General features: G+C 72.7%; 50 protein-coding genes (1 of these 50 only partly in view). 28 read left to right on the top strand and 22 right to left on the bottom strand.

The window, feature by feature from the left end:
- On the top strand, window positions 1-621 hold the 3' portion of the coding sequence (locus ABD999_RS00250) for a maleylpyruvate isomerase family mycothiol-dependent enzyme (RefSeq protein ID WP_271278422.1). 120 nt of this gene lie to the left of the window's left edge; only the last 621 of its 741 coding nucleotides appear in the window; its start codon lies off the left edge, out of view; the stop codon is at window positions 619-621.
- Between the two features lie 120 nt (window positions 622-741).
- Here the strand turns inward: ABD999_RS00250 and ABD999_RS00245 are convergent, their stop codons facing one another.
- The 3 genes from ABD999_RS00245 to ABD999_RS00235 all read right to left on the bottom strand — a co-directional run bounded on the left by ABD999_RS00245 (window position 742) and on the right by ABD999_RS00235 (window position 2,829).
- On the bottom strand, window positions 742-957 hold the full coding sequence (locus ABD999_RS00245) for a VOC family protein (RefSeq protein WP_271278423.1): 216 nt from the start codon (window positions 955-957) through the stop codon (window positions 742-744).
- Window positions 958-1,025: 68 nt separating this feature from the next.
- Window positions 1,026-1,754, bottom strand: coding sequence for a helix-turn-helix transcriptional regulator (locus tag ABD999_RS00240; RefSeq protein ID WP_148030193.1), 729 nt, complete (start codon window positions 1,752-1,754; stop codon window positions 1,026-1,028).
- 55 nt (window positions 1,755-1,809) lie between these two features.
- On the bottom strand, window positions 1,810-2,829 hold the full coding sequence (locus tag ABD999_RS00235) for a PHP domain-containing protein (protein ID WP_219550394.1): 1,020 nt from the start codon (window positions 2,827-2,829) through the stop codon (window positions 1,810-1,812).
- A 92-nt stretch (window positions 2,830-2,921) separates the two neighbouring features.
- On the opposite strand from ABD999_RS00235, the gene ABD999_RS00230 reads away from it, so the two are divergent.
- From ABD999_RS00230 to ABD999_RS00190, 9 genes are all read left to right on the top strand, one after another.
- Window positions 2,922-3,338, top strand: coding sequence for a hypothetical protein (locus ABD999_RS00230; protein WP_148030191.1), 417 nt, complete (start codon window positions 2,922-2,924; stop codon window positions 3,336-3,338).
- Window positions 3,339-3,341: 3 nt separating this feature from the next.
- A complete protein-coding gene (locus ABD999_RS00225; protein ID WP_219550398.1) occupies window positions 3,342-4,490 on the top strand; it encodes a glutathionylspermidine synthase family protein in 1,149 nt (382 codons plus the stop codon).
- Window positions 4,487-4,918 carry a DUF350 domain-containing protein gene (locus ABD999_RS00220; protein WP_271278424.1) on the top strand — a complete coding sequence of 144 codons (432 nt, stop codon included), beginning with the start codon at window positions 4,487-4,489 and terminating at the stop codon, window positions 4,916-4,918. Before ABD999_RS00225 ends, ABD999_RS00220 begins: the two co-directional genes overlap by 4 nt.
- Window positions 4,919-4,988: 70 nt before the next feature.
- A complete protein-coding gene (locus ABD999_RS00215; protein ID WP_148034387.1) occupies window positions 4,989-6,107 on the top strand; it encodes a PucR family transcriptional regulator in 1,119 nt (372 codons plus the stop codon).
- A 108-nt stretch (window positions 6,108-6,215) separates the two neighbouring features.
- Window positions 6,216-7,112, top strand: a complete 897-nt coding sequence (locus tag ABD999_RS00210; RefSeq protein WP_148034386.1) for an ACP S-malonyltransferase — start codon at window positions 6,216-6,218, stop codon at window positions 7,110-7,112.
- Window positions 7,109-8,065, top strand: coding sequence for a beta-ketoacyl-ACP synthase III (locus ABD999_RS00205; RefSeq protein WP_271278425.1), 957 nt, complete (start codon window positions 7,109-7,111; stop codon window positions 8,063-8,065). Before ABD999_RS00210 ends, ABD999_RS00205 begins: the two co-directional genes overlap by 4 nt.
- Window positions 8,066-8,139: 74 nt before the next feature.
- On the top strand, window positions 8,140-8,379 hold the full coding sequence (locus ABD999_RS00200; RefSeq protein ID WP_148030187.1) for an acyl carrier protein: 240 nt from the start codon (window positions 8,140-8,142) through the stop codon (window positions 8,377-8,379).
- Window positions 8,380-8,418: 39 nt separating this feature from the next.
- Complete coding sequence (locus tag ABD999_RS00195) at window positions 8,419-9,651, top strand: beta-ketoacyl-[acyl-carrier-protein] synthase family protein (protein ID WP_148030186.1); 1,233 nt, start codon at window positions 8,419-8,421, stop codon at window positions 9,649-9,651.
- On the top strand, window positions 9,652-11,076 hold the full coding sequence (locus tag ABD999_RS00190; RefSeq protein WP_148030185.1) for an acyl-CoA carboxylase subunit beta: 1,425 nt from the start codon (window positions 9,652-9,654) through the stop codon (window positions 11,074-11,076).
- A gap of 71 nt (window positions 11,077-11,147) precedes the next feature.
- Here the strand turns inward: ABD999_RS00190 and ABD999_RS00185 are convergent, their stop codons facing one another.
- On the bottom strand, window positions 11,148-11,642 hold the full coding sequence (locus tag ABD999_RS00185; protein WP_148030184.1) for a DUF3145 domain-containing protein: 495 nt from the start codon (window positions 11,640-11,642) through the stop codon (window positions 11,148-11,150).
- Between the two features lie 177 nt (window positions 11,643-11,819).
- Here ABD999_RS00185 and ABD999_RS00180 point away from each other — a divergent pair, with 177 nt between their 5' ends.
- The 4 genes from ABD999_RS00180 (at window position 11,820) to ABD999_RS00165 (ending at window position 16,945) form a co-directional block, all read left to right on the top strand.
- A complete protein-coding gene (locus ABD999_RS00180) occupies window positions 11,820-12,833 on the top strand; it encodes a S8 family peptidase (protein WP_219551819.1) in 1,014 nt (337 codons plus the stop codon).
- 72 nt (window positions 12,834-12,905) lie between these two features.
- A complete protein-coding gene (locus ABD999_RS00175; protein ID WP_148030182.1) occupies window positions 12,906-13,442 on the top strand; it encodes an RNA polymerase sigma factor in 537 nt (178 codons plus the stop codon).
- Window positions 13,439-13,885, top strand: coding sequence for a hypothetical protein (locus ABD999_RS00170; RefSeq protein ID WP_219551817.1), 447 nt, complete (start codon window positions 13,439-13,441; stop codon window positions 13,883-13,885). Before ABD999_RS00175 ends, ABD999_RS00170 begins: the two co-directional genes overlap by 4 nt.
- Window positions 13,886-13,951: 66 nt before the next feature.
- Window positions 13,952-16,945, top strand: a complete 2,994-nt coding sequence (locus ABD999_RS00165; protein WP_345482491.1) for a CHAT domain-containing protein — start codon at window positions 13,952-13,954, stop codon at window positions 16,943-16,945.
- Between the two features lie 49 nt (window positions 16,946-16,994).
- Here the strand turns inward: ABD999_RS00165 and ABD999_RS00160 are convergent, their stop codons facing one another.
- From ABD999_RS00160 to ABD999_RS00145, 4 genes are all read right to left on the bottom strand, one after another.
- A complete protein-coding gene (locus ABD999_RS00160; protein ID WP_271278970.1) occupies window positions 16,995-17,810 on the bottom strand; it encodes a sulfurtransferase in 816 nt (271 codons plus the stop codon).
- Window positions 17,807-18,928: an alkaline phosphatase family protein gene (locus ABD999_RS00155; protein WP_271278971.1), complete on the bottom strand. Its 1,122-nt coding sequence runs from the start codon at window positions 18,926-18,928 to the stop codon at window positions 17,807-17,809. The genes ABD999_RS00160 and ABD999_RS00155 overlap by 4 nt, the downstream gene beginning before the upstream one ends.
- Before the next feature lie 167 nt (window positions 18,929-19,095).
- Window positions 19,096-19,686, bottom strand: coding sequence for a DUF5998 family protein (locus tag ABD999_RS00150; protein ID WP_219551811.1), 591 nt, complete (start codon window positions 19,684-19,686; stop codon window positions 19,096-19,098).
- 100 nt (window positions 19,687-19,786) lie between these two features.
- Window positions 19,787-22,738 carry a GNAT family N-acetyltransferase gene (locus tag ABD999_RS00145; protein WP_271278972.1) on the bottom strand — a complete coding sequence of 984 codons (2,952 nt, stop codon included), beginning with the start codon at window positions 22,736-22,738 and terminating at the stop codon, window positions 19,787-19,789.
- A 172-nt stretch (window positions 22,739-22,910) separates the two neighbouring features.
- On the opposite strand from ABD999_RS00145, the gene ABD999_RS00140 reads away from it, so the two are divergent.
- Window positions 22,911-23,801: a carbohydrate kinase family protein gene (locus ABD999_RS00140; RefSeq protein ID WP_271278973.1), complete on the top strand. Its 891-nt coding sequence runs from the start codon at window positions 22,911-22,913 to the stop codon at window positions 23,799-23,801.
- 497 nt (window positions 23,802-24,298) lie between these two features.
- Here the strand turns inward: ABD999_RS00140 and ABD999_RS00135 are convergent, their stop codons facing one another.
- Window positions 24,299-26,386, bottom strand: a complete 2,088-nt coding sequence (locus ABD999_RS00135) for a RecQ family ATP-dependent DNA helicase (protein ID WP_271278974.1) — start codon at window positions 26,384-26,386, stop codon at window positions 24,299-24,301.
- Window positions 26,387-26,465: 79 nt separating this feature from the next.
- On the opposite strand from ABD999_RS00135, the gene ABD999_RS00130 reads away from it, so the two are divergent.
- Entirely contained in the window at window positions 26,466-28,955 is a 2,490-nt protein-coding gene (locus tag ABD999_RS00130; RefSeq protein WP_271278975.1) for a DNA gyrase/topoisomerase IV subunit A, read from the top strand.
- Between the two features lie 41 nt (window positions 28,956-28,996).
- Here the strand turns inward: ABD999_RS00130 and ABD999_RS00125 are convergent, their stop codons facing one another.
- Both ABD999_RS00125 and ABD999_RS00120 read right to left on the bottom strand, forming a co-directional pair.
- Window positions 28,997-30,235: a serine hydrolase domain-containing protein gene (locus ABD999_RS00125; RefSeq protein ID WP_271278976.1), complete on the bottom strand. Its 1,239-nt coding sequence runs from the start codon at window positions 30,233-30,235 to the stop codon at window positions 28,997-28,999.
- 63 nt (window positions 30,236-30,298) lie between these two features.
- A complete protein-coding gene (locus ABD999_RS00120) occupies window positions 30,299-31,540 on the bottom strand; it encodes an FAD-dependent oxidoreductase (protein WP_148030173.1) in 1,242 nt (413 codons plus the stop codon).
- Between the two features lie 132 nt (window positions 31,541-31,672).
- Here ABD999_RS00120 and ABD999_RS00115 point away from each other — a divergent pair, with 132 nt between their 5' ends.
- Window positions 31,673-34,714: a glycoside hydrolase family 3 N-terminal domain-containing protein gene (locus tag ABD999_RS00115; RefSeq protein ID WP_261808387.1), complete on the top strand. Its 3,042-nt coding sequence runs from the start codon at window positions 31,673-31,675 to the stop codon at window positions 34,712-34,714.
- Here ABD999_RS00115 and ABD999_RS00110 read toward each other — a convergent pair.
- Entirely contained in the window at window positions 34,711-35,079 is a 369-nt protein-coding gene (locus ABD999_RS00110) for a VOC family protein (protein WP_148030171.1), read from the bottom strand. The two genes, ABD999_RS00115 and ABD999_RS00110, sit on opposite strands and share 4 nt — an antisense overlap.
- A 41-nt stretch (window positions 35,080-35,120) precedes the next feature.
- Between ABD999_RS00110 and ABD999_RS00105 the strand changes: the two genes are divergently transcribed.
- On the top strand, window positions 35,121-35,684 hold the full coding sequence (locus tag ABD999_RS00105; RefSeq protein ID WP_148030170.1) for a thioredoxin family protein: 564 nt from the start codon (window positions 35,121-35,123) through the stop codon (window positions 35,682-35,684).
- A gap of 6 nt (window positions 35,685-35,690) precedes the next feature.
- Here ABD999_RS00105 and ABD999_RS00100 read toward each other — a convergent pair whose 3' ends face one another.
- On the bottom strand, window positions 35,691-36,041 hold the full coding sequence (locus ABD999_RS00100; RefSeq protein ID WP_148030169.1) for a hypothetical protein: 351 nt from the start codon (window positions 36,039-36,041) through the stop codon (window positions 35,691-35,693).
- Window positions 36,042-36,183: 142 nt separating this feature from the next.
- Here ABD999_RS00100 and ABD999_RS00095 point away from each other — a divergent pair, with 142 nt between their 5' ends.
- Window positions 36,184-36,675 carry a beta-class carbonic anhydrase gene (locus tag ABD999_RS00095; protein WP_148030168.1) on the top strand — a complete coding sequence of 164 codons (492 nt, stop codon included), beginning with the start codon at window positions 36,184-36,186 and terminating at the stop codon, window positions 36,673-36,675.
- Between the two features lie 15 nt (window positions 36,676-36,690).
- Here ABD999_RS00095 and ABD999_RS00090 read toward each other — a convergent pair whose 3' ends face one another.
- Complete coding sequence (locus ABD999_RS00090) at window positions 36,691-38,757, bottom strand: DNA gyrase/topoisomerase IV subunit B (RefSeq protein ID WP_148030167.1); 2,067 nt, start codon at window positions 38,755-38,757, stop codon at window positions 36,691-36,693.
- Between the two features lie 247 nt (window positions 38,758-39,004).
- Here ABD999_RS00090 and ABD999_RS00085 point away from each other — a divergent pair, with 247 nt between their 5' ends.
- A complete protein-coding gene (locus ABD999_RS00085) occupies window positions 39,005-39,235 on the top strand; it encodes a DUF7455 domain-containing protein (protein WP_148030166.1) in 231 nt (76 codons plus the stop codon).
- A gap of 679 nt (window positions 39,236-39,914) precedes the next feature.
- On the opposite strand, the gene ABD999_RS00080 is transcribed toward ABD999_RS00085, so the two are convergent.
- Window positions 39,915-40,691, bottom strand: a complete 777-nt coding sequence (locus tag ABD999_RS00080; protein ID WP_271279510.1) for a GNAT family N-acetyltransferase — start codon at window positions 40,689-40,691, stop codon at window positions 39,915-39,917.
- Between the two features lie 308 nt (window positions 40,692-40,999).
- On the opposite strand from ABD999_RS00080, the gene ABD999_RS00075 reads away from it, so the two are divergent.
- Complete coding sequence (locus ABD999_RS00075) at window positions 41,000-41,716, top strand: YaaA family protein (RefSeq protein WP_271279509.1); 717 nt, start codon at window positions 41,000-41,002, stop codon at window positions 41,714-41,716.
- Between the two features lie 60 nt (window positions 41,717-41,776).
- Here ABD999_RS00075 and ABD999_RS00070 read toward each other — a convergent pair whose 3' ends face one another.
- From ABD999_RS00070 to ABD999_RS00060, 3 genes are all read right to left on the bottom strand, one after another.
- Window positions 41,777-43,438 (bottom strand): RNA polymerase sigma factor, encoded by a 1,662-nt coding sequence (locus tag ABD999_RS00070; RefSeq protein WP_271279508.1) that lies wholly within the window; start codon window positions 43,436-43,438, stop codon window positions 41,777-41,779.
- Between the two features lie 241 nt (window positions 43,439-43,679).
- The gene (locus tag ABD999_RS00065) at window positions 43,680-45,773 is read right to left on the bottom strand and encodes a SpoIIE family protein phosphatase (RefSeq protein WP_148030162.1); all 2,094 of its coding nucleotides are present in this window, start codon (window positions 45,771-45,773) and stop codon (window positions 43,680-43,682) included.
- 194 nt (window positions 45,774-45,967) lie between these two features.
- Complete coding sequence (locus tag ABD999_RS00060; RefSeq protein WP_271279507.1) at window positions 45,968-46,537, bottom strand: HhH-GPD-type base excision DNA repair protein; 570 nt, start codon at window positions 46,535-46,537, stop codon at window positions 45,968-45,970.
- Window positions 46,538-46,690: 153 nt separating this feature from the next.
- Here ABD999_RS00060 and ABD999_RS00055 point away from each other — a divergent pair, with 153 nt between their 5' ends.
- From ABD999_RS00055 to ABD999_RS00025, 7 genes are all read left to right on the top strand, one after another.
- Window positions 46,691-46,915, top strand: coding sequence for a hypothetical protein (locus ABD999_RS00055; protein ID WP_148030160.1), 225 nt, complete (start codon window positions 46,691-46,693; stop codon window positions 46,913-46,915).
- 123 nt (window positions 46,916-47,038) lie between these two features.
- Window positions 47,039-48,535, top strand: a complete 1,497-nt coding sequence (locus ABD999_RS00050; protein ID WP_148030159.1) for a hypothetical protein — start codon at window positions 47,039-47,041, stop codon at window positions 48,533-48,535.
- 10 nt (window positions 48,536-48,545) lie between these two features.
- The gene (locus tag ABD999_RS00045; RefSeq protein WP_219551323.1) at window positions 48,546-49,313 is read left to right on the top strand and encodes a thioesterase family protein; all 768 of its coding nucleotides are present in this window, start codon (window positions 48,546-48,548) and stop codon (window positions 49,311-49,313) included.
- A gap of 70 nt (window positions 49,314-49,383) precedes the next feature.
- On the top strand, window positions 49,384-50,139 hold the full coding sequence (locus ABD999_RS00040; protein WP_148034384.1) for a LamB/YcsF family protein: 756 nt from the start codon (window positions 49,384-49,386) through the stop codon (window positions 50,137-50,139).
- Window positions 50,136-50,330 (top strand): hypothetical protein, encoded by a 195-nt coding sequence (locus tag ABD999_RS00035; protein ID WP_148030157.1) that lies wholly within the window; start codon window positions 50,136-50,138, stop codon window positions 50,328-50,330. Before ABD999_RS00040 ends, ABD999_RS00035 begins: the two co-directional genes overlap by 4 nt.
- Window positions 50,327-51,172, top strand: coding sequence for a 5-oxoprolinase subunit B family protein (locus tag ABD999_RS00030; protein ID WP_261808386.1), 846 nt, complete (start codon window positions 50,327-50,329; stop codon window positions 51,170-51,172). The genes ABD999_RS00035 and ABD999_RS00030 overlap by 4 nt, the downstream gene beginning before the upstream one ends.
- Window positions 51,169-52,023: a 5-oxoprolinase subunit C family protein gene (locus ABD999_RS00025; RefSeq protein WP_148030156.1), complete on the top strand. Its 855-nt coding sequence runs from the start codon at window positions 51,169-51,171 to the stop codon at window positions 52,021-52,023. The genes ABD999_RS00030 and ABD999_RS00025 overlap by 4 nt, the downstream gene beginning before the upstream one ends.
- Window positions 52,024-52,044: 21 nt before the next feature.
- On the opposite strand, the gene ABD999_RS00020 is transcribed toward ABD999_RS00025, so the two are convergent.
- The 4 genes from ABD999_RS00020 to ABD999_RS00005 all read right to left on the bottom strand — a co-directional run.
- Window positions 52,045-52,872: a PhzF family phenazine biosynthesis protein gene (locus ABD999_RS00020; protein ID WP_219551329.1), complete on the bottom strand. Its 828-nt coding sequence runs from the start codon at window positions 52,870-52,872 to the stop codon at window positions 52,045-52,047.
- Window positions 52,873-52,899: 27 nt separating this feature from the next.
- Complete coding sequence (locus ABD999_RS00015; protein ID WP_271279506.1) at window positions 52,900-54,009, bottom strand: winged helix DNA-binding domain-containing protein; 1,110 nt, start codon at window positions 54,007-54,009, stop codon at window positions 52,900-52,902.
- A gap of 35 nt (window positions 54,010-54,044) precedes the next feature.
- Window positions 54,045-55,733: an ABC transporter family substrate-binding protein gene (locus ABD999_RS00010; RefSeq protein ID WP_271279505.1), complete on the bottom strand. Its 1,689-nt coding sequence runs from the start codon at window positions 55,731-55,733 to the stop codon at window positions 54,045-54,047.
- 32 nt (window positions 55,734-55,765) lie between these two features.
- A partial coding sequence (locus ABD999_RS00005; protein WP_345482490.1) for an ABC transporter ATP-binding protein occupies window positions 55,766-56,994 on the bottom strand: 1,229 nt, incomplete at its 5' end.

The following is a 56,994-nucleotide window of genomic DNA, read 5'->3' as shown; positions in this document are numbered from 1 at the left end:
CATCTGGGCACCATGCACCGGTGGGTCACCCACATGGTGTCGACCCGCAACCAGGACCGGCTCTGGTCCCGCGAGGTGCCCAACGGCCTGGACGAGGGCGCGCACGGCGACGCCGCGTGGCTGGCGGAGGGGTCCGCCGAGATGGTGCGGACGCTGCGCGCCACCGACCCGGCGACGCCGCTGTGGACGTGGGGGCCCGGCGGCACCGCGGGCTGGTGGGCCAGGCGGATGGCGTTCGAGCTGGTCGTGCACCGGGTGGACGCCGAGCAGGCGCTCGGCGTGGAGCCCGAGGTGGCCGCAGAGGTGGCGGCCGACGGCGTCGAGGAACTGCTCGGCAACCTGCCGGGCGCCCGGTGGGTGAGCAGGCGGCTGGCGGAGCTGGGCCTGGAGGGCGCGACGTTCCACCTGCACGCGACCGACCTGCCCGGCGAGTGGACGTTCACGCAAGGGCCCGAAGGCGCGGTGACGTGGGAGCGCGGGCACGCCAAGGGCGACGCCGCGGTGCGGGCGCCTGCCCGCGACCTGCTGCTGCTGATGTACGGCAGGCGCTCGTGCGACGGGCTGGAGGTGTTCGGCGACCGGGCGCTGCTGGAGAGGTGGCTCTCGGCCGGCGGGCTGTGAGCCCCGGACGCGCCGCCACTCGGCGGTCGGCGGCGTGTCCGGGGCGGGGGCGCCGCCACTGAGGGCGGCCGGACGCGGGCCCGGGCTTCGCGGGGAAGGCGTACGCCGGGCCCACGACGATCAGTTTCGCCGGTGGAAGCCGCCGAACAGGTTGCCCGAGGTGTCGTGCACGCAGGCGAAGTCGGCGCCGTCGTCGATCATCTTGTGCACCACCTTGCCGCCGAGCGACTCGACCCGCCCGCAGGTCTCCTCGACGTCGGCCACGAGGACGTGGAAGACGGCGTGGGAGGCACCTCGAACCAGGCCACCGTGTTGTCGCTCATCCCATCTCCTCATGTCGCTTTCCGGACGAGAACAAGAATGTGGCGCTCGGGCGACAACCCTATGTCGGTGTTTTCGAACTCCTAATCGAGAAGAGTGCCGTGGACGATCATCTCCGGCACGTCGGCGGCGAAGCCCTCCAGCGGCCGGTCGGGGCAGCGCTCGGCCGAGACGGCGGCGCCGACGATGCGGTCGAGGCGGAAGACGCGCACGTCGTCGCGGAGCCGGCACCACGCCACGAGATACCAGAACCCGCCGCGACCGCCGAGGAAGACGCCGGGCTCCACGTCGCGGGAGGTCAGCGCGCCCTTGGCGTCGGCGTAGTCGAGGCGCAGCACCCTGCGGCGCAGCAGGGCCTCCTCGATGGCGCGGGAGACGCCCTCGGCGCCGAGCGGGCGGGCCGGGCCGCCGGGCTCGGGCGGCTCGGCGACGTGCATGACGCGGCGGGCCAGCTCCCGGGCCAGCTCGCCCTCGCGGCCCGGCATGGCGGCCACGACCTTGCGTAACGCGCTGCGGGCCTGGCGGCCGAACGGCTGGTCACCGGCCCGGCTGAGGGCCACCGCGATGGCCACCGCCTCTGCGGGGGTGAAGTTGAGCGGGGGCAGGGACATCTTCTTGTCGATCGCGTAGCCGCCCCTGCGGCCCGCCTCGGCGTAGATGGGCACCCCGGACTGCTGCAGCGCGGTGATGTCGCGCTCGATGGTGCGCACGCTCACCTCGAACCGCGCGGCGAGCTCGCGGGCCGAACGCGAGCGCGGCGAGATGGCGCGCAGGTCCTCGACGAGCGCGTAGAGCCGGTCGGTGCGGTTCACCCTTGTGACGGTACGCTCCGGCACCGACAATCCCTTGCCCGCCGGGGTTTCCGCGTCAGCGGGCCCACTCCAGGAGCTCGTCGGCGGGCCAGGTGTTGACGATCCGGTCCGGCCCGACACCGCACTGCGCGGCCCGCTCGCAGCCGAACCGCTGCCAGTCGAGCTGGCCGGGCGCGTGCGCGTCGGAGTCGATCGCGAACACGCAACCCTGCTCGTACGCCTGGCGCAGCAGCCGCTTGGGCGGGTCGAGCCGGTCGGGCCTGGAGTTGATCTCGACGGCCACGCCGAACCGGCGGCACGCCTCGAAGACCAGCTCGGCGTCGAACTCCGACTCGGGCCTGCGCGCGCCGCGCTCCCCGCCCGCGCGCACGACCCGCCCGGTGCAGTGGCCGAGCACGTCGACGTGCGGGTTCGCGATCGCGGTGACCATCCTGCGGGTCATCTCCTCACGATCCATGCGGAGCTTGGAGTGGACGCTCGCGACCACCACGTCGAGCCGGCCGAGCAGCTCGGGCTCCTGGTCGAGGCTGCCGTCGAGGTTGATGTCGACCTCGATGCCGGTGAGAATCCTGAACGGGGAGAGCCGGCGGTTGAGCTCGGCGACCACGTCGAGCTGCTCGCGCAGCCGGGCCGGCGGCAGGCCGCGGGCGATGGTCAGTCGCGGCGAGTGGTCGGTCAGCGCCAGATAGTCGTGGCCGAGCGCGCGGGCCGCCTCGGCCATCTCCTCGATGGGCGAGCCGCCGTCGGACCAGTCGGAATGGCTGTGCAGGTCGCCTTTGAGCGCGGCGCGCAGCCCGGCGGCCTCCTCCCCCAGGTCGGCGCCCTCCGTCGCGCGCAGCCTGCGCAGGTAGGTCGGGACCTGCCCGTCGAGCGCCTCACTGATCACCAGGGCGGTCACCTTGCCGATGCCGGGCAGCTCGGCCAGGCCGCCGGACCGCGCGCGCCGTACCAGCTCCTCGCGCGGCAGCTCCGTGACGACGGAGGCGGCGCGGCGGAAGGCGCGCACCCGGTAGGCGGGCTCACCAGCGCGTTCCAGGAGAAAGGCGATCTCCCGGAACGCCTCGACCGGTTCCATACGTTCATCCCTACCAGAAGCGGCCCGACGGGGAATTGTACGGCCGGGCGCGGCCCCGCTAGGCTTTCCGACCGCAAGAGAGCAGGAGCTAGATGGCCCAGACGCCGCACCACGCCGCCACCCCCGGCAAGCCGCCCCCCAAGAAGAAGTCGTCCAACGTCGTGACACTCACCGTCATCGGCGTCGTGTCGGTGATGGTGGTCGGCTACTGCGCGGCCACCTCCAACGCCGAGGACGTCACCGCCGACTGCGTCGACACCAGCCAGCGGGCCGACGACGGCTCCTACATGGTGGTCGAGGACTACTACTGCGACGACGACGACAACGGCGGCACCCACTACTACGGCGGCTCCCGCGCGGCCTATCACTGGTACTACGGCGGGACCAGGGTGGGGCAGCGGGTGCGCAGCGGCACCACGCTCCGCCCCGCCGACGCCACCATCACCAGCCGCGACGGGCGCTCGATCCAGCGGGGCGGCTTCGGCAGCTCCCGCACCGGCGGGGGCTGAGCGGTGCGGCGCGAGCACGGCGCCCCCCGCGAGGGCTGGGAGAAGACCATCGAGGGCCAGGGCCTGGCCTACCACCGGGCGGCCCACCCCGAGGGCCTCAGCAGGCCCTACTGGGACGAGTCGGTCCACTACGTCTTCTCCATGGCGGAGGTGGAGTCGCTGGAGGAGCAGGTCGAGGAGCTGCACGAGATGTGCCTGCGTGCCGCCGGGCACGTGGTCGAGACCGGGCGCTTCGCCGACTTCGCCATCCCCGAGTGGGCCGCCGACGACGTGGCCCGGTCGTGGGAGCGGCGCGACGCCCACCTGTACGCCCGGTTCGACCTGCGCTACGACGGCACCGGCCCGGCCAAGCTGCTGGAGTACAACGCCGACACGCCGACCTCGCTGCTGGAGTCGTCGGTGATCCAGTGGTTCTGGCTGAAGGACGCCCACCCCGGCGACGACCAGTGGAACTCCATCCACGAGCGGCTCATCGACCGGTGGCGCGAGATGCCGCTGCCGGCCGGCGCCACCCACTTCGCCTGGACCAACATGGACGAGACGGGCGAGGAGGCCATGACCCTGGCCTACCTCCAGGAGACCGCCGAGCAGGCGGGCCTGCGCACGGTCGCCGTCGCCATGGAGGACATCGGCTGGGACGCGCTCAACCGGCGCTTCGTCGACATGGACGAGGAGATGATCCGCTCCGTCTTCAAGCTCTACCCGTGGGAGTGGATGCTGTCGGAGCCGTTCGGCCGCCACGCGGTGCGCCACTCGACCTGGATCGAGCCGCTGTGGAAGGCGCTGCTGTCCAACAAGGCGCTGCTCGCCGTGCTGTGGGAGCTGTACCCCGGTCACCCCAGCCTGCTGCCCGCCTACCTCGACGGCCCCCGCGAGCTGGAGTCCTACATCGCCAAGCCGCTGCTCGGCCGTGAGGGCGCCTCGATGCGGATAGTCACCCCGGCCCACACCCAGGAGACAGCGGGCTCCTACGGCCGGGAGGGATACGTCTTCCAGGGCTTCGAGGCCCTGCCCGACTTCGGCGGCCAGCGGCCGGTGCTCGGCGCCTGGGTGATCGGCGACGAGGCGGCCGGGCTGGGCATCCGGGAGACCACCGGCCTGATCACCGACGACACCTCGTCCTTCGTACCTCACCGAATCGAGCTCACATGACTCTGCTGGAGACCCTTCTGCGTGGCGCGGGCGCCATCGCCTCCTACGCGGCCGTCGGCGTCATCCTGATGATCGTCGGCTTCTACGTGATCGACCTGGCGACCCCTGGCCGGCTGAGCGAGGTCATCCGCGGCCAGCGCAACCCGAACGCCACGCTGCTGGCCTCCTCGGCGATGGCCGCCGTGGGGCTCATCGTCGCGGCCTCGATCTGGTCGTCCGGCGGGCGGCTGGCCGAGGGGCTGGCGGGCACCGCCGTGTTCGGCCTGGTCGGCATCGTGGTGCAGACGCTGGCGATGCTGCTGTTCGACCGGGTCGCGGGCATCTCGGTGCGCGATCTGGTCAAGGAACAGGAGCTGCAGCCGGGCGCCAGGCTGCTGGCGGTCACGCACGTCGCGATCGGCCTGATCACCGCCGTCGCGGTCATCTGACGGGACCTGGCACTCTAGGAGCGTGACAGACCGGACCCGGGAGGACACCACTCGCAGGCTTGAGCGGGCCATGGGCGCGCTCGGCACGGCCGCCATGGCCCGCATGGACGAGCAGCTGCCCTGGTTCCGGGCGCTCAGCGCCGAGGACCGCTCGTGGGTGGGGCTGGTGGCCCAGGCGGGCATCGCCGCGTTCGTGGAGTGGTTCCAGTACGCCGGCGAGGACCGCCCGACACCCAGCATCGAGTTCTTCGGCACCGCTCCGCGCGAGCTGAAGCGCTCGATCTCGCTGCAGCAGACCGTCGACATCGTCCGGGTCGTGGTGGAGGTGGTGGAGGCACAGGTCGACCAGTTGGCCGCGCCCGGCGGCGAGGAGCAGCTGGAGCAGGCCATGCTCCGCTACACCCGCGACGTGGCGTTCGCGGCGGCGCACGTCTACGCCCGCGAGGCCGAGGCCAGGGGGGCGTGGGACGCCCGGCTGGAAGCGCTGATCGTGGACGCCCTGGTGCGCGGCGAGGTCGACGACGGACTCCACTCGTGGGCCGCCGCGCTCGGCTGGACGTCCTCCCCCGTGGTCGTGATCGCCGGTCACGCGCCCGACGGCGACCCGCGCGAGGTGATCGACGGGCTGCGCGAGCGGGGCCGCCGCATCGGCATGGAGCTGCTCGCCGGGGTGCAGGCCGACCGGCTGATCGTGATCGTGGGCGGCGCGGGCAGCGTCAACGACGCGGCCCGCCAGGTCGTGGCCCGCTTCGGCCAGGGCCCGATCGTCATCGGGCCCGAGGTGACCGACCTGCACGCCGCCGCCAACTCGGCCAGGGCCGCGCTGGCCGGGCTGAAGGCGAGCTCCGGCTGGCCCGACGCGCCCCGCCCGGTGCACGCCGAGGACCTGCTCGCCGAGCGGGCGCTCGACGGCGACGAGGCCGCCAGGGAGCAGCTCGTGGAGAACGTCTACCTGCCGCTGGCCGGCACCCCGCTGCTCGACACGCTCGCGACTTACCTGGAGCAGGGCACCTCGCTGGAGGCGACCGCGCGGCTGCTGTTCGTGCACCCGAACACGGTGCGCTATCGGCTCAAGAAGATCACCGAACTGACCGGATACCAGCCGACCGAGGGCCGTTCGGCCTTCACGCTGCAGGTCGGGCTCATCCTCGGCCGGCTCGCGGAAAGCGCCGTAACCTGGCGGCCTTAACGTAACCGGAGCGAAACCCGAACTGTGGGGTTCCTACAAAGCACCCCGGACAAAGTGTGTGCAGATCTTCATCAGCGTGTCGGACTTCTACAGGGCATGGTTGACTTCGTGCTTGTACTCGTCGCGCCGGGCCAAGGCGCCCAAACACCAGGTTTCCTCACTCCGTGGCTCGAGCTTCCCGGCGTGGCGGACCGGCTGGCCGCCTGGTCCGACGTGGCCGGGATCGACCTGATCGCCTGCGGCACCGTCGCGGGAGCCGACGAGATCCGCGACACCGCCATCGCCCAGCCGCTGCTCGTGGCCGCGGCCCTGGCCTCCGCCGAGGTGCTCGGCGCGGCGCCCGACGTGCTGGCCGGCCACAGCGTCGGCGAGTTCGCCACCGCGGCGCTGGCCGGCGTGCTGACCCCGGAGCAGGCGCTCGCCCTGGTCAGCGAGCGCGGGCAGGCCATGGCGAAGGCGGCGGCGACCGCCGAGACCGGCATGACCGCGGTGCTCGGCGGCGCCGAGGACGACGTGCTGGCCGCGCTCGACAAGCACGGCCTGACGCCCGCCAACATCAACGGCGCCGGTCAGATCGTCGCGGGCGGCACCGTCGAGCAGCTCGCCGCGCTGAAGGCCGAGCCTCCGGCGCGCGCCCGGCTGATCCCGCTGTCGGTCGCGGGCGCCTTCCACACCGTCCACATGGCCCCCGCCGTCGAGCAGCTGCGCGAGGCCGCCGCCCAGATCGAGCCCGGCGACCCCGAGGTCACGCTGCTGTCCAACGCCGACGGCGCCGCCGTCGCGAGCGGCGGCGAGCTCATGCGCCGCCTCGTCGACCAGGTGAGCAACCCCGTGCGCTGGGACGCCTGCATGGCCACGATGGCCGAGCTGGGCGTCACCCGGATGATCGAGCTGCTGCCCGGCGGCACGCTGACCGGCCTGGCCAGGCGCGGGCTGCGCGGCGTCGAGACCGTGGCGCTCAAGACCCCCGACGACCTCGACGCAGCCAGGGAGCTGATGAAGTGAGGATCCTCGAAACCGCGCCGGGGGCGAAGGTGCTGGCGCTCGGCCACTACCAGCCTTCCACCATCGTCTCCAACGAGCAGCTGTCCAAGACCATGGACACCAGCGACGAGTGGATCCAGTCCCGCGTCGGCATCAAGGAGCGCCGGGTCGCCGGCGACGCGGAGAGCCTGGAAGACATGGCCGCCCAGGCGGGCGGCAAGGCTCTGGCGGCGAGCGGCCTGGCCGCCTCCGACGTCGACCTGGTGATCGTGGCCACCTGCACGCTGGAGAGCCAGATCCCCAACGCCGCCGCGGTGGTGGCGCACCGCCTGGGCATCGACGCGCCCGGCGCGTTCGACGTCAACGCCGCGTGCGCGGGCTTCTGCTACGCGCTCGCCACGGCCGACAACGCCATCCGCGCGGGCTCGGCCAGGCACGTGCTGGTCATCGGCGCGGAGAAGCTGTCGCAGTGGATCGACTGGACCGACCGGTCCACCGCGGTGATCTTCGCCGACGGGGCGGGCGCGGCCGTGGTCGGCCCGTCCGACGCCCCGGGCATCGGCCCGGTGGTCTGGGGCAGCTCGGGCGACAGGTCCGACGCCATCATGATCCCCGACCGTCACGGCTCCCTCCGCCAGGAGGGTCAGACCGTGTTCCGGTGGGCGACCACCGCCCTCCACCCGGTCGCCAAGCAGGCGTGCGAGCGCGCGGGCGTCGACCCGTCCGAGCTGTCCGCCTTCATCCCTCATCAGGCCAACCTGCGCATCATCGAGGCCATCGCCCGCAAGCTGGGCGCCGACAAGGCCGTCGTCGCCCGTGACATCGTGCACGCCGGCAACACCTCGGCCGCCTCGATCCCGCTCGCGCTCTCGCGCATGCTGGAGCGCGGCGAGGTCCGCTCGGGCGAGCTCGCGCTCGTCCTCGGCTTCGGCGCCGGCCTCACGTACGCGGGCCAGGTCATCGAGATCCCCTAGTCCCCCGTACGATCTCTCAGAGCTTGCACGGCCAGTCCGTGCAGAACCCAGGAAACCAAAGGAGAACCAACGACATGGCTGCCACCGAGCAGGAGATCCTCGAGGGCCTCGGCAAGATCATCAACGAGATCACCGGGATCCCGGCCTCTGAGGTGACCCCCGAGAAGAGCTTCGTGGACGACCTCGACATCGACTCCCTGTCCATGGTCGAGATCGCCGTGGCCGCCCAGGACGAGTTCGGCGTCGAGATTCCCGACGACCAGCTGAAGAACCTGAAGACGGTCAAGGACGTCCTCACCTTCATCCAGAACTGAAGTCCGGCAACACCAGCTGATCGACAAGGAGTGCGGAACGTGAGTGCAAACCGGGTACGTGTCGTCGTCACCGGGCTCGGCGCGACGACGCCCGTCGGTGGAGACGCCACTTCCTCCTGGTCGGCGCTCCTCGCCGGTCAGTCGGGCGTCGCGACGCTCACCGAAGACTGGGTCGACACCGTCCCCGTGACGTTCGCGGGGACGGCCGCCGTCGACCCGGCCGAGGTCCTGCCCCGGCCCGAGGCCCGCAGGCTCGACCGCAGCGAGCAGTTCGCCATGGTCGCCGCCCGCGAGGCCTGGCAGGACGCCGGCGCCCCCGAGGTGGCGCCGGAGCGGCTCGGCGTGGTCGTGTCCAGCGGCATCGGCGGCATCAACACCACCCTGTCCGCCTACGACACCTACAAGGAGCGCGGCTGGAACCGGCTGTCGCCCTTCACGGTGCCGATGCTCATGCCCAACGGGCCGGCCGCCTGGATCGGCCTCGACCGGGGCGCCCAGGCCGGGGTGCACGCCACCGTGTCCGCCTGCGCCTCCGGTGCCGAGGCCATCGGCTACGCGATGGACATGATCAGGGCCGGCCGGGCCGACGTGGTGATCGCCGGCGGCACCGAAGCCGCCATCCACGGCCTCAACATCGCGGCGTTCGCCGCCGCCAGGGCCATGTCCACGCGCAACGACGACCCGCAGGGGGCGTCGCGGCCGTGGGACCGCGAGCGCGACGGGTTCGTGCTCGGCGAGGGCGCGGGCATCCTGGTGCTGGAGAGCGAGGAGTTCGCCAGGGCGCGGGGCGCGCGCATCTACGCCTACGCCGCCGGTGTCGGCTACTCGGCCGACTCCCACCACATCACCCAGCCCGAGCCCGAGGGCCGCGGCATCATCATGGCGATGACCCAGGCGCTCACCGACGGCGACCTGACGGGCCAGGACGTCAAGCACGTCAACGCGCACGCCACCGCCACCCCCGCCGGGGACGTCATCGAGGTGCAGGCCGTCGCCAAGGCCATCGGCACCCACCCGCTGGTCACCTCGACCAAGTCCATGACGGGTCACCTCCTGGGCGGCGCGGGCGGCATCGAGTCCGTCTTCACCGTCAAGGCGCTCCACGAGCGGATCGTCCCCGCCACCATCAACCTCAACGACATCGACGACGGCATCGAGGTGGATCTCGTCCACGGCGAGAACCGCACCCTGCCGGAAGGCGACATCGCCGCGGTCAACAACTCGTTCGGTTTCGGCGGCCACAACGTGACCGTCGTGTTCAAGGGGGCTTAAATGACCGTGCTCGACAACCGTGTGCCCACCGAAGGCGCCGACCAGGAGCCTGCTGATCCCCGAGACCCCGTCGTCCGACTCGCCGCGCTCCTCGACGAGGGTTCGCTGCGGCTGATCACTCCCCAGGACAAGAGCGGCGTGCTCGCCGCCATGGGCCGCGTCGAGGGTGTTCCCGTCGTCGCCTTCTGCAGTGACGCCCGCTTCCAGGGCGGCGCGATGGGCAGCGAGGGCTGCGAGCACATCGTGCACGCCTACGACGTGGCCGTCCGTGAGCGGGTGCCGATCCTCGGGATCTGGCATTCCGGCGGTGCGCGACTCGCCGAAGGCGCCGAGTCGCTGCACGCCGTCGGCCGCGTGTTCGCGGCCATGACGAAGGCGTCCGGCATCGTGCCGCAGATCTCGGTCGTGGTCGGCGCGGCCGCCGGCGGCGCCGCCTACGGGCCGGCGCTGACCGACCTGGTGATCCTCGCCGACTCGGGCCGCATCTTCGTCACCGGCCCCGACGTCGTACGCAGCGTCACCGGCGAGAACGTCGACAGCGCCGCGCTGGGCGGTGTCGAGCCCCACAGCAAGCGCAGCGGCGTCGTCCACGTCATCACCAAGACGGAGACCGAGGCGCTGCTCAAGGCGCGCCAGCTGGCCATGCTCCTCGGCCACCAGGGCCGGGTCCGTCCCGCCGGCATCGAGGAGGTCGACTTCTCCAGCCTGCTGCCGGAGTCGGCGCGCCGCGCCTACGACGTCAAGCCGCTGGTCAACGGCCTGCTGGACGAGCCGGGCATCGAGCTCCACCCGAAGTGGGCGCCCAACGTCGTCACGTCGCTGGGCCGGCTGGGCGGCCGCACCGTCGGCGTGATCGCCAACAACCCGATGCGGCTGGGCGGCTGCCTCGACGCCACCTCCGCCGAGAAGGCTGCGCGGTTCGTCCGGATGTGCGACGCCTTCGGGGTGCCGCTGGTCGTGGTCGTGGACGTGCCCGGCTACCTGCCCGGCGTCGGCCAGGAGCATGACGGCGTGGTGCGCCGCGGCGCCAAGCTGCTGCACGCGTTCGCCGAGGCGTCGGTGCCGCGGGTCACGCTGGTCACGCGCAAGGCCTACGGCGGCGCGTACATCGCGATGAACTCCCGCTCGCTGGGCGCCACCAAGGTGTTCGCCTGGCCGACGGCCGAGATCGCGGTCATGGGCCCGGTGGCGGCGGTGCGGATCCTCAAGCGGCGCGAGCTGGCGGCGGCGCCGGAGGAGGAGCGGGCCGACCTGGAGCACCGGCTGGCCGCGGAGCACGAGAAGCTCGCGGGCGGGCTCACCCGCGCGCAGGAGCTGGGCGTCATCGACGAGGTGATCAAGCCGGAGGAGACCCGCGGCGCGATCGCCAAGGTCCTCGCCCAGGCCACTCCCGCCAGGGGCGCGCACGGGAACATCCCGCTGTAGTCCAAGCACGAAAAGGGGCCCCGCACCGTGACCGGTGCGGGGCCCTTTCGCGTCGCAGGCGCGGGGACGGGTCACACGGCGGCGTGCAGCCAGCGGACGGGCGCGCCGTCGCCGGCGTAGCGGAACGGCTCCAGCTCCTCGTCCCAGGGCTTGCCGAGCAGCCTGTCGAGCTCCTCCTCCAGCACGCACCGCCCCTGGGAGGCCATGAGCATGGCGGCGCGCAGCCGGTCTTCGGGGATCATGATGTCGCCGGAGGCGCCGATGACCGCGCTGAACGGGCCGAGCGTCGGCGTGTAGGCGTGACGGGTCCCGTCGACGCCCTGCGAGGCGTCCTCGGTGATCTCGAACCGCAGGCGCTGCCACCCCATGAGAGAGGAGGCGATGGCGGCCGCTATGCCGGAGCGGCCCTCCCATTCCGCCTGCGCCCGCACGACGTTGGGCGCGGCAGGTTGCGGTGTCCACGTCAAGTCCACGGGCACGCCAAGGACACCCGCGACTGCCCATTCGATATGCGGGCACAGCGCGGGCTGAGCCGAGTGGACGTACAGCACGCCACGAGCAGACACCGGACCTCCCGATTCGGTACGAGGTGCGCCTTCCCCAACGGCCTCGTCCAACGGGATGATCACATGTGACTAGGGAGAGACTACCGTCGGTCGCAATCGGACACCAGAGGGGGGCCATACCAAGTTGGTGCGCGTGTGGCACGTGACAGTCGCTCCATCGGGGATAGATACCCGCTCATGGACATCGAATCGGCAGGCCACGCGCTCATCCGACCGGGTCAGCTGCTGACCGACCGCGGCGCGCTGTCGACGGCCGCGCGCTGGACGCAGGCCGTGTCCGAGGGCGACGGCGTCTGCATGGTGCATCTCTCCCAGGGTGTCGACCCGTGCGAGCTGACCGCCGAGCTGCGCGAGCACGGGTTCCGCGCCTCGCCCAATCACGTTCTCACCGGGCAGCCGCTGTTCTTCGGCGGCCCCGCGTCGCGTCCGTTCCCGGCCGAACCGGTCCACTACCGGCCGGGGCGGTCCCGCTCGGAGGTGACGGTGGGCCTGCTCGACACCGGCGTGGCCGGTCACCGCTGGTGGGCCGACGCCGACTGGTACGAGCAGGCCGCCGAGGACGCGCCGGACGCCGTCGAGGGCGCCCAGGCGGGTCACGGCACGTTCATCGCCGGGCTGCTGGCCCGCCAGGCGCCCGGCGCGTCGCTCCAGGTGGCCCGGGTGCTCGACGGCGAGGGGGTGGGCGACGAGGCGGCCGTGATCAGGGCGCTGCACCGCATGCGCGGGCGTCCGCCGCAGGTGCTCAACCTCTCCTTCGGCGGCCACACCTTCGACGACCGGCCGCCGCCCCTGCTGGCCGACGCGCTGGCCGAGCTGTCCGACACCGTGGTGGTGGCGTGCGCCGGCAACACCGCGTCCGACCGCCCGTTCTACCCCGCCGCGCTGGGCAGCGTGATCGCCGTCGGCGCCGTCGACTCCAGCGAGCGCCGGCGCGCTCCCTACTCGGCCCACGGGAGCTGGGTCGACGCGTGCGCCCGCGGCGACTGGGTGACCAGCAGTTTCCTGGAGCAGGGCGAGTTCGCCGGTTACGCGACCTGGAGCGGCACGTCCTTCGCCACCGCCGTGGTGGCGGGCACGATCGCCGCGGCCGCCCACGACCGGCCGGCCAGGCAGGCGGCCGACGAGCTCCTCAGTCTCAGGGAGACCCGGCAAATTCCCGATCTGGGAGTTCTCGTTCCGTCGAGTCTGTAGAGTTTACGCTCAGTCCACAGGCGATCACGTGGAGGCAGAACAGCCCCCTCCGCCGGTCTGGAAGGAGGCCATATGCCCGATCCACGCCAGCCCGCGGAGCTGCTCCCGGCGGCCGCCTCCGGCGACCAGAGCGCCTGGAACGAGCTGGAGGCCAGATTCGGCCCGCGCATGTGGGCGGTGGCACGCGCCTGCGGGCTCAACGAGCCCGACGCCGCCGATGCCGTCCAGGGAGCCTGGCTGCGCCTGCTCGAACACCTGCACGACATCAGCAACCCGGCAGGCGTGGGCGCGTGGCTGGCGACGACCACCCGCCGTGAAGCGCTCCTGCTGATCCGGAAGGCTAAGCCGGGGCCCGCCCCATTCGACGTCACGCACGACCCCGACCCGGAGTCAGCCGTCCTGGAGGCCGACGGCAACCGCATGCTCTGGAAGACGGTCTCCACCCTCAAAGAGCCATGCCGCAGCCTGCTCACGCTCGTCGCGAGCGATCTCGGGAGCCGGCAGGTCGCCGTGCGGCTGGGCCTGCCCATCGGCAGCGTCGGCCCGACCAGGGCCCGCTGCCTGGAGAAACTGCGCACCCTGATCTCACTACAGGAGACGGTGCAATGATCGACGACGAGTACTTCCTGGCGGCTCTCCGGCTGGCCTCCGGACACGACCCGGTTCCCGCGTACGTGTCCACCGCGGCCCGGCAGGCCTTCGCCTTACGGGTCCCGCACGCGGTGACCGCCCTTCCCACGGGCTACACGGCCGCGCGGGGAGTGCGGGGCGCCGAAGGCCCGCAGCTGGTCCGGTTCGTCACGGAGGGCCTCACCTTCGACCTGGAGGTGACCATCGGCGACGGTCTGATCGACGTGGCGGGGCAGGTGTCCCCGCCCCCCGGGGAGGGGTGCCACGTCGACGTCCGCACTCCCCACCTGACGCTGACCAGGCCCGTCGCCACCACGGGCCAGTTCGCGGCCACGGGCCTGCCTCCGGGCTGGCTCAGCGTGGTCTGCCACCGGCCCGGCCACGCACCCGTCCAGACCAGGTGGGTGCGCGTCCGACCGTGACCCCTCGGCCGGGGCCGAGGGGCCCGCATCCCCCCGGTCCCGGCCGCTTCTCCCCCGAGGCGGCGCATGGCGAAACCGGAGATCATCCGTACGCTCGATCGTTCCTCCGGCGGCGGCCTGCTGGTGCGCGCGGCCGAGATGGCCGTGCTGCGCTCGGTGATCGATCCGGGCCAGGCGCTGCGCGCGGGGCACAAGGTGCTGGAGGCGGCCGAGAAGGCCGGCGACGGCGAGGCCGCGTCCGTGGCGCTGCGCGCGATGGCGCTGGCCTCGCGCGAGCTGGGCGATCTGCAGGCCGCCGAGCAGCGGCTGCGGCAGGCCGTCCAGACACGGGGCGCGCCCGCCGAGCGGATGGCGCAGGCGAGGCTGTCCCTCGTCACCGTGCGGACCGAGCGGGGTCACCCGCTGCAGGCCCTCAGGCTGGCCGCGCTGGCGTGGGCCTACCTGTCGCCGCTCGACCGGGCCAAGCTCGACACGCAGCGCGCCGTGGCCCTCGCCCACCTGGGGCGCTACCAGGAGGCGATCGCCTCCTGCGACCGGGCGCTGCGGGCGCTCGTGGCGGCTCCCGGCACCATCGACGACCGGCGGTTCCTGGCGGGCGGGCTGCTCAACCGGGGGCTGGTGCACGCCTACCGCGGCGACTGGGACCAGGCGATGCGCGACATCAGCGCCTGCCTGCAGATCGCCGGGCACGCCCGGCTGTCCCACCTCGCGCGGCTGGCCGCCGCCAACCTGCCGTTCCTGGCCGTACGACGGGGCGACATCGGCGGGGCGTTCACCCACTACCGCGAGGCCGAGGACACCTTGTTCGGGTATCCAGAGCGGCTGGCGACGATGCGGGCGGACTTCGCGGGCGCGCTGCTGGCCGCCCACCTGCCCGGTGAGGCGCGGGCGCTGCTCAGCCTGGCCGTGCCCGATCTGGAGGAGTCCGGGGCGCAGGTGGCGCTGGCCGAGGCGCGGCTCAAGCTCGCCCAGGTCGAGCTGCTGACGGGCGACGCGCGCGAGGCCATGACCGTGGCCGAGCGGGCCATGCGCGAGCTGTCGGAGCAGGACCGGCAGGCCTGGCTGCCGCTGGCCAGGGAGGTGGTGCTGCGCTCCCGCCTGGTCCTGGAGCCGCCGACGCCCGGGCTGATGGCGGAGCTGGCCGGGTGCGCGGACGACCTCGAACGCGACGCCGCCCACCTGGCCGAGGGCGCCTCGCTGCGGCTGACGGCGGCGGAGACCGCGCTCGCGCTCGGCGACCGCGCCGCGGCCTCGGCGCAGCTGTCACGGCTGACGGAGCAGCCCGGTCGCGAGCGGTGGCTCCCGCCGGGCGGGCGCCGCACCCCGCTGGCCTCGCCTGCGCAGGCGGGTTACGCCGCCGCGGGACAGGTGCCGCCCCTGGTGCGCCAGCACGCCCTGGCCTTGGAGGCGGCGCTGCGGGAGGACGTCCCGGCCGCGTTCCGTGCCGTGGAGGACGGGCTGGCCGGGATGGGCGGCCAGATCGACAGCCTGGACGACCCGTCGCTGCGGGCGCACGCGGCCCGGGCCGGCGGGCGGCTGGCGGCCTTCGGGCTGCGGCTGGCGGTGCGTGACGGGTGCGCCGAGGAGGTGTTCGAGTGGGCGGAGCGCTGGCGGGCCGTCACGGCGCCGGCCCACGCCCGCTCGCCGCACGGCGCGGGCCTGCCCGAGGTGCGGGCGGCGCTGGGGCGGGCCGCGCTGGTGGAGTACGTCACGGACGACAGCTCTCTGTTCGCCGTGGTGGTGACGGGGCAGCGGCTGGCGCTGCGGCCTCTGGGCGCGCTGCGGCCGGTCAAGGAGGCGCTGATCCGGTTGCGCTACTCGCTGCGCCGGTCGGCCCTGCACGACGGGGCGGCGGGGGCCGAGCCGGTCGCGGCTGCCGGGTCGGAGCTGGAGCTGCTCCTGCTGGCCCCGCTCGCCGCCGAGCTGGGCGAGCGTCCCCTGGTGGTGGTGCCCACGGGCATCCTGCACACCCTGCCCTGGGCGGCCCTCCCCTGCCTGCGCGAGTGCCCGGTGACGGTGGCGGCCAGCGCCCGCTCCTGGCTCGCCGCCACCCGCGACCCCGCCCTTGTCCGAACCCGCCGCCCACCCGGGCCCCTGGTCATGACCCGCCCCACCGGCCCACCGAGGACCACCTCCCCGGAAGCGGCAGCGACACCACCCGCCGGTCTGGCAGGAACTCCGGCTCTGGGAACCACCCCACCCACCGCCCCTCCCGAAGCCGGGATTACACCGCCCGCCGCCCCTCCCGAAGCCGGGACCACCCCACCCACCGCCCTTCCCGAAGCCGGGACCACACCGCCCGCCGGTATTCCTGGGGCGGGGCACTCTGATGGCGTCGTGCTTTCGGGGGCCGCGCATCCGGTCGGCTCTTCAGTCGATTCCTGGGCGGGGCTTTCTGGCGACTCCGGGCCGGGGTCGCTCAAGGTGGTTGCGGCGGCGGGGCCGGGGCTGGCGCACGCGTACGAGGAGAGGGACCGGGTGGTGGCCTGCCATCCGGGGGCGCGACCGGTGGCCGCCCGGCGCGACGCGGTGCTGGCCGCGCTGGCCACTTGTGATGTGGTGCACCTGGCGGCGCACGGGGTGTTCCACGCCCGCAGCCCGCTGCTGTCGAGCATCACGCTGGAAGACGGCCCGCTCATGGCCTACGACCTGCTCGGCAGCTCGCGTACGGCCAGGCTGGTGGTGCTGTCGGCGTGCGACTCCGGCATGGCCAGGACGCCCACGGACGGCGCGCCGCTGGGCCTCGCGGGCGCGTTCCTGGCGCAGGGGACGGCGTGCGTGGTGGCCGGGATGGTGCCGGTGTGCGACGAGGACGCCTTGGCGGTGATGAGCCGCTTCCACGAGTTGCTCGCCGCGGGTCACACCCCGGCTTCGGCGCTCGCGTACGCGTCGGCGCGGACCGGCATCACCGCCTTCACCTGCTTCGGCGCCGGCGACCAGCCCCTCGTCCCCCGCGAGCCGGACGCCGGGTGCCCTGTCGACATCGGCCGGGCACCGCTCCCGGTCCACGGCGAGGAGGACCGAGAAGGCGACAGGCGGCCCGTCGTGCCGACCGGCTGACCTGACGAGCCGGCGGCGACACCCGAGCCCCGGTCCAGCCACCAGGCGGTCAGCCCGTGGCGACCGGTCTCGACGGGTCGGTCACCCAGTGGGACCAGGAGCCGACGTAGAGGGCCGCGGGCAGGCCGGCCACCTCCATGGCCAGCACCTGGTGGGCGGCCGTCACGCCGGAGCCGCAGTAGGCGCCCGCGTCGACCCCCTCGCGGGCGCCCAGCGCGGCGAAGCGCTCCCGCAGCTCGCCGGGGGCCAGGAAGGTGCCGCCGGGAGTGACGTTCTCCGTGGTCGGGGCGCTGACCGCGCCGGGGATGTGGCCGGCCACCGGGTCGATCGGCTCGACCTCGCCGCGGTAGCGTTCGGCGGCCCTGGCGTCGAGCAGCACTCCCGAGGAGGCGAGGGCCGCCGCCCGGTCGGCGTCGAGCACGGGCATCCCGCCCGGCCTGGCCGTGAAGTCGCCGGGCGCGGGCACGGGCTCCTCCTTGACGACCGGCAGTCCGGCCGCCTCCCAGGCGGGCAACCCGCCGTCGAGGACCCGTACGTCCTGATGTCCGAAGTAGCGCAGCGTCCACCAGGCGCGGGCCGCCGCGGTCGAGGCGGTGTCGTCGTACACCACGACCGGCCGCGCGCCGGAGACGCCGAGCCGCCGCATCGCGCGCTCGAACGCGTCGACGGCGGGCAGCGGGTGGCGCCCGCCCTCGCCCGGCGGGCCGGCCAGAGCTCTGTCGAGGTCGCAGAAGACAGCGCCCGGCAGGTGGCCCTCGCGGTAGAGGTCCATGCCGGACGGGCCGCCGAGCCGCCAGCGAACGTCGAGCAGGGTGACGTCGCCGAGCGCGGCGAGGGCGGACGGAGTGATCAGCGGACCGGTCACCGGGTGCTCACCTCCAGGAGCGGGATGTTCTGCTCGGCCGTGGTCATCGAGCCGTGGTAGCCGGTGAAGAGGGCCTCGATGCGGTGTGTGGACGGGGCGGTGATGGCCAGGTCGGTGTAGGGGACGGCGACCACGTCGCCGATGCGGCCCAGCCATTCGGTCAGGACCCGCGGGCCGAACCAGCCGGACTCGACGGCCTCCTCACGCGACACCACCCAAGCGCGGCCGCGCAGCGCCTCGCGCCAGGCGTCGAGCACCTCGGCCGCGGCGCCCTCCAGCGCGTACACGTGTCGCGCCCTGGCCTCGCCGCCGAGCATCGCCACCCCGTGGGCCAGCTCGGGGGTGGCCTCGGCGTCGAGCTTCTCCGAGGCGTTGACCATGCCGTGGTCGGCCGTCACGTAGAGGGCGGATCCGGGAGGCAGGCCCGCGGCGATGCGCTCGGCCATGGCGTCGACGATGGCGAGCTGCGCCAGCCACTCCTCGGTGCCCCAGCCGGTCATGTGGCCGACCGCGTCGAGGTCGCCGTAGTAGACGGTGACGTGGGCGCGCGGCTGCCGCAGCTCGGCCAGCACCCGGGCGACCCGGTCGTCGACGGTCTCGGCCGCGGCGTAGCGGACGCCGCGGAAGACGGCGCCGGTCAGCCCGGAGCCTTCGAACTCGGCGGGCGCCACGTAGACGACGTCGAGGCCGGCGGCCGCGGCACGCTGGTAGACGGTCTCGGCGGGCTGCCAGTCGAGAGGGTCCATGGGCATCCCGGACCAGCGCAGGCAGTTGAACAGGCGGCCGGTGCCGGGGACGGCCAGGGTCAGGCCGAGCATCCCGTGCTCGCCGGGCGAGATGCCGGTGCCGAGCGAGCACAGGCTGGTCACGGTGGTGGCGGGGAATCCGGCGGTGAGCGTACGTGACCTGTCGAGCAGGCTCGCCAGGAACGGCGCCGAGGCGGCGTGCGCGGCCAGCAGCTCGGCGCCGAGGCCGTCGACCAGGAACAGGCAGGTGCGCTCGGCGGGCGGGAGGCCCAGGGGGTTGGGCCCGTCGAGGCCCAGCGACGCCAGCAGCGACCGGGACAGATCGGGCAGTGACCCGGCTCCGTACGCCGGCACGAGGGGGCCGATGGTCATGCTCCGATCCTATCCGTCCCGTTCGCCGGCGGCCCAGGTGAAGATCCCGCAAGGCTTCGGAGCCGGGCCTCGCGGTGGCTGTGCCTCCGTGTACGACATCGGCCGCCTTTGCGGCGGGGAGTCCGGCCGGTACGGCGTCGACGGCGTCTCGGGGTGGCGGAGCGCGGTCAGGCGGCGGCGCGGGCGGTGGCTTCGGAGAGGGCCTTGGCGAAGGCCAGGACGTGGGTGACCGCCTCGGGGCCGTCGGCCGCCTCGCTGACCCGGAGGGAGAGGTCGTCGGCGGTGATGGCGCCGGTGTAGCCGTGGTCGGCCTCGCAGTTCTCGTCACCGCAGGTGGCGGGCTCGAGGTCGACGTGGGAGATGGCGCCCCACCCGATCGTGAGCGTCACCTCCGTCGGGGGGACGCCGGGGACGTACGACGCCGGCTCGGGGACCACCCGGGTGACCGCCACCGACTGGATGCGGCCGAGCTGGACGGCCTCGGTGGTCGTGGAGGCGTGCGCGGTCGAGACGCCCTCCACGGCGGGGTGCTCGTCGGTGTGGCACACCAGGAGCCTCGTGCCCGTCAGCACCAGGACGGTGACGTGCCTGCGCACCTCCATCGCGGGATCGAAGGTGGCCTCGTGGTGCACCACGAAGGCCGTGACGGCCTCCTTGCCCAGCGCGGATTCGACCGCATCGGTGACGAGGTCGGGATAGTAGCCGCTGCGCTCGATCGCTTCACGCAGGCCCGCGGCTGAGACTCGGGTTTCCCTCATGGATCCAGTTTGCCAGGGTCGCACAGTGCAACCACCCGCCGGATGTAACGCTCTATAACGTCTGCGCGACCGCGTACGGGAGCGCCGGAGCGGCCGGGAGCTAGCTGAGCCTGCGGGGGCCGCCGTCGAGGCGGGGGCCCGCGGGGGTGCGCAGAACGGCCCTGGCGTCGAGGATCGTCACGCCCTCCTCACCCACGAGCACCTGGTCCAGGTCCAGCCTGGCCAGCTCCGGCAGGTCGTGGGCCAGGCGGCTCACCCTGACGAGCAGGTCCTCCAGGGCGTCCACCGCCACCGGCGGGTAACCGTACTCGCCGAACAGCAGCGGCGCGGCCCGCACCGAACGCACCAGCCCCGCCGCGTCCTCCCGGGTGAGCGGCGCCAGCCGGAAGCCCCGGTCGCGCAGCAGCCTGGCGGCCACCTCGCCCAGCCCGAACGACACGACAGGGCCGAACGCCGGGTCGTCGACGACGCTCACCACCGTCGGCACGGCGGGCTGTGGCGCCATCCGCTGGACGGCCAGCTCCACGCCGTCGCCGAGTTGCCGGGTGAACTCCTCGTACGCGTGCCGCACGGCGTCGGCGGTCGGCAGCCCGAGGCGTACCGTCCCCGCCCGGCGGGACGCTTCGGGGTCGGCCACCTTGAGCACGACCGGCCAGCCGAGCCGTTCGGCGGCCCGCGCGGCCTCGTCGGCCGAGCCGACCACCTCGGCGGGCCAGACGGTCAGCCCGTAACAGGCGAGCAGCTCCGCGGCGTCGGCCTCCACCGGCGGCCCGGCCGCCGCGAAGTACGGAGCCCTCCCGCCTCCCGGCACGACCTCCGTAGCACCCGTCCGATAAGGGCTCCCGGACGGACGGGGATGCGGTGTCCCTTCCGTATCACCGGACCGCACGACGGAACCGTCCTCCGGGGCCACCTCGCCGGAGGCACCGGCCGCATCCCCCTCCGCGGTGGACCCACCCCCCGCCGAAGGTGGACGCGGGGCGGAGGAGTCCTCCAGAGGACCGTCCGCAGCGGAAGCGTCCGGCGAGCGCTTCCCACCTTCGGGAGACGCCTCGGCGGAGTCGGCCGTCTCGGGGGCGCCGGTGGTCTCAGGGGGTGCCGGTGGGAGGGCGCCCGCGAGCGTCTCGGTGGCCAAGGCGCGGACGCGGGCGGTGTCGACGTCCTCCAGTTCCGGGGGCGGCGCGGCCGGCTCGGCGCGCCAGCGGGCGTAGCGGACCGCCTGGGCGAGGGCGCGCACGGCTTCCTCGGGGGCCGCGTACGAGGGGATGGACCCGCGTTCCGGCGCGGGCCCGGCCCGCAGGTGCGGATGCATGCCGAGATATCCCTCGAACGTGGCCAGCACCGGCTTCGACGCGCCCTTCGACACCCTCAGCAGCTCGGCCGCCACCCCGGCCGCGTCACCGGGGATGGGCGGCATGTAGATGACGACGGCCGCGTCCACCTCGGGTGAGGCCAGCTCGCCGGCGAGCCCCGTACCGAACGCGGACGGCCCCGCGGCCGCACCCAGGTTGACCGGCGGGCGCGGCGACAGGCCGGCGGCGACGCAGGCGTCGGCGGCGAGCAGGCCGAGCGCGTCGGAGTTGGTGATCACGGCGACCCGCGGACCGGCGGGGAGCGGCTGGTAGGCCAGCAACTGGCCGACGTCGAAGAGCTGGATCAGGTCGTCGACCCGGATCAGCCCCGCCTGCTCGAACAGCGAGCTGATCGCCGAGTCGGGCAGCCCCAGCTCCTGGGCGGAGTGGCCGGAGGGGGTGCCGCCGCTCTTGACCACCACGATCGGCTTGCTGCGGGAGATCCGCCTGGCCAGGCGGGTGAACTTGCGCGGGTTGCCCAGCGACTCGAGGTAGAGCAGGATCACCTCGGTCGCGTCGTTCTCCTCCCAGTACTGCAACAGGTCGTTGCCCGACACGTCGGCCCGGTTGCCCGCGGAGACGAACGACGAGATGCCCATGCCCCGCTGCGCCACCCGCTGCAGCAGCGCGGTGCCGAGCGCGCCCGACTGGCTGAAGAAGCCGACCGTGCCGCGGCCGGGGACGGTGGCGGCGAGGGTGGCGTTGAGCTTGACGGCGGGGTCGGTGTTGGCGATGCCGAGACAGTTGGGGCCGACGACGCGCAGGCCGTGGGCGCGGGCGATGCGGGCCAGCTCGTCCTGCCTGGCGCGGCCCTCCTCGCCCAGCTCGCCGAAGCCGGAGGAGACCACGACCAGCCCGTGCACGCCCTTGGCGGCGCACTCCTCGACGACGTCCAGCACGCTGCCGGCCGGCACCGCCACCACGGCCAGGTCGACCTCGTCGTCGATGGCGCCGATGCTCGGGTACGCGCGCACGCCCGCCACGGCGCGCGCCTCGCGGTGCACGGGATAGACGGGGCCGGTGAAGTCGGCGGCGAGCAGGTTGCGCAGCACGGTCTGGCCGACGCCGCCCGGCTCGCGTGAGACGCCGATGACCGCGACCGAGCCGGGGGCCAGCAGCCGGGCGATGGACCGGGCCTCGGCGCGGTGCTCGCGGGCCATGGTGACCTCGGTCGAGGTCTCGGTGGGGGTCAGGTCGAGGGTCATGCGGACCACGCCGTCGGCGAAGCGGCTCTCGGCGGTGTAGCCGGCCTGGCGGAGCACGCCCATCATCTTCATGTTGGCGGGCAGCACGTCGGCGACGAAGCGCTCGATGCCGCGCTCGCGGGCCGTCGCCGCCAGGTGTTCGAGCAGCACCGAGGCCACTCCCCTGCCCTGGTGGGCGTCCTCGACCAGGAACGCCACCTCCGCCTCGCCAGGCCCGGTGCGGTCGTAGCGGATGACGGCCACCATGTCGGCCCCGATCGTGGCGATCAGGGCGACCCGGCCGACGTAGTCGACGTTGGTGAACCACCGCACCTCGCGGTCGGACAGCCGCGGCCGCGGCCCGAAGAACCGGAAGTAGATGGACTCGTCGGACAGCCGCGAGTAGAAAGCGCGCAGCCGGTCGGCGTCGGCGGGCCTGATGGGGCGCAGGTGAGCAGTGCCGCCGTCGGCCAGGACGACATCCGCTTCCCAGTGAGCGGGATATTGTGCCTCCACAGTCCCGAGACTAAACCCCCATCCCACATGCCAAGAATCCCCGGCCCGATTGGGCAACGGATGTGCATCGACTCAGGCCGGGTGTCGGGGGTCCGCCCCACGAGCAGCCCCGAAGCTGTTAGTTTTGCCGTGGCCAGGCTCGATCTGTAGCAGCAAGCAAGGTGGTGGCATCATGACGCGGGTCGTCGTGGTGGGCGATCTCATGACCGACGCGGTGGCGCGCGCCCGTTATGCGCTCGCCAGAGCGAGCGACACACCCGCGGTCGTGACCATGCACGGAGGCGGTTCGGGCGCCAACATCGCCTCGTGGCTGGCGGTCGAGGGCGCGGAGGTGGCCTTCATCGGCCGCCGCGGCGCCGACATCACCGGCCGTAACCGCGACATGGAGCTGATGGGCTACGGCGTCGACGCCCGGCTCGTCATGGACCCGGAGCGTCCCACCGGCACCTGCGTGGTGCTCGTGACGCACAAGGGCGAGCGCACCATGCTCTCCGACCCCGGCGCCAACGCGGCGCTGGCCCCCGAGGACCTGCCGCGCGACCTGTTCGGCGGCGGCCACCTCCACCTGTCCGGCTACACGCTGATCAACGAGGGCTCGCGCGAGGCCGGTCTCGCCGCGCTCGACATGGCGCGCCGCGCGGGGATGTCGATCTCCGTCGACTGCGCCTCGTCGGCCCCGCTCGAACGTACGGGCGCGGAGCCGTTCCTGGAGTGGACGGGCGGCGCCAAGCTGCTGTTCGCCAACACCGACCAGGCCAAGGTGCTGACCGGCCGCGACGATCCCGAGGCTGCGGCCAAGGTGCTGACCGCGTGGTTCCCGCAGGTCGTGATCAAGATGAACGCCGAGGGCGCGTTGTGGTACGGCAACGGCCGCCCCGAGCCGGTGCGGGCGCCGGCCGAGCCGGTCGACCGCATCGTCGACGGCACGGGCGCGGGCGACGCGTTCTGCGCCGGGTTCCTGCCGGCGTGGCTGGCGGGCAAGCCCGCGGCGGAGTCGCTGAGCGCCGGCTGCAGCCTGGCCTCCAAGGCCATCGTGCACCTGGGCGCCCGCCCGCGCCTCTAACGGGTCCCGCCTCAGACGGGCCGCGCCTTCAGCAGGCCACGCCTTCAGCAGGCCACGCCTTCAGCGGGTCGCGCCTTCAGTTGGCCTTGCCCGCGTCCGTGACTGTCCGGCGATCCCCGGTCCGTCGCCGTACGAGACCCCCGGCTTCGGCGAGGGCCGCGTCTACCTGCGCGTTTCACGTCAGGCGAGCAGGCGACAGGCAACTGCCGCGCACCGGACCGCCAACGACGCCCGGGCGGCGCGGGCGCTTCCCACGAGAGGCTGAGGCAGCACGCGCTTCACGCGGGAGGCCTACGACGGCACGGCGCTTCACACGGGAGGCTGAGGCGGCGCTCGCCGGACTGGGCTGATCGGCAAAGCGTAGACCGCCGACCGGCGCGGACGCGTGCATCAGCCCCGCGTACGGGACAAGCCGGGCGCGCGCATCAGCCCCGCGTACGGGACAAGCCGGGCGCGCGCATCAGCCCCGTGTACGGGATAAGCCGGGCGCGCGCTGATCAGGATGTGACGGCCAGGGTCAGTGGGAGGACGGCCGGGGCGCCCGCGTGGCGGACCAGGGCGGCGCCGAGGGTCATGGTCCAGCCGGTGTCGACGCGGTCGTCGACCAGCAGCACCGGGCCGCCGCACGCCGCCACCGCGGCGCCCAGCTCCTTGGGCATGGCGAGCGTCGCCCGTACGGCCTGGACCCGCTTGGCGCTGTTGAACTGCCGGCCGGGCGGCCCCGACCGGTAGCCCAGCTCGCCGAGGTAGGTCAGGCGGCCGACCTGCGCGAGCCGTTCGCCGAAGGCGCGGACCAGCAGCGGCCTGGCCGAGGAGGGCACGCCGACCACGGCCACCGGCCGCTGCTCCCACTCCCAGGCGGACAGCACCTTGATCACGGCCGCGAACATGTCGTCGGGCATCGGCCCGTCGGGGCCCTGGAACAGGTCGCGCAGGCGGTTGCCCCAGCCGATGTCGGTCAGCCGGCCGAGGGCGCGGCCGGGCTCGGCGCGGAGCTCGGGCTTGATCTTGCCGGACAGGTCGGCCAGCCCTGTCGGCCACTGCTTGCGGGGGTCGATCTCCACTCCGGGCCGGGCCAGCCGCTCGCGGGCGCGCTCGACGGCCGGGGCGGCGATGCCGGACGAGCGGTGGTGGCCGGTGCAGTTGTCGCAGCGGCCGCACGGCCCGGCGGCCTCGTCGTCGAGCAGCTCGCGCAGGTAGTGCTCGCGGCAGCGGTCGGTGGTGAGGTAGCCCAGCATGGCCTCCTGCTCGGCCCTGCGCTCGGCGGCGATGCGGGAGTAGCGCTCGGCGTCGTAGGCCCACGGCTCGCCGGTGGCCTCCCAGCCGCCCTTGACCCGGCGCACCGCGCCGTCGACGTCGAGCACCTTGAGCATCATCTCCAGGCGGCTGCGGCTCAGGTCGACGGCGGTCTCCAGGGCGGGGGTGGACATGACGCCCCGCTCCTCCAGCGTCTGGAGCACGGTGCGGACGACCGGCTCGGGCGGGAACGCGAGGGAGGCGAAGTAGGCCCAGATGTCGCGGTCTTCGGTGCCGGGCAGCAGGATCACCTCGGCCCGCTCGACGCCGCGCCCGGCCCGGCCGACCTGCTGGTAGTAGGCGACCGGCGACTGCGGGGCGCCCACGTGGACGACGAACCCGAGGTCGGGCTTGTCGAAGCCCATGCCGAGCGCGCTCGTCGCCACCAGCGCCTTGATCTTGTTGGCGAGCAGCGCCTCCTCTGCCGCCAGCCGCTCGGCCGGCTCGGTCTGGCCGGAGTAGGCGGCCACCTCGTGTCCCTGGTCGCGCAGGTGGCCGGCGATCTCGTGGGCGGCGGCGACGGTGAGGGTGTAGACGATGCCGGAGCCGGGCAACTCGTGCAGGGTCTGGGACAGCCAGGCCAGCCGCTGCTCGGCGCTCGGGAGCCTGACGACGCTCAGGTGGAGGCTCTCGCGCTCCAGCGGCCCGCGCAGGACCAGGGTGTCCTCGCCCATCTGCTCGGCGACGTCACGGGTGACGCGGGCGTTGGCCGTGGCGGTGGTGGCGAGCACCGGGATGCCGGGCGGCAGCTCCTCGAACAGCGTGGCCAGGCGGCGGTAGTCGGGGCGGAAGTCGTGGCCCCAGTCGGAGATGCAGTGGGCCTCGTCGACCACGACCAGGCCGGCGCTCTCGGCCAGCTCGGGCAGGACGTTGTCGCGGAAGTCGGGGTTGTTGAGCCGCTCGGGGCTGACCAGGAGCACGTCGACCTGGCCGGCGGCGACCTCGCCGTAGACCTCCTCCCACGCCTCGGGGTTGGCCGAGTTGATCGTCACGGCGCGGATGCCGGCGCGTTCGGCGGCGGCGATCTGGTTGCGCATGAGGGCGAGCAGCGGCGAGACGATGACGGTGGGCCCCTCGCCCAGCTCGCGCAGCAGGGCGGTGGCCACGAAGTAGACCGCGGACTTGCCCCAGCCGGTGCGCTGCACGACGAGCACCCGGCGCCGGTCGACGACCAGCGCCTCGATGGCGGTCCACTGGTCGTCACGCAACCGGGCGTGCTCGCCCGCCAGCGCCCGCAGCTTCTCCTCGGCCTCTTCGCGCAGCATCGCCGCGTCGGGGGCGTCAATCATGGGTTCCTTGTTACCAGGTCCGGCCGACGATTCCGAGCCGGGGCGATGGAGTCGCACGCACCCTCTTTTCTTCGGCACAATGTTCGACATGGCCCGACGCAGCACCGCACCCCCTCCCGAGGACTTCGAGGAGCGCATCGTCGACATCGACGTGTCGTCCGAGATGCGCACCAGCTTCCTCGAGTACGCCTATTCCGTCATCTACCAGCGGGCGCTGCCCGACGCCCGCGACGGCCTCAAGCCGGTGCAGCGGCGCATCCTCTACTCGATGAGCGAGATGGGCCTGCGGCCCGACCGGGGGCACGTCAAGTCGTCCCGCGTGGTCGGCGACGTCATGGGCAAGCTCCACCCGCACGGCGACAGCGCCATCTACGACGCGCTGGTGCGGCTGGCGCAGCCGTTCTCGATGCGGCTGCCGCTGGTCGACGGCCACGGCAACTTCGGCTCGCCCGACGACCTGCCCGCGGCCATGCGTTACACGGAGGCCAGGCTGGCCCCGGCGGCGATGCTGATGGTGGAGTCGATCGACGAGGACACCGTCGACTTCAAGCCCAACTACGACGGGCAGGAGACGGAGCCGACGGTCATGCCGTCGGCGTTCCCCAACCTGCTGGTCAACGGCACCACCGGCATCGCGGTCGGCATGGCGACCAACATGGCGCCGCACAACCTGACCGAGGTCGTCGCCGCCGCCCGCCACCTGATCAAGAAGCCGGCGGCGACGCTCGACGAGCTGATGAAGTTCGTGCCCGGGCCCGACCTGCCGACCGGCGGCACCATCATCGGCCTGCAGGGCGTCCGCGACGCCTACGAGACCGGGCGCGGCACCTTCCGCATGCGGGCCACCTGCACGGTCGAGCAGATCACCCCGCGCCGCAAGGGCATCGTCGTCACCGAGCTGCCCTACAACGTCGGCCCCGAGCGCGTGGTCACCAAGATCAAAGAGCTGGTGACCAGCAAGAAGCTGCAGGGCATCGCCGATCTCAAGGACCTCACCGACCGGCACAAGGGCCTGCGCCTGGTCATCGAGATCAAGAACGGCTTCATCCCCGAGGCGGTGCTGGAGGAGCTCTACCGGCTGACGCCGATGGAGGAGACCTTCGGCATCAACAACGTCGCGCTGGTCGACGGCGAGCCGCGCACGCTCGGCCTGCGCGAGCTGCTCCAGGTGTACGTGAACCACCGGCTGGAGGTCGTCCGGCGGCGCTCGGAGTTCCGGCGCCGCAAGCGCGAGGACCGGCTCCACCTGGTCGACGGCCTGATCATCGCGCTGCTCAACATCGACGAGGTCATCCAGGTGATCCGCGCGTCCGACGACTCGGCGCAGGCGCGCGAGCGGCTGATGAGCGTGTTCGACCTGACCGAGGTGCAGGCCTCCTACATCCTCGACACGCCGCTGCGCCGCCTGACCCGCTACGACAAGCTGGAGCTCGACCGCGAGAAGGAGACGCTCACCGAGGAGATCGCCGAGCTGACCGCGATCCTCTCGTCGGAGACGCGGCTGCGCCAGGTGGTCTCCGGCGAGCTGGCCGAGGTGTCGAAGAAGTACGGCACGCCGCGCCGCACCGAGCTGCGTGAGGCCTCCGGGCAGACCCGCACCCCGGTGGTGTCGCTGCAGGTGGCCGACGACCCGTGCCTGGCGCTGCTGTCGTCCACGGGCCTGCTGGCGCGCACCGCCGACGCCGAGCCGCTGGCGGCCGAGGGCGGCCGTTCGCCGCACGACGTGCTGGTCTCCGTCGTCCGCACGAGCGTGCGGGGCGAGGTGGGCGTGGTGACGTCGCAGGGCCGGCTCATCCGCGTCCAGGTGGTCGACCTGCCGACGCTGCCTGCCTCGGCCGCCCCGCCGACCCTGTCGGGCGGGCATCCGGTCTCCGAGTTCGTGTCGCTGGAGCCCGGCGAGACCGTGGTGGGGCTGGGTTCGCTCGACCCGTCGGGGCCGGGCCTGGCGCTCGGCACGGCGCAGGGCGTGATCAAGCGGGTGGTGCCCGAATACCCCGCCAACCGCGACGACTTCGAGGTGATCACGCTCAAGGACGGCGACACGGTGGTGGGCGCCGTCGAGCTGGAGTCCGAGGAGCACGACGTGGTGTTCATCACGTCCGAGGCCCAGTTGCTGCGTTTCCCGGCGTCGCTGGTCAGGCCGCAGGGGCGGCCGGCGGGCGGCATGGCGGGCGTCCGCCTCGACGGCGCCGCGCGGGTGATCTGGTTCGGTGTGGTCGACCCGTCCAGGCCCGCCCGGGTGGTGACGGTGGCGGGCTCGTCCACCGCGCTTCCCGGCACGCAGATCGGCGGCGGCAAGGTGTCCGACTACGCCGACTTCCCGGCCAAGGGCCGGGCCACGGGCGGGGTGCGCGCCCAGCGGTTCCTGAAGGGCGAGGACGTGCTGTTGCTGGCCTGGGCGGGCCCGGCGCCGGCCAGGGCGGTATCCCCGGTGGGCAAGCCGGTGCCGCTGCCCGAGGAGCTCGGCCGCCGCGACGGCTCCGGGGTCCGTCTCACCCACACCATCGGCGCCGTCGGCGGCGCCCTGGCCTCCGTCCCCACGCCCGCCTCCGCGACGCCGGAAGGCTGAGCCGGGTCCCATGTCACCCGTCCCGGTCTCCGGGGCGGGTCTCACGGGCGCGTGCCAGGAGGCCCAGGGTCAGGTCCGGCTCCAGGTCCTCGAAGTTCCACGCTCCCCGCCGGTAGGCGTGGTTGCTGACCCAGAAGGCCATCGTGCCGTCGCCTGGGGACAGCGCGTAGTTCGCCGGCGACCATCCGTTGCCTCCGTCGTGCCAGGCGATCCGGCCGTCGCCGGTGCCGCGGATGTTCCAGCCGTACGCGTACGCCTCGTCCGAGTCCGGCACCGGCGCGTACGCGGTGAAGAGCTTCTTCCTGGCTCGCCGCCGGCAGGACGGCGTCGCCGGTCAGCGCGCGGTGCCAGCGGAACAGGTCACGTGCGGTCGACAGCATGCCGCCGTTGCCCCGCAGGTTCCAGTGCGGGCCGTCGTCCGCCCACGGATGCTCGTACGGCCGGCCCCGGTCGCTCCCCCGGGCGTCGTACTCGACGGCGACCCGGTGGCGGTCCCAGCGGGGGAGCACGTAACCGGTCGCCGTCATTCCGGCGGGCCCGAACAGGTGCTCGGCCAGGAAGCCCTCGTAGCTCAGGCCGGAGACCCTCTCCACGATCGCGGCCAGCACGCTGTAGCCGGTGTTGGAGTAGCGGAACTCCGCTCCCGCCGGTTCGGCGGCCGGCGCCCCGACCAGCAGGCCGTCGCGCGACACCGGGTCGTGGTCGTCACCGAGCGCTTCCGGCAGGCCCGTGGTGTGCGTCAGCAGGTGGTGCAAGGTGATGCCGCGCTCGCCGCCGGGGAGCGGCCCGAGATGCGCGCTGATGGGGTCGGTCACCCGGAGCTCCCCCATCGCCTCCAGCTTCAGGATCGCGGCCGCGGTGAACTGCTTGGTGATCGACATGACGTCGTACACGGTGTCGCAGGTGGCGGCAATCCGCGCGGCGCGGTCGGCCAGGCCGAAGCCCTCGCAGTAGGTGATCCGGTCGCCGTGTGCGGTGATGACGGTGCCGCCTGACCCGTCGGGCAGTGTGCGCGCCAGGAAGCCGGCGACGTCCTGCCCTACTCCACCGCCTCCACCATGCTCGGCAGGGACCGGCTGCCGCGCGAGGAGCTCCTCGTGACGTTTGTCAGGGCCTGCGGTCTCGACGGGGACGACGCGCGATCGTGGGTGACCGCCCGTGCGGAGATCGCCGCCGGCACGGCGGCCCCAGCGGCGGTCCGGGGACGCCTGTGCCCGGTCGTCGTGGTGGCAGCCGCGCTGATCATGTCCTTCGCCGGCGGCGCCGCGTTCACGGCGCATGCCGGGGGCGAGACGACAGCGACCGAGGAGACGGTGATCCTCGGTCCGTGAGCCCATGCCTGCTCACGTACCCGTCGAGGTCTTCTCGGGCAGGCGGCGGGCGAAGGCGGGGGCGCGTTCGGGGCGCGGGCCGACGCCGATGAGGTACGCCGGGACGTACGAGAGCGCCGGGAAGCGGCGCATGAGCCACACCAGCGACCTGGGCGGCCCCGACCAGGTGCCCTGGATGACCCGCAGGGTGAACGCCCGGTGCAGCAGCCGCTGGAGGGTCTGCACGGCCACCGTCGGCATGAGGCGGCGGGCGCGGACGCGGGCGAGCGCCGCGGGCGTGGGCCGCCCCTTGCGCAGGGGTCCGGCCAGGAGCGTCGCGGCGGCGACCGCGTCCTGGACCGCCAGGTTGATGCCGACGCCGCCGACCGGCGACATGGCGTGGGCCGCGTCGCCGATGCACAGCAGCCCGTCGGCGTGCCAGCGGGTCAGCCGGTTGAGCCGGACGTCCAGGTGCTTGACGTCGTCCATCGAGGTCAGCTCGTCCACCTCGCCGGCCAGCGCGGGCACCGCCGCGGCGATCTCGCGGCGGAGGGGTCCGAGCCCGCGGGCGCGGAACTCGCGGTCGTGGCCCTTGGGGCCGAGGTAGCCGACCTGGAAGTGGGTCTCGCGGGGCAGGACGATGAGCAGGCGGTCGCCGACGACGCGCGGGACGAGCGCCCCTATGCCGTTCTCCCGGTCGCGCGGCAGCCGGAACCACCACACGTCGAACGGCACCCCGTACTCCTTGACGCGCAGACCGGCCCCGCGGCGGGCGAGGGACCAGCGGCCGTCGCAGGCCAGGGTCAGGTCGGCGCGGATCTCCCCGTCCTGTCCGCCGGCGGTGCGGTAGCGCACACCGGCGATCCGCCCGCCCTCGTGGATGAGACCGGTGACCTCGGTGCGCATCCGCAGGGTGAAGCCGGGCTCCTCGCGGGCGGCCCCGGCCAGCAGGTTCAGCAGGTCCCACTGCGGGACCATGGCGATGTACGGGCGGCGTACCTTGAGCCGCGACAGGTCTCCGATGACCACCGGCCCGTCGGCGGCCGGGAACGCGATCTCGGTGATGTGATATTGGGGCAGCCGGTCGAACCGGTCGCCCAGGCCCAGGTCGTCGAGCAGGGCGAGCGTCGACGGGTGGACGGTGTCGCCCCTGAAGTCCCGCAGGAAGTCGGCGTGCTTCTCCAGCACCGTCACCCGCACGCCCGCCCGGGCGAGCAGCAGCCCGGCGACCATGCCGGCGGGGCCGCCCCCGATGATGACGCAGTGTCCGGTCATCGCTCTCACCAGATTTCATCAATCGTTGAATAAGGCCATCTTGCGCCTCTGGTTCACTCTCGTCAAGAAACGTCTGTTATGAACCACGGCCCGTGTCCGATCTCTTGGCGAGAGCGCTCTCTGGGAGGTTCAGTGATCCGATTAAGAACTCCGCTGTGGGCCGCGGCGGCCGTGCTCGCCTCGCTCCTGGTGGCACCACCCGTGCAGGCGTCCGCCGAGCCGCACACCGTCACCGACTTCGAGTCCGCCACCCTGCCGCCCGGCGTGACCGGCTGGGGCAACGACGCGGCCTCCACCCCCACGCTCACCGTGACCCCCGCCGACGACCGTCCGGGCGCGGCAGCGGGCAACCGGGCGTTGAGCACCGTCTACACGGTCAGCCAGTGGGGCGGCTGGTCACACGACCTGACCGCCGCCCAGGACTGGTCACCGTACGAGGGATTCTCGTTCTGGGTGAAGGGCGCGGGCACCGGCCAGCGCGTCTTCTTCGAGGTCAAGGACGGAGGAGGCGGCGCGGGCAGCGCTGAGCTGTTCGAGTCGTCGTTCACCGACGACACCGCCGGCTGGCGGCAGGTCAGCGTGCCGTTCGCGGACTTCACCCGCCGCGCCGACTACCAGCCTGGCGGCTCGCCCACCGACGGCGAGCTGGACCTGATCGCCATGTGGGGCTACTCGATGCGGCTCCCCGCCGCCTCCTCGGGCACGCTGCTCTGGGACGACGTCCAGGTGTACGGGACGGCGCCGCCCCGGCCGGTCCGGCTCGCCACCGACGAGCCGGTCTACCCGGTCAAGGAGCGCGGCTCGGCCGAGGTGCGGGTGTCCGTCAGCACGGCCACCGGCGGGCCGCTCCCCTCGGACCTGACCGTGCACTACACCACCGGCGCCGGCACCGCCACGCCCGGCGAGGACTACACCCCCGCCGCGGGCACGCTCACCTTCCCAGCGGGCACCCCCTCGGGCACGGCCAGGTCGTTCCTGGTCAGGACCAAGGGCGACCGCGACGCCGAGGTGGCCGAGACGATCCCGATCCTGCTGTCCGGCGAGGGCGTCAGGCCGCCGGCCGAGAACCCGGTCGTCGTCATCGACGCGCACGGCCTGCCGTACCTGGACGAACGCAGGCCCGTCAGACAGCGGGTGGCCGACCTGCTCGGCCGGATGACGCTGGAGGAGAAGGCCGGGCAGATGACGCAGGCCGAGCGCGGCGCGCTCGGCAGCCAGAACGACATCGCCGCATACCTGCTCGGCTCGCTCCTGTCGGGCGGCGGGTCCACGCCGGCCACCAACACGCCCGAGGCGTGGGCGGACATGATCGACGGCTTCCAGCTCCGCGCCCGGCAGACCCGGCTGCAGATCCCGCTCATCTACGGCGTGGACGCGGTGCACGGCCACAACAACGTGGTCGGGGCGACGATCTTCCCGCACAACGTCGGGCTGGGCGCCGCCCGTGACCCCGCCCTCACCGAGCGGACGGGGAAGATCACGGCACGCGAGGTGAAGGCGACCGGCGTCCCGTGGAACTTCTCGCCGTGCCTGTGCGTGTCCCGCGACGACCGGTGGGGTCGCGCGTACGAGTCCTTCGGCGAGGACCCTGCGCTGGTGAAGCGGATGGCGACGATCATCGACGGGATGCAGGAGAACGGCGTCCTGGCCACCGCCAAGCACTACGTCGGCGACGGCGGCACCACGTACGGCTCGTCCACGACCGGGAACTACACCATCGACCAGGGCGTCACCGAGGTGAGCCGGGCCGAGCTGGAGGCGATCCACCTGTCGCCGTTCGCCGAGGCGGTCGAGCGTGAGGTGGCGACGGTCATGCCGTCGTTCTCCAGCGTGGACTCCGGCGACGGGCCGCTGAAGATGCACGCGCACCGGGAGCTGATCACGGACGTGCTGAAGGGCCGGCTCCGGTTCAAGGGGTTCGTGGTCAGCGACTGGCAGGCGATCGACCAGATCCCCGGCGACTACGCGAGCGACGTGCGGACCTCGGTCAACGCCGGGCTGGACATGATCATGGTGCCGTACGCGTACCAGGAGTTCGTCGGCGCGCTGAAGGCCGAGGTGCGGGCCGGGCGGATCCCGATGTCGCGGATCGACGACGCGGTCGCCAGGATCCTCACCCAGAAGTTCGAGGCGGGCCTGTTCGAGCGCCCGTACGCGGACCGGTCACGGCTGGCCGAGGTGGGCTCGCCCGCGCACCGCGAGGTGGCCCGCGAGGCCGCCGCCCGCTCGCAGGTGCTGCTGAAGAACGACGGCGGCCTGCTGCCGCTGGACCGGGACGCCCGCGTGTACGTGGCGGGCTCGAACGCCGACGACATCGGCAACCAGTCCGGCGGCTGGACCATCACCTGGCAGGGCTCGTCCGGGCCGATCACGCCCGGCACCACGATCCTGTCGGCGATCCGGAAGCGCGCCCCGTCCGTCACCTACTCGCGCGACGCCTCGGCGCCGCTCGACGGGCACGACGTGGGCGTGGTGGTCGTCGGCGAGACCCCGTACGCGGAAGGCCAGGGCGACGTGGGCGTCAACGGGCGCACCCTGAACCTGACCGGCGCGGACCGAACCGCGATCGACCGGGTGTGCGGGGCGATGGACTGCGTGGTGCTGGTCGTCTCCGGCCGGCCGCTGCTGCTCGGCGACCTGTCGCGGGTGGAGGCCGTGGTGGCGGCCTGGTTGCCGGGCACCGAGGGCGACGGCGTGGCCGACCCGTTGTTCGGCGCGGTCCCGTACACCGGGCGGCTCCCGTTCACCTGGTTCCGCGGCGAGGAGCAGGTGCCGATCAACGTCGGCGACGCCTCCTACGACCCGCTCTACCCGTACGGGTGGGGGCTGCGCACGGACTCCGGCCGCGACCGGCTCAAGAAGGTACGCGACCGGCTGCTCAAGGGCGACGGACCGGCGAAGGCAGCGGCGGCGGCGCTGACCCCGGCGCTCCGGCCCGGCAACTGGCACCCCGGCGGCACCATCCGGAGCACCGCGGCCGTCCAGACCGCGGCGGCGCTGCTCGAACGGTCGCGCAGCGCCACCTTCCAGCAGGGTGACACGGTCGTCTCGGTGGCCAGGGACGCCGCCCAGGCGGCCGGCAAGCGGTTCGACCTGCAGGCGCAGGCGGACCACGAGCTGGCCTCCGGCGACCTGAGCGAGGCGGTCGAACTGCTGGCGCGGTCGGCCCGCTAGACCGTCAGGCAGAACGGGTGTCCGGCCGGGTCGAGGAAGACCCTGAAAGCGTCGTCCTCGCTCGGCTGGACCTCCGCCTTGGTCGCGCCGATCTCCAGCACTCGCTTCTCCGCGTCGTCGAGATCGTCCACCCGAAGGTCGAGGTGGAGCTGCTGCGGCCGCTCCCCCTCCGGCCACATCGGCGGCCGGTAGTCCTCCACCAGCTGGAACGCCAGCCGGTCCGGCGATCCGCCGTCGCTCACCACCACCCAGCCGTCGTCCTCGTCCGTGATCGGCCAGCCGAGCAGGCGCGAGTAGAACCGGGCCAGAGCCGACGGGTCCGGGCAGTCGAACACCGTCGACCGGAACCGGGCGATGCCTTCCATGGATTCACCTCCGACAGGGACGACCGGCGACAATGGGAGACATGGCTGCGCATTCGTTCATGGTTCCGCTCGGCACACCCGCACCGCACTTCGACCTGACGGCCGTCGACGGCGGCAGTGTGTCCCTCGCCGACCTCGAAGGCTCCCCCGCCACCCTCGTGATCTTCCTGTCGAACCACTGTCCCTACGTCCGCCACATCGAGCACGGGCTCGGGCAGCTGGCCGCCGAATACGGCTCCCGCCTTTCGGTCGTCGCGATCTGCAGCAACGACAGCGTGAACTACCCCGACGACGATCCCACACACCTGGCCGAGCAGGCGGCCAGGGCCGGCTTCACCTTCCCCTACCTGCTCGACGACACGCAGGAGGTGGCCAAGGCCTACCGCGCGGCCTGCACGCCCGACTTCTTCCTGTACGACGCCGCTCTGAAGCTGGCCTACCGGGGCGAGTTCGACGGCGCCAGGCCGGGCAACAAGGTCCCGGTGACGGGCGCCTCGCTCCGGGCCGCCGTCGACGCGCTGCTGGCCGGCAAACCCGTCGAGGACGACCAGACGCCGTCGCTGGGCTGCGGCATCAAGTGGAAGCCGGGCAACGAACCGGCCTGAGGAGCATCAGCAGGGTCTGGTGCCGTGCTCCTGGTCGCGCCGTCCGGCGGCGGCGGTGATCGCCGCCGGGAGCGACAGGAGGAGCTCGTGCGGCTCGGCTCCCTCCCACGTGCGCACGAGCCGGGTGCCGGCCTCGCCGGGGTCGAACGCCTCGCAGCCGAGCGGCCCGTAGCAGCCGGCCTGGTCGAGCATGAGGATCAGCGGGTCGTCGTCGGCCAGCCCGCCGGCGTAGGCGGCGGCGTCGAGCAGGGCCAGCGTGCGCCTGGCGTTGCGTCCGCCGTCGTCGGACTCGACTCGATCCAGACAGCGCCGGGCCTGGGCACGGAGATACGCGGCAAGCGATTCGGACCTGCTCAAGACGACCTTCTTCGATCATGCGCACAATGGGCTACGGAATCATCACGCAAAGTTAGCAGTGATCGCGTGAGCTTGCTCACCTCCGGCGAATTCGTGGCCCCCGGACGCATCGACGAAACGGTCATGGGGGATCATCTTTGGCATGGATGCGTTCGACGACCTCTTTGCCGCCAACGCCGAGTTCGCCCGCACCTTCCGCGGGTCCGACCTGACCGGGCGCGCGGCACGTGGGCTGGCAGTCGTCACCTGCATGGACTCGCGTATCGACCCGCTCGGCCTGCTGGGGCTGGAGCCGGGCGACGCGAAGATCCTCAGGAACGCCGGCGCGCGGGTCACCGACGACGTCCTGCGTACGCTCGTGCTGGCGGTCTACCTGCTGGGGGTGGAGCGGGTGCTGGTCATGCCGCACACCGACTGCGGCATGACCAAGGCCACCGACGCGGACGTGCACCAGCTGACCCGTGACCAGGGCGTGGACACCCGGAGCCTGGAGTTCCACATGGTGCCGGACCAGACCGAGGCTCTCGTGCACGACCTGACCCGCATCACGTCGTCACCGTTCCTGCCGGCGGGCATGCCGGTCGTGGGCGCCGTCTACGACGTGAAGACGGGCCGCCTGATCCCGCTCGGCTGACCCCCGGGCGCGGGGTCAGGCGTCGATGTGGTCGCGGTCGACCTCGGCGGCGCTCTTGACGATGAACTCGCGGCGCGGGGCCACGTCGCTGCCCATCAGCAGGCTGAAGATCTGCTCCGCCTCCTCGGCGGCCTCGATGCGGACGCGGCGCAGGATGCGGTGGCGCGGGTCCATGGTGGTCTCGGCCAGCTGGTCGGCGTCCATCTCGCCGAGGCCCTTGTAGCGCTGGACCGGGTCCTTCCAGCGCTTGCCGCGCCGCTCCAGGTCGCGCAGCACCTTGTGCAGCTCGGCGTCGGAGTAGCAGTAGATGTACTTGTCCTTGCCGCGCCCGGGGTTGGTCAGCTCGATGCGATGGAGCGGGGGAACCGCGGCGAAGACCCTGCCCGCCTCCACCATGGGCCGCATGTAGCGGTGGAAGAGCGTGAGCAGCAGGCAGCGGATGTGGGCGCCGTCGACGTCGGCGTCGGCCATGAGGATGATCTTGCCATAGCGGGCGGCGTCGATGTCGAAGGAGCGGCCGGAGCCGGCGCCGACGACCTGGATGATGGCGGCGCACTCGGCGTTCTTCAGCATGTCGCTGACGGACGCCTTCTGCACGTTGAGGATCTTGCCGCGGATCGGCAGCAGGGCCTGGAACTCGGAGTCGCGGGCCAGCTTGGCGGTGCCGAGGGCCGAGTCGCCCTCGACGATGAACAGCTCGCTGCGGTCGACGTCGTCGCTGCGGCAGTCGACGAGCTTGGCGGGCAGCGCGGAGTTCTCCAGTGCGCTCTTGCGGCGCTGGTTCTCGCGGTGCTCGCGGGCGGCGATGCGGGCCTTGGCGGCGGCGACGATCTTCTCCAGCACCGCGCGCAGCGGCTGCTTGTAGCCGCGCGGCGGGTTGTCGAACAGCTCCTTGAGATCGCGGCTGACGACGTGGGAGACGATGCGGGCGGCGGCGGAGGTGCCGAGGACCTCCTTGGTCTGGCCCTCGAACTGCGGCTCCGGCACGCGGACGGTGACGACCGCGGTGAGCCCTTCGAGGATGTCTTCCTTGGTGACGGGGTCGTCGCCGTTCTTGAGCAGGCGGGTCTCGCGGAGCTGCTCGTTGATCGTGCGGACGAGGCCGCGCTCGAAGCCGTTGACGTGGGTGCCGCCCTTGGGGGTGGCGATCACGTTGACGAAGGAGCGGACCGTGGACTCGTACCCCTTGCCCCAGCGCACGGCCACGTCGACGCTGAGCTCGCGCTGGACCTCGGTGGACGTCATGTGGCCCTGGTCGTCGAGGACGGGCACGGTCTCGCGGAAGTGGCCCACGCCCTGCAGCCGCAGCACGTCGCAGACGGCCTCGTCGCGGGCGAGGAACTCGGTGAACTCGGAGATGCCGCCCTCGAAGCGGAACTCGTCGCGGACCTGCTCCTCGTGGCGGCTGTCGACGACGGCGAGGGTGAGGCCGGGCACCAGGAAGGCGGTCTGGCGGAGCCGGACGTGGATCTCGTCGAGCGACACCTCGGCGTCGGGCAGGAAGATCTGCTTGTCGGCCCAGAAGCGCACGCGCGTGCCGGTGACCTTCTCGGGCAGCTTGCCGCCGTCGCGCAGGCCGGACTTCTTCTTGAACTTGGCGGTCGGCTCCGGCCCGTCGAACACGCCGGGCACGCCGCGCCGGAAGCTCATCTCGTGGACCTTGCCGTCGCGGTCGACCTGGATGTCGAGCCGCGCCGACAGGGCGTTGACCACGGATGCGCCCACGCCGTGGAGGCCGCCCGAGGCGGTGTAGGAGCCGCCGCCGAACTTGCCGCCCGCGTGGAGCTTGGTGTAGACCAGCTCGACGCCCGCCAGGCCGCTCTTGGGCTCGACGTCGACGGGGATGCCGCGACCGTTGTCGCGCACCTCGATGGAGCCGTCGGCGTGGAGCTCGACCTCGATGCGGTCGCAGTGGCCGCCCAGCGCCTCGTCGACGCCGTTGTCGACGATCTCCCAGAGGCAGTGCATGAGCCCGCGGCTGTCGGTGGATCCGATGTACATCCCCGGGCGCTTGCGGACGGCCTCGAGGCCCTCGAGCACCGAGAGGTGCCGAGCCGTGTAACCCGCCTCCACTACCGTCACTCCAGCCCTCCGGGTCTATAGTTCGAACACGTGTGCGTAGCTTACCGTTCTTCCCTTACGCACGCGTACAAGCTTGCCATGGCGCCATGTTTGCCGTTACCAGCAGGGTGATCCCCATTACTTTCGGACACATTCCGCTCTGGGCGTAGAGACCTGTGGGTTGGGAACGTCCACGTCCGGTTAGATGTTGTTCCAAGTGACTGACGCCAGATCCTCGCTTCGGCGGGGGTGACCCGAAAGGCGATACGTGACTGGAGCTCTTGCCCCCGTTAAGCCGCTGACGGCCCTCGACCGCTGCGACCGTTGCGGTGCCCAGGCGTACATTCGCGCGACCCTGCCGGTAGGTGGGGAGCTGCTGTTCTGCGCCCACCATGGGCGTAAGCACATCGCGGCGCTGCGCGAGAAGGGCGCTGACATCCTGGACGAGTCGGCACGTCTCAGCGAAACACCGAAGATAAGCCCCAACGACGAGCGCTGACGTGCTCGCCGTGATGACATAACCACATATATCTCGACAAGACGGCGATCCCGGCTCAACCGGGATCGCCGTCTTGCCTCCACGACCCAGCCCGCCCTCCGCCCAGACAGCAGCACGCCCACAGGGCCCGCCGGCGGCCACACGCGGCGCACACCCCCGGCACCCGCGCACGAACACGAGCGGCTCACGCTCCGGGCTCCCCAAGCCGAGCACGTACGTATGCGCTCCCGCCGCACGAGCACGTACATGTGACACTCCCGCCGCACAAGGCCGGGCATATGACGCTCCCGCCGCACGAGGGCCGGGCGCGCACGCATTCGCCCCATGCGGCCCACATCCCACCTCTGGGTGCGGACACGTGCGGCACGCCGGATGCCCGAAACACCCGCACGAGTCACGCACCCTCCGTTCGAAAGCGGACACGCGAGGCGCGTGCGCCGGACGCCCCAGACCGAACCCGTACGAGTCACGCACCTGCCGTCCGCGACCGGGCGGGCGAGGCGTGTGCGCCGGATCCCCGAAACTGCACTCGTACGAGTCCCCCACCCGCCCGGGACCGGACACGAACGCCGCAGACAACGGACGCCCCAGACTGAACCCACACAAATCACGCACCCGCCATCCGGGACCGGACACCTGCGCCGCACACGCCGGACGTCTAAGGCCGATCCCGCACAAATCACGCACCCACCGTCCGCGACCGGACACGCGCGGCGCCAGCTTCCGGGGCCGGAGGGCGCGGGTCCGTGGTTGAGCGGACACGGTAGTGGTAGCCGCCCTTCTGTTCCAGGCCCTCGCTCCGGTAGAGGTTCCGCGCGGCCGTGTTGCGCTCCGTGACGACCAGGTACGCGCTCCGCATCCCGCTCTCAACGGCCAGGGCGCGCAGCACGGCACGGGCCAGGCCGCGACGGCGGGCCGACGGCAGCGTGGCCATGCAGTAGACGCCGAGCGTGTCGCCCTGCGGCACGCCCCGTCCGACGGCCACCGGAGCCCCGTCCTCCTCGACGGCCGCGTAGAGCGCCGGCACGCCGGTCACGATCCGCTCGGCCGCCTCCAGCCCGGTGCCGTAGCGGCCGTCGACCTCCCACCACGCCTCCAGCCAGCCCCGCCAGAGCCGCGGCTCGACCCGTACCGGCACCACGGGTTCACCGGAGATCGTGCCGGACATCACGACAGTGGGATCCACCAGCGCGTACCCACGCGCGTCCAGCGCGCGGTCCAGTCCCGGCGGCGCGCCGGCGCCGATCGAGAAGGCGCACGGAGCCCCGCGCTCCGCGTAGAACTCCTCGGCGACCCGGATGGCGGCGAAAAGATCATCCGGCACAGGCGGCTCCCCCACGGCGAGCACCGAGTTCGCCCGCTTCGTCACACCTCCCGCGTAGCGCAACACCCAGCCGCCGAGCACCCGCCGCTCCCAGGCCGGCCACGCCCCGTCCACCAGAAGATCGACATCCACCCGCGCAGCCTAGCTGACCAGCACCTCCCGCCACCGCCCCCAGCCGGACGCGGGTAACGAAAACCGGCCCAGCGGACCCACACCTCCCGGCACCACCCCCGCCCGGACCCCGGTAACGGAAACCGGCCCAGCAGACCCGCACCTCCCGGCACCACCCCCAGCCGAACCCCGGTGACGGGAACCGGCCGAACGGATCCGCACCTCCCCGGCACCACCCCCGGACGTGAGTGGCGGAAATCGGCCCAGCAGGTCGCCACCACCCCCCTGACCAGGCACAGCGGCGATTCACCGCCAGTAAGCTGCGGGACGTGCTCATTCTGCTGCCCCCGTCGGAGGGCAAGGCTCCGGCAGGCGACGGGCCGCCCGTCGGCGACCTGTCGTTCCCCAAGCTGGACCGCCCCCGCAAGCGGGTGCTGAACGCCCTCGTCCGCGCGTCCCGCCGGCGGAACGCCCTGGAGGTGCTCGGGCTGTCCCCCGGCCTGGCACCGGAACTCGCGAAAAATCTGGAACTCCAGACGGCGCCGACGCTACCCGCCGGCGAGCTCTACACCGGGGTGCTGTACGACAACCTGGCCCTGAGCGAGTTCTCCCCTGAGGCCCGGGCCAGGGCCGAGGAGCACGTGCTGATCTTCTCGGGCCTGTGGGGCGTGCTACGGCTCGCTGACCGCATCCCGCCCTACCGGCTGGCCATGGGGGTCAGTCTGCCGCCGATCGGCCCTCTGGCGGCCTTCTGGAGGCCCCTGATCACACCGGAGCTGGAGCGGCTGCCGGGGCTGGTGGTGGACCTGCGCTCCTCCGCGTACGCGGCCGCCTGGCGGCCGGGCTCGCGCGGCGTGTCCGTACGGGTGCTCAAGGGCGGCAAGGTCGTCAGCCACATGGCCAAGGCCACCCGCGGCGAGGTCGCCAGGCGGCTCCTGGAGAGCGGCCTCGCACCGGAGACCCCGGACGAGCTGGTCAAGACCCTGGAGGACCTCGGCTACCAGGTGACGCTCACGGGCGGCAGACTCGACGTCCTCCTCCACTGAACGCCGGGCAGCGGAAAGGGCACGGCCCGCGAGTGACCGTGCCCTTTCCCGCGCGTCGACCTAATCGAGGTAGTCGCGCAGAACCTGCGAACGGGACGGGTGGCGGAGCTTGGACATCGTCTTCGACTCGATCTGCCGGATGCGCTCGCGCGTCACCCCGTAGACCTTGCCGATCTCGTCCAGCGTCTTGGGCTGCCCGTCGGTGAGGCCGAAGCGCATCGACACCACACCGGCCTCGCGCTCCGACAGGGTGTCGAGCACCGAGTGGAGCTGCTCCTGCAGCAGCGTGAAGCTGACCGCGTCGGCCGGGACGATGGCCTCGGAGTCCTCGATGAGGTCACCGAACTCGCTGTCGCCCTCCTCGCCCAGAGGCGTGTGGAGGGAGATCGGCTCGCGGCCGTACTTCTGGACCTCGACGACCTTCTCGGGGGTCATGTCGAGCTCGCGGGCCAGCTCCTCCGGGGTCGGCTCGCGGCCGAGGTCCTGGAGCATCTGCCGCTGGACGCGGGCCAGCTTGTTGATCACTTCGACCATGTGGACCGGGATGCGGATGGTCCGCGCCTGGTCGGCCATGGCCCGGGTGATCGCCTGCCGGATCCACCAGGTGGCGTAGGTGGAGAACTTGTAGCCCTTGGTGTAGTCGAACTTCTCGACCGCGCGGATCAGGCCCAGGTTGCCCTCCTGGATCAGGTCCAGGAAGAGCATGCCGCGGCCGGTGTAGCGCTTGGCCAGCGAGACCACGAGGCGGAGGTTGGCCTCCAGCAGGTGGTTCTTGGCCCGGCGGCCGTCTTCGGCGATCCACTCCAGCTCGGCGCGGACGTCGACCGGGAGGCCGTCGCCGTCGCTGGCGAGCTGCTCCTCGGCGAACAGGCCCGCCTCGATGCGCTTGGCGAGCTCGACCTCCTGCTCGGCGTTGAGCAGGGGGACCTTGCCGATCTGCTTCAGATAGTCCTTGACCGGGTCGGCGGTCGCTCCGGCGGCGGCGACCTGCGCCACGGGCGCGTCGTCGTCGTCATCGGAGAGGATGAGGACCTCGTCCTCGCTCTTCTCCTTGACCGCCGGGGCCGTCTCGGCCTTCGGCTCGTCCTCGGTGTCGTCGTCGGAGTCGCCCTCAGACTCGGAGTCGCCCTCGGCGACGATCTCCTCGTCGTCGACCTCGATGTCTTCGAGGTCTTCCAGCTCCACGTCGCCGTCGAGCTCGATGTCGTCGTCGTCGACCTCGGACTTGACGCCGTCGGAGGTCTTCTGCTTGGTCTCGGCAGGCCCAGCGCTCTCCGGCTTGGCCTTCTTGGCGGGGGCGCCCTTGACCGGGGCCGCCTTCTTGGCCGCGGGAGCGGCCTTCTTGGCGGGGGCCGGCTTCTTCGGCGCGGGCTCGGCTTCGGCGGTGCCGACGACCGCGGTCACGGTCTCCGGCTGCTGCTCTTTGGCGGCCGCCGCCGTCTTGCTCTTGACGGGCGCGGCGGTCTGGCGCTTTGCTGAACCTCGAGACTTCTTCTTCGGCGCAGCCGAATCCGCGGCGGTCACCACCACGGTCACGCCCTCTTTGCTGAGGTTCCGCAAGAACGCGGCGGCGTGCGACATGGGGATGTCCGCCTCCTCGAAGGCCTGACGGACATCCTCAGACTCGAGGAAACCCTGCGAGCGCCCACGCTCGAGCAGTCGCTGAATGACGGGCTCGTTCAGCTCTTGTGGCTTCGAGCGAGTCGAACTTGCAGGCGACACGAACACCTCTCGAACGAACGCGTGGCGACAATGGACCCAGATGCCCGCTAGGGGGCTGTTGCCTCTCTCGGAGATCGGTGAGGCCGTGCGGACCGCTACGGACCTTCCAGCATTCTGGCACGCCCACGCACTCCATACGGCCACCTCCCGGCGGTTGTCCTCCACCCTAGGCCGACGGAGAGAGTAGTGCGTACGCAAGGGCGGCACTGATACCCGAAAGCAACCCTTATGACTGTTTCATTCAGTCACTCTTCGTGATGGCCGGGACGTGGATGGCCAGCGCAGTAACGTCATCATCCTGTTCATATCCCGACAACATCCCGTCAACCAGGAAATCCAGCAGCATGTGCGGATTTGCCACCACCTCAGGCGGCGCTTCGGTCACAACACTGCAAATCTCTGTCAGGCCGGCGTCCAAGCCACGCTTGCGGTTCTCCACGAGACCGTCGGAGTAGAGCACAGCGGTGTGTCCCGGCGGCACCACGAACCGGAACTGCCGGCGGCTGGTCGGCCAGCCCAGCGGCGTGCCGGGCTCGGCGTCGCAGAGGATCGCCGTGCCCTGCGGTGAGACCAGCACGGGCGGCGGGTGGCCCGCCAGGGCGAGCGTGCCCTCGCCGGTGGCCGGCTCGACGACCATGTAGGCCAGGGTGGTGACCTGGTCTTCCTCCTCGGTCGCGTCGAAGACCCGGTCAAGCCCGGCCAGCACCGCGGCGGGCGGCGGGTTGGTCAGCGCCAGCGCCCGCATCGCGTTGCGGATGCGGCCCATCCCGGCCGCCGCCTTGACGCCTTTGCCCATGACGTCGCCCACGACGGCCGCGACCCGCCCGTCCTGCAGCACGAACGCGTCGTACCAGTCGCCGCCGACCTGCACGTGGCGGCTGCCGGAACGGAACCGCTGGGCCAGCTCCAGGCCCTTGACCACCGGCAGGTGGTCGGGCAGCAGGCTGCGCTGGAGCGTCTCGGCGGTGCGGTGCTCGCGCTCGAACAGCGTCGCCCGCTCCACCGCCAGCGCGCACTGACCGGCCAGCGCCTCCAGGAAGACGCCGTCCTCCTGGGAGATCTTCTGCGGCCTGGTGAACGAGAACCGGAGCGCGCCCAGGGCGCGGCCGGCGGCCAGCAGCGGCAGGCCCACCCAGGCCTGCTCGTCGCTGCTGGCGAGGTAGTGGGCGAGCACCTGCTCGTCGCCGCCGGCCTCCAGGAGCTGCATCTTCAGGCTCACGGGCGACTCGGCGAAGACCGGCCTGCGGCTGTTGACGGCCATGGTCATCACGCTGGAGTGGGACAGCGGGATCTCCTCGCCGGAGGAGCCGGACGCCTCCGGGATGCCCTCGCCGTTGATCAGCTTGAGCGCGGCGCGGTCGGTGTCGAGCAGCGCGACGGCGGACCGGTCGGCGGCCAGGGCCGTGCGGCCGACATCGATGATGACCTGCACCACCTGCTCGACCGTCAGCGCCTCGGCGAGCTGGGCGGTGGCGCCCTGGAGCCTGGCGGTGCGCAGGGCGGCGGCGCCGAGCTGGTCGGTCAGCCTGCCGCGCATCTCCTCGGCCTCGCGCTGCGGGGTCACGTCGGTGTTGGCGCCGACCCACTCGACCACCCGGCCGTGGCGGATGATGGGCACCGCGCGCACCTCGAAGTGGCGGTAGCCGCTGGCGCGGGTGCGCACCCGGTAGTTCCACTCGAACATGGTGCGGCCGCGCAGCGCCTCCTTCCACGCTTCCTCGGTGGCCGGGCGCTCGTCGGGGTGGACGACGTCCAGCCAGCCGTAGGCGAGGTACTCCTCCAGCCCCTGGCCGGTGATGGCACGCCACTGCGGCGCGTCCTCGGCGACCGTGCCGGTGGGCGTGGTGATCCACACGAGCTGGGACTGCGCCTCGACCAGCGAGCGGTAGCGCTCCTCGCTGCGGCGCAGGTCCTCCTCGATCTGGCGGCTCTCGGTCACGTCGAGCCCGACCAGGGTGACGGCCCGCAGCTCGCCGCCCTCGTCGTGGATCGGCGAGAACGACATCGACCAGTGACGGTCGGAGCCCTCGGTCGAGCGGACCCGCAGCCGCCGCTCGGCGACCGGCCCCTCGCTCTCGATGACGGCCTGGACGCCCTGCGTCACGGCCTGGCTGAGGTCGGCGGCGAGCGCCTCCACGGGGGCGCGGCCGGCCAGCCGGTCGGCGGGCACGCCGACAAGATCGCTGAACACGTCGTTGACCCGCTGGATGCGGCCCTCGACGTCGAAGAAGGCGAAGGCGAACTCTGCTTCGGACAGCAGGCCCTTCAGGAGGGCGGAGTCTGAGATGTCCACATCCGACTCCCGGGGACGGGGAACGGAGGTCTCGGCGCTCATGGTCCGTACCTCCGTCGCGTGCCAGGGTCTCCCACGCGGCACATCTCCATAATCGTGTATCGGCGTAGCGCAGCTCCGGGCGACCGGATTCTGCAGTACATCATCGGCGATGGGCATGCGCGGACGGAAGCCCCGGCCGCCATACGGTCAACGCATCCTGTCAAAATCGCTCCACGTTGCGCAGCAAGATCAGGCTACTCGGCCTTCGCCGCCTGCTTGGCAGCCTGCTTGTAAGCACGCACCCGCGCCAGGCTGTCGGCGTCGACCACATCCGCCACCGATCGGTAGGACTCCTCCTCGCCGTACGCGCCGGCCGCCTCGCGCCATCCTGGCGGCCGGACCCCCAGTTGCTTGCCGAGCAATGCCAAAAAGATCTGGGCCTTCTGCTTGCCGTAACCCGGCAGAGCCAGCAGGCGCTTCAGCAACTCTTGGCCATCGGCGGCGTCGGCCCAGATGAGCTCGGCCTTGCCGTCGTACTGCGCCACGAGGTAGGCCGCGAGCTGCTGGACCCGGGCCGCCATCGACTTGGGGTAGCGGTGGACGGCCGGCTTCTGGGCGAGCAGCGCGGCGAACGCCTCGGGGTCATAGGAGGCTATCTCCTCTGCGGTCAGGTCGTGCCCCAGCCGCTCCGAGATGGTCTGCGGACCCGTGAACGCCCACTCCATCGGCACCTGCTGGTCGAGCAGCATGCCGACGAGCAGGGCGAGCGGGCTGCGGCCGAGGAGCTCGTCGGCATCGGCGCGCTGCGTGAGCTGGATGCGCATGGAGACAGCTTCGCACGAAAGCCGCCGCGGAGAAGCGAACACAGTCGCCTCGGAGCCTTGACACTGCCTCGATAAAAGATGAAATGGGAGCGCAAGTCGCCTGCGTCCACTCCTGGGGGTTTGCCCCCCGGTCTCCAGAGGAATTTGACACCTATGCTCGCTCTGGCCACTCGCCTCCTGCGGGAGCCGGTCAGTCTACGGCTGGCCGAAGAGTTCCTCACCGTGCCGGTGGACACCATCGACCGGTGTGTAGCCGACGTGTGCGCGTGCGCGCAGCACCTCGGCATCACGGCGACGCCCGAGATCGTGGAACGCGTCGCGCGTGAGCATCTGCTCGCCATCGTCAACTCCGCACCACCGCCCCGAAGCCATCGATAACATCGAAGTCATCAGGCCGCGTTCTACGCACCGTTTGCGCCTGGAATGCGAGAGAGTGAGGGCGTGCGCCGACACCGACGAGACCCCCGGGAGAGCGTTCCGCCTGACGACGTCTTCAAGGAGATGGTCCAAGCCGCACGCGAGCTGCTCGCCGTGCGGAGCCCGCTCGACGCGGAGCTGATGGTCTCCGACATGATCGGCGCCTGGTGGGGCAGCCGGGTCCGAGGTGGCGACGTCGAACAGGTGCTCGGTGAAGGGCTGGTCGACTACGCCGCCAAGACCGGCACTCCCGCCTCGCTGACGCTGCTGATCTGCCTGGCCTACCTCGGCACCGCCCGCCAGGGCGCGAAGGCGGAGGGCGCGGCGCTGGCGATGATGGAGTCCGGCGTGGCCAGGCCCGGCTGGGCCGACCGGGTCGGCGCGGTCAAGCCGACCGGCTGTTACGTCTCGCGCGACGCCTACGGCGACCAGGACACGGTGATCTGCACGTTCGGCTACCGGTGGAACGGCGACGAGGCCCGCAACCGGCAGGACCGCCACGCGCTGGTGATGGTCGTCGACTACAACATGTCCGGCATGGCCCGCGACGCCTGGGTGTCCTCCCAGGTCGACAAGCTGCTCGACCAGGCCAGGGCCGAGGCGGCGGGCAACGCGATGCTGCTGTTCGAGGAGATCGAGCCGCAGCAGGCCAGGGCGCTGCTGGAGTCGGCCATGAAGGCCACCGGCGAGCCGAAGACGCCGCCGCCCGTCAGCGACAGCTACAGCGCCTACCACGCCTTCGCGCGGGCGCGGCTCAAGGCGCTGCCGCCGGGGCGCAAGCGGCCGGCGCCGCTCCACATCGAGGCCCCGTACAACAGGGAGCGGCGGGCGATGCTGGCGGCCGAGTTCCTCGCCTCCGACGACGCCGAGCACCTGTCGGACCCGTCGGCCGCCTCCCGGTGCGCCGACCACATCATCGACTACGGGTGCGACCAGGACTTCAGCAGGCCGCTGCGGGTGAGCCCGACCAAGTGCGAGACGTTCCTGCTCGACTGGCTGCCGCGCAAGGTGATGCTGTCGGAGGCCGAGCAGGAGGCGATGCCGCACGTGCTGGCGGCGTGGGCGCGCTTCGCCGCGCACCGCACGGGCCTGCCCGACGAGGGACTGAAGGCCACGCTGGACGCGGTGTGGGAGGCGACGGGCAAGTTCCCCGAGGCGTACCGCGATCCCGCCTCGTTCGGGCTGGACCGGTCGCTGCTGGTGCGGCTGCTGCCCGACGGCGACCTGTCGGCGCTGGCCAGGCGGGCCTTCGCGTTCCCGTTCCTGCAGGGCACCCACAACGGCGTCGACCTCGACCGGCTCAACCCCGCCGACGAGGCCGACCGGCGGGTGCTGCTGGAGATCGACCACGTGGGCGGCATCGACCAGGAACACCTCGCCTGGCACGAGGAGATCGCCACCCGGCTGTGGGAGGGCGACCCGCCGCAGCTGTGGGAGGCCGCCCAGCGCCTGCTCGACCTGGGCCACGACCGCCACGACGTGCTGCACGTGCTGATCGAGATCGCCGAGCGGATCGGCGGCGACCCCGACGAGCTCGCCGCCGCCCTCGACGACATCGCCGACATACCCGACGGGATCTAGGCTGCCCCGTATGGCGATGTACGTCCCCCTGAGCGAAGGTCGCTACCGCGCGACGGAGCACACCCAGGGCCCCTGGGACCCGCGTACCCAGCACCTCGGCCCCGTCACGGCCCTGATCGCGCACGAGCTGGCGCGGACCGCGCCGCGGCCCGGCCTCGATCTGGCCAGGCTCGCGGTGGACGTGTTCGGGCCGGTGCCGGTGGGCGAGCTGGAGGTGCGCACCGAGGTCGTGCGCGACGGCAAGCGGGTGCAGTGCCTGGCCGCGTCCGTCTCCTCCGGCGGCCGCGAGCACGTCAGGGCCACCGCCTGGCGCATCCGCGAGGCCGGGACGCCGGGCACGTCCAGCCCGCCGCCGCCCCTGCCGCCGTCCGAGAGCGAGCCGTCGTGGCTGACGACGGGCTTCGGGTACGGGCGCGCGACCGAATGGCGTTTCACCCGCGGCAGCGCGGCGGAGACCGGTCCCGCCACCGCCTGGGGCCGGTCGCGGGTGCCGCTGGTGAGCGACGAGGAGACCACCCCGCTGGAGCGGCTGGCGATGTTCGCCGACAGCGGCAACGGCATCAGCTACGCGCTCGACTTCGACACCCATCTGTTCGTCAACGTCGACCTGGTGATCTCGCTGTTCCGGGCGCCCGAGGGCGAGTGGATCTGCATGGACGCGGAGACCGTCGTCGGCCCGTCCGGGCGCGGCCTGGTCCGTTCCACGCTGTACGACTCGGCCGGCGAGGTCGGCGCGGCTTCTCAGACCCTGTTCGTCGCCCCGCGAGAGGCGTCCTGATAGCGTTTCCGCATGCCCGTGAGGGCGGAATCCGCTCCCTCGGGGGCGCGGAGGAGCCACGATGGACCCCATGGTGATCGACCTCAACGCGGATCTCGGCGAAGGCTTCGGCATCTGGCGCCTCGGTGACGACCTCGCCCTGCTCGACATCGTCACGAGCGCCAACGTCGCCTGCGGCTTCCACGCCGGCGACCCGGTGACGATCAGGCGCACCTGCGCGGCGGCGGTCGACCGGGGGGTGGCGATCGGGGCGCAGGTGTCCTACCGCGACCTGGCCGGCTTCGGGCGCCGGGAGATGGACGTGGAGCCGGAGGAGCTCTGCGCCGAGGTGCTCTACCAGCTCGCCGCCGTCGACGGCATCGCCAGGGCGATGGGCGGGCGGGTCTCGTACGTCAAGCCGCACGGCGCGCTCTACAACCGGGTCTGCCGCGACCGGGAGCAGGCCGCGGCGGTGGTCGACGCGGTGGCCGACTACAACCCCTCGCTGCCGGTGCTGACGCTGCCGGGGTCGGTGGTGCACGAGGTGGCGGCGGCGGCCGGGGTGCCGACGGTCAGCGAGGCGTTCGCCGACCGCGCCTACACCGCCGCGGGCACGCTGGTGTCACGGCGGGCGGCGGGGGCGGTCGTCCACGACGTGGAGACGGTGTCCGCACGCGCGGTGCGGATGGCGAAGGAAGGGCTGGTGACCTCCGCCGACGGCACCGAGGTTCCGGTGGCCGCCCGGTCGATCTGCGTCCACGGCGACACGCCCGACGCGGTCGCCCTGGCCCGCGCCGTCCGCGACCGGCTCCTGGAGGCCGGTGTGGTCCTGCAGGCGTTCGCATGACACCTCCCGCCCTCGGCCGCGCGTCCGGCGAGACCTCCCGTCGTGGCGGGCGGTTCGCGGGCACCACCCGTACGACGGACGCGCCGCGTCCCGCCGTTCGTCCGGTCGCGGGACTGCCGTCCCGGGTGGCCGCCGCGCGCGGGCCTGGCTTCGCCGGGAGTCGTGACGCGGGTGTCGTGGAGTACGCATGATCCGGCGCGCCGGGGAGCACGGGCTGCTCGTGGAGACGGGCGCGCTGGAGGTCTCTCACCGGCTCGACGCGGCCCTGCGCGCCGAGCGGCCTCCGGAGGTGCTGGAAGTGGTGCCGGGACCCGAGACGGTCCTCGTCGTGGCCCCCGGCGCCGACCAGTCCAGATTGCGCGGCCTGCTGGAGACGCTGCTGTCCCACTGCCACGACGTCCCGTCAGACGACCAGCCCGTGCGAGACGACACGACCACAACAGCACCCCGCACAGCCCTCGACGGTACGACCGAGCGAACCACCCCCACAGGGCACGACACCGCGACTCCACAGACGACCCCCACCGGGCGCGAGGGTACGACCGAGCGAACCACGGGGCGCGGTACGGCTGAGGGGACCACTCCCGCGCCGCTCGACGTTGTGGGCGCGGGTGGGGAGCCGACGGTGAGGTCGGGGGCGGCTCTTGGGGGTGCGGAGGTGGTGACGATTCCTGTGGTGTACGACGGTGCGGATCTGGAGTCGGTGGCGGAGGCGGCCGGGATCTCGGTGGACGAGGTGGTGTCCCGGCACGCCGGCCGGGAGCTGGTGGTCGGCTGGCTGGGGTTCGCACCCGGTTTCGCCTACCTGATCGGCCTGGATCCGGTGCTGCACGTGCCCAGGCTGGCGACGCCGCGCACCTCGGTGCCGGCCGGGTCGGTCGCGATCGCCGGCCCGTACTCGGCGGTCTACCCGACCGCGTCGCCCGGCGGGTGGCGGCTGCTCGGGCGTACGGACGCGCGGGTGTGGGACGTGTCGGCCGAGCCGCCGACACCGTTCCGGCCCGGCACGCGGGTGCGGTTCGAGGTCGCATGATCGAGGTTCTGGCGCCCGGCCCGTACGCGACCGTGCAGGATCTGGGCCGGCACGGGTACGCGCACCTCGGCGTGCCGTCCTCGGGCGCGGCCGACGCGGCGAGCCTGCGGCTGGCGAACCGGCTGGTCGGCAACCCGGAGCGGCTGGCGGGCGTGGAGGTCACGTTCGGGCTGGCCAGGCTGCGCTTCCTGACAGGGGCGTGGGCGGCGCTCGCGGGCGCGCCGTGCCCGGTGTCCGGCGCGGCGGGGGCGGGCATGGGGGTGCCGTTCTGGGTGCCGAAGGGGGCCGAGGTGCGGCTGGGCACGCCGGAGTGGGGGCTGCGCACCTACCTCGCGGTGCGCGGCGGCATCGCGGTGGAGCCGGTGCTGGGCAGCCGTTCGACCGACTCGCTGTCAGGGCTGGGCCCGCCGCCGCTGCGGGCGGGCACGGTGCTGCCGGTCGGCCCGGCCGCGGGGCTGGGGGAGATCACGGTGGATCTGGCGCCGCCCGCCGGTCCCCGGCCGCCGGTGCTGCGGGTGCTGCCCGGGCCGCGCGACGACTGGTTCGCCCCCGGGGCGCTGGAGACCCTGTGCGCGTCCCCGTACACGGTGAGCCAGGACAGCAACCGCGTGGGGGTGCGGCTGCGCGGCGCGGAGCCGGCGCGGGCCCGGGCGGGCGAGCTGCCGAGCGAGGGCATGGTGACGGGCGCGGTGCAGGTGCCGCCGAGCGGCCAGCCGATCGTGTTCCTCAGCGACCATCCGCCGACCGGCGGCTATCCGGTGATCGCGGTCGTGTCGAGCGCGGACCTGCCTGTCGCGGCCCAGCTGTGTCCCGGCGACGCGGTGCGGTTCAAGGTCGTGCCGCACCGCTGACGTCAGGTGCGAACCGTGACCTCACAACGTGACCTCGCCGGTCACGCAGGTGACCGCGGAGCCGCCCACCCAGACGCCGGTGTCGTCGGCGGAGATCCGGACGCGGCCGGCGCGGCCGAGCGCGGTGCCCTGGCTCGCCGCGTACGGCGCGGTGACGCGGCCGGTGCGCAGCAGCCACTGGGCGAGGGAGGCGTTGAGGCTGCCGGTCACCGGGTCCTCGACGATGCCGCCCTCGTACGGGCAGAACGCGCGCACCTCGTACGCGTAAGGAGAGCCCTCGGGGTAGAGCCCGGCGACGCCGGTGTCGACGGGAAGGCGGCCGGGCCGCAGGGCGAGCACGGCGTCGGCGTCGCGGAGCAGGAGCGCGACCCAGCCGGGCCCGTTGTCGGCCCACTCGGCGTCGGCGATCTCGCCCCGGCCGATGCCCAGCCCGTCGGCGAGCCGCCCGAGCAGGTCTTCGTCGACGGGCCCTGAGCGCAGCAGCGGCGGCGCGGCGAAGGCCAGCCCGGAACCGTCGCGCCGGACGCGCACCAGGCCCGCCGCGCACTCCTGGACGATCATGCCGGGGTCACGGGGCGCGCCGCCGGTCTCCAGCCAGGCGTGGCAGCTGCCGATCGTGGGATGCCCGGCGAACGGCAGCTCGCCCGACGGCGTGAAGATCCGCACGCGGTAGTCGGCCTCGCCGGTGGAGGGCGGCAGCAGGAAGGTGGTCTCGGACAGGTTGGTCCAGTTGGCGAAGCGCCCCATCTCCTCGTCGGTCAGCCCGGCGCCGTCGACCACGACGGCCAGCGGGTTGCCGTGATAGGCGGTGTCGGTGAACACGTCGACCTGGCGGAAGGCTCGTCCCATGCACGCGAGTGTCGCACGGCGGACCGGTCACTCCGCGGTGCGGACGGTCGTGAGCAGGGCCTCGACGCGGGCCGCCGCGGCGGCGAGCGGCGGCTCGGGGACGTCCTCGAACAGCTCGGCCTCCACCCGGCCCGCCTCGGCCTTCCAGACGCCGGCCACCCGGCCCCGGTGGACCACGACCGGGGAGATCCAGCCGGCCTGGCGGCTCACCTTGGGCTTGGCTGCCGCTGGGACGAGCGGCTCCAGGGCGCGCGGGGCGCCCAGGATGTACGGGTCGAAGCCGGGCAGCAGGTGGACCTCTTCGGAGGGCCGGGTGGCGGCCAGGTCGTCGAGGTGCTCGGCGAGGGCCAGGAGGGTGCGGCCGTCGCCGGTCTCCACCTCGGCCAGCTCGGGGGCCAGGTCGCGGAACCAGCCCTTGAGCACGGCCTTCCTGGCGACGCCGCCGAACAGCCAGCCGTCGAGCATCTCCGGCGTCGCCGGGCCGTGGGCGCCCAGGAAGGCGCGGACCACCCGGACCCCGGCCTCCTCGGGCGGCGGGAGGGCCCCGGGCCAGCCCGGCAGCCAGGCTCTCGGGGCGACGAAGGTGACGCGGCCCTCGCGGGGCGGGCCGTAGCACAGCTCGCCCAGGCGGCTGAGCGGCTTGAGCAGGGCGCCCCAGCCGGAGCCGAGCGCCTCGCGCAGATGCCGGTCGCCGGTGGCCGCCACGACCGCGTCGACCACTTCCTCCCTGGTCATCGGGCGCTCGCCGAGAATCTTCGGGACGGTGTCGACGATGGCCTCGATCTCGCCCGCGGTGACGCCGTGGCCGCGCTGCCAGGAACCCTTCTCCCAGAAGCGCAGCGTGCTCAGGGCCGCGCAGTGGTCGGCCAGGGTGTCGGCGGGCACCAGGTGGAGGGTGCCGCGCATGATCCACGTCTTGGCGAGCGTGCGATCGGCCCACAGCGCGCGGTCGATCGCGCCGGGGTCGGGCCGGTCGCTCCGCACCGCGACGGCGAGCTGGGCGGAGGACGCCACCTGCGCCTGCACCCCGCAGAGCCGCCGGGCCACCTCCACCGGCCCGCCGTCGCAGGGCTCGCTCACGAACTGACGGCGCAGCCGCCACGCCAGGATCTGCGGCCAGGTCACGGAAGTGGTCACCCGGACACTTCTACCAGCCGCCCCCGACAACGACGTCAGCGCGTGAAGCCGATGTCCTGGTAGCGGAGGTCGTGGAAGCCGCGGGCGCCCACGTTGGCCAGGGTGTCCTTGACCGCCACCACCTGCGGCCGCTGGTAGAGGGGCAGCACGTTGGCCTGCGCCCAGATGAGCCGGTCGGCGGCGTTGACCGCGGCGCGGGCCCTGGCGGGGTCCAGCGCGGCCACCGCGCGGTCCAGCGCGGCGTCGATGTCGTCCGAGCCGGACCGCCCCAGGTTGGCGTTCCAGGTCTTGCCGTCGGGGCTGTTCACGTAAGCGCCGTAGCTGCTCGACACGGGGAACGGGGTGCCGATGTACGCGAACGGCGCGATGTCGAAGTCGCCGGGGATCACGTACTTGGTGAAGAAGTCGTCGCCGGGGACCGCCTGGATGGTCAGCTTGACCCCGATCTTGGCGAGCATGCTCTGCGCCAGCTCGCCTTCCGACTTGCTGAGCTGCGACCCGGCCGGCACCACGAACCGCAGGTCCAGAGGGTCTCCGGCCTTCTTCCGTACGGTCCCGTCCAGCTTCCACCCGGCCTCGTCCAGCAGCCGCTTGGCCCGCTCCGGGTCGTAGGCGCCGAAGCTGCCCGCGTTGTCGCGGTAGCCCTCCTGGGTCGGCATGAAGAAGTGGTTGCCGAGCGGCGTGGCGGGCCAGTCGAGACCCTGGAGATCCGATCGGGCGATGGACATCCGGTCGACTCCGAGCTGGATCGCCTGCCGCACGCGCACGTCGCGGAGCTTCTCGCTGGAACCGTTGAGGGTGAAGTGGCGGAAGTCGGGCCCCGCGGCGAGCCGCACCTGGGCGCCGGTGGCGCTCCTGGCCCTGGCGTAGTCGGGGGCGGACGGCCCGATGTCGGCCACGTCCAGCTCGCCGTTGCCGAACATGCCGGTGAGGGAGTCCTGCTCGGCGGCGCGGTAGACGATCCGGTCCAGCTTGGCGCGGTCCCCCCACCAGGCGGGGTCGCGGACGAGCGTGACGGTCTTGGCGGTCTGGTCGAGCGCGCCGACCTTGAACGGCCCGGCGGTCAGCGGGATCGCGTTCACCCAGGAGGAGTTGAACGCCTCGGCGTTCTCGTTCACGGAGGCGGGCAGCAGCGGGCCGAACAGCGCCTGCCAGTCGCCGAACGGCCGGGTGAACGTCACCACCACCTCGTGCTCGCCCGCGCCCCGCTCGACCTTCGCGATGTCCTGGTAGCCGGTGGCGGAGACGATCCGGAAGGCCGGGTCGGCGCCGCGCATGACCTCCCACTGGGCGCGGTAGTCGGCCCAGGTGATGGGCTTGCCGTCGGACCAGCGGGCCTTGGGGTTGAGGGTGTAGGTGACGACCTGGTGCGGGCTGCGGTCGGTGATGCGGGCCTCCAGCACGTAGTCGCGGTTGACCGAGAGCCTGGCGTTGCCGTCGGAGGTGAACGCCGACGGCAGCAGCGCGTTGCTGACCACCGCGGCCACGGCGAGGTTGCCGTCGATGTGGTTGCGGTTCCACTGGGTGGGGAACTCGTTGATGCCCCAGCGCAGCGTGCCGCCCTCCTTGACCTTGTCGCGCGGCTGGAGGTTGATGTCGGACGCCTTGATCGTGTCGTCGCCCTGCCCCGCGCCGGCGGAGGGGCCGCGCGTGCCGCAGCCGGCCTGGGTCAGCGCGAGTACGGCGGCGACGACGAGCCGCACGCCTGTCAACGGGGCTTTCATGGGTGGTTCTCCTCCAATGGGTACGAGCCGGGTCAGACGACGGCGAGCCTCTCCGCGTAGTGGCAGGCGGCCGACTGGTCCTCGCCCAGCGGCCGCATCTCGGGCTCGGTGTCGGCGCACAGGCCGCGCTCCGTCTCGGTCAGCACCGACCGGAACGTCGGGCACCGCGTGCGGAACCGGCAACCGGACGGCGGGGAGGCCGGGTCGGGCCGCTCGCCGGTGAGCAGGATCCGCTCGCGGGCGCGCTCGCGGGCCGGGTCGGGCAGCGGGATCGCCGACAGCAGCGCCTGCGTGTACGGGTGAGCGGGCGCGGTGTAGACGGCGTCGGCGCGGCCGATCTCGGCGATCCTGCCCAGGTACATGACGGCCACCCGGTCGGCGATGTGCCGCACCACGGCCAGGTCGTGCGCCACCAGCAGGTAGGACAGCCCGAGCTCGGTCTTGAGCGCGCCGAGCAGGCCGAGCACCCCGGCCTGGACCGACACGTCGAGCGCGGAGACCGGCTCGTCGAGCACCAGCAGGCGCGGCTCCAGCGCGAGCGCGCGGGCGATGGCGATGCGCTGCCGCTGGCCGCCGGAGAAGTCCTTCGGGTAGCGGGCGGCGTGCGCCGGGTCCAGCCCGACGAGGGCGAGCAGCTCGCCGACCCGCCGCCGGGGATCGCCGCGCCGATGCGTGCGCAGCGGCTCGGCCAGGATGTCGTGGACCGTCATCCGAGGGTCGAGCGAGGCCAGCGGGTCCTGGAAGACGACCTGCACGTCACGCCTGATCTCCATCCGCTGGGCGGCGGTGAGCGCGGCGGTGTCGCGGCCGAGCACCACGACGCGGCCCTGCTGCGGGCGGGTCAGCTCCAGGATCTCGGTCAGCGCGGTGGTCTTGCCCGAGCCGGACTCGCCGACGAGGCCGAGCGTCTCGCCCTCGCGGATGTCGAAGCTGATGCCGGCGACCGCGTGGACGGTGCCGACCCGTCTCCTGAACACGGCGCCCTTGACCAGCGGGTAGTGCCTGACCAGCCCGTCGACGGCCAGGACCGTGCGCGGCCCGCGGGCGCCCGGCCCCGTCCTGCCCGGGGGCGCGGGAAGCGGCGGGCTCACCTCGTCCCAGCGGATGCACGCGGCGCGGTGTCCCGGGCCCACCTCGAACAGCGGCGGCTCGCGTTCGTCGCACGCCTCCACCCGCAGCGGGCAGCGCGGCGCGAACAGGCAGCCGGGCGGCAGGTCGCCAGGCGCGGGCCGGGCGCTGGCGGTCGGCGCGGTCGCGGCCC

This window comes from Nonomuraea ferruginea, assembly GCF_039540635.1.
Taxonomy (GTDB): Bacteria; Actinomycetota; Actinomycetes; order Streptosporangiales; family Streptosporangiaceae; genus Nonomuraea; species Nonomuraea ferruginea.
The sequence above is the reverse complement of the archived record's forward strand: the minus strand, read 5'-3'. Positions and strand labels throughout refer to the sequence as shown.

What these genes read in the sequence shown, in the direction of transcription:
- ABD999_RS00245 (WP_271278423.1), bottom strand. Translation starts at nt 957, where the DNA reads ATGAGGAGATGGGATGAGCGACAACACGGTGGCCTGGTTCGAGGTGCC.
- ABD999_RS00235 (WP_219550394.1), bottom strand. Translation starts at nt 2,829, where the DNA reads ATGGAACCGGTCGAGGCGTTCCGGGAGATCGCCTTTCTCCTGGAACGC.
- ABD999_RS00230 (WP_148030191.1), top strand. Translation starts at nt 2,922, where the DNA reads ATGGCCCAGACGCCGCACCACGCCGCCACCCCCGGCAAGCCGCCCCCC.
- ABD999_RS00220 (WP_271278424.1), top strand. Translation starts at nt 4,487, where the DNA reads ATGACTCTGCTGGAGACCCTTCTGCGTGGCGCGGGCGCCATCGCCTCC.
- ABD999_RS00215 (WP_148034387.1), top strand. Translation starts at nt 4,989, where the DNA reads ATGGGCGCGCTCGGCACGGCCGCCATGGCCCGCATGGACGAGCAGCTG.
- ABD999_RS00200 (WP_148030187.1), top strand. Translation starts at nt 8,140, where the DNA reads ATGGCTGCCACCGAGCAGGAGATCCTCGAGGGCCTCGGCAAGATCATC.
- ABD999_RS00190 (WP_148030185.1), top strand. Translation starts at nt 9,652, where the DNA reads ATGACCGTGCTCGACAACCGTGTGCCCACCGAAGGCGCCGACCAGGAG.
- ABD999_RS00180 (WP_219551819.1), top strand. Translation starts at nt 11,820, where the DNA reads ATGGACATCGAATCGGCAGGCCACGCGCTCATCCGACCGGGTCAGCTG.
- ABD999_RS00175 (WP_148030182.1), top strand. Translation starts at nt 12,906, where the DNA reads ATGCCCGATCCACGCCAGCCCGCGGAGCTGCTCCCGGCGGCCGCCTCC.
- ABD999_RS00170 (WP_219551817.1), top strand. Translation starts at nt 13,439, where the DNA reads ATGATCGACGACGAGTACTTCCTGGCGGCTCTCCGGCTGGCCTCCGGA.
- ABD999_RS00165 (WP_345482491.1), top strand. Translation starts at nt 13,952, where the DNA reads ATGGCGAAACCGGAGATCATCCGTACGCTCGATCGTTCCTCCGGCGGC.
- ABD999_RS00155 (WP_271278971.1), bottom strand. Translation starts at nt 18,928, where the DNA reads ATGACCATCGGCCCCCTCGTGCCGGCGTACGGAGCCGGGTCACTGCCC.
- ABD999_RS00150 (WP_219551811.1), bottom strand. Translation starts at nt 19,686, where the DNA reads ATGAGGGAAACCCGAGTCTCAGCCGCGGGCCTGCGTGAAGCGATCGAG.
- ABD999_RS00140 (WP_271278973.1), top strand. Translation starts at nt 22,911, where the DNA reads ATGACGCGGGTCGTCGTGGTGGGCGATCTCATGACCGACGCGGTGGCG.
- ABD999_RS00135 (WP_271278974.1), bottom strand. Translation starts at nt 26,386, where the DNA reads ATGATTGACGCCCCCGACGCGGCGATGCTGCGCGAAGAGGCCGAGGAG.
- ABD999_RS00130 (WP_271278975.1), top strand. Translation starts at nt 26,466, where the DNA reads ATGTTCGACATGGCCCGACGCAGCACCGCACCCCCTCCCGAGGACTTC.
- ABD999_RS00125 (WP_271278976.1), bottom strand. Translation starts at nt 30,235, where the DNA reads ATGCGCCGTGAACGCGGCGCCGCCGGCGAAGGACATGATCAGCGCGGC.
- ABD999_RS00120 (WP_148030173.1), bottom strand. Translation starts at nt 31,540, where the DNA reads ATGACCGGACACTGCGTCATCATCGGGGGCGGCCCCGCCGGCATGGTC.
- ABD999_RS00110 (WP_148030171.1), bottom strand. Translation starts at nt 35,079, where the DNA reads ATGGAAGGCATCGCCCGGTTCCGGTCGACGGTGTTCGACTGCCCGGAC.
- ABD999_RS00105 (WP_148030170.1), top strand. Translation starts at nt 35,121, where the DNA reads ATGGCTGCGCATTCGTTCATGGTTCCGCTCGGCACACCCGCACCGCAC.
- ABD999_RS00095 (WP_148030168.1), top strand. Translation starts at nt 36,184, where the DNA reads ATGGATGCGTTCGACGACCTCTTTGCCGCCAACGCCGAGTTCGCCCGC.
- ABD999_RS00065 (WP_148030162.1), bottom strand. Translation starts at nt 45,773, where the DNA reads ATGAGCGCCGAGACCTCCGTTCCCCGTCCCCGGGAGTCGGATGTGGAC.
- ABD999_RS00060 (WP_271279507.1), bottom strand. Translation starts at nt 46,537, where the DNA reads ATGCGCATCCAGCTCACGCAGCGCGCCGATGCCGACGAGCTCCTCGGC.
- ABD999_RS00055 (WP_148030160.1), top strand. Translation starts at nt 46,691, where the DNA reads ATGCTCGCTCTGGCCACTCGCCTCCTGCGGGAGCCGGTCAGTCTACGG.
- ABD999_RS00050 (WP_148030159.1), top strand. Translation starts at nt 47,039, where the DNA reads ATGGTCCAAGCCGCACGCGAGCTGCTCGCCGTGCGGAGCCCGCTCGAC.
- ABD999_RS00045 (WP_219551323.1), top strand. Translation starts at nt 48,546, where the DNA reads ATGGCGATGTACGTCCCCCTGAGCGAAGGTCGCTACCGCGCGACGGAG.
- ABD999_RS00040 (WP_148034384.1), top strand. Translation starts at nt 49,384, where the DNA reads ATGGTGATCGACCTCAACGCGGATCTCGGCGAAGGCTTCGGCATCTGG.
- ABD999_RS00035 (WP_148030157.1), top strand. Translation starts at nt 50,136, where the DNA reads ATGACACCTCCCGCCCTCGGCCGCGCGTCCGGCGAGACCTCCCGTCGT.
- ABD999_RS00030 (WP_261808386.1), top strand. Translation starts at nt 50,327, where the DNA reads ATGATCCGGCGCGCCGGGGAGCACGGGCTGCTCGTGGAGACGGGCGCG.
- ABD999_RS00025 (WP_148030156.1), top strand. Translation starts at nt 51,169, where the DNA reads ATGATCGAGGTTCTGGCGCCCGGCCCGTACGCGACCGTGCAGGATCTG.
- ABD999_RS00020 (WP_219551329.1), bottom strand. Translation starts at nt 52,872, where the DNA reads ATGGGACGAGCCTTCCGCCAGGTCGACGTGTTCACCGACACCGCCTAT.
- ABD999_RS00010 (WP_271279505.1), bottom strand. Translation starts at nt 55,733, where the DNA reads ATGAAAGCCCCGTTGACAGGCGTGCGGCTCGTCGTCGCCGCCGTACTC.